Genomic DNA, 56748 nt, shown 5'->3' with positions numbered 1-56748 from the left:
CTGGCTCACTTCTGTCCTTTCTGAAAATGCGTTTGCACATTGAACATGCGAACCTGAGTTTTGACAAGTCCAAGCAGAGTAGAGTATACTGATTCTGTTCGGACTTTTCTTTTTGTTTTTCTGTTCAAGGAGGTGAATGTATGCTAGATCGTGTCTTGCGTTTCTTTATCACACTGTTCTTAGCGATTGCCGGAGGCGCACTGCTGGACCTTGCGAGCCCTGTGTTGACGATGTACGTCGGCACGGAGATCCTCAAGATGGAGATGGGCGTTGTGCGCATCACCATGGGAAGTCTGCTCTGCATCCTCTTCGGCGCAATTCTCGGCGGCATCATTGGTTTTTTGGCTTCCCCGTACTTCATCCGCTGCCTCAAGCGGTTTTCTGCATGGGTGGAGCTGCAGCTCGGCAAAATGCCGATCCACGACGTCATCGCAGGCGCCGTCGGCCTTGCTATCGGACTCATACTCGCCAATCTTCTCGGCTATTCATTTGCGAAGATCCCTGTTGTCGGAGATTACATCCCGGTCATCTTCAGCATTGTCTTCGGGTATCTCGGCATCACGATCACGATCAAGAAGCGCCGGGAACTCACGGGGCTCTTTGACTTCGTGCCGCGCTTCATGAAGGACCTCGCGAAGATGAGGGAGATGCGCGCGGCTCCTGGCGCAGCGCCAGAGGAGTCGGCAAAGGCCGCTCCTACAGCCGATGCGCACGCCTACAAGCTGCTCGATACGAGTGTCATTATCGATGGCCGCATCGCCGATATCTGCGACACGGGCTTCATCGAGGGCACGCTGCTCATCCCGGTCTTTGTCCTCGAAGAGCTCCAGCACATCGCCGACTCGGCCGATGCGCTCAAGCGCACGCGCGGCCGCCGCGGGCTCGACATTCTGCAGCGCATCCGCCAGAGCACGAAGGTCAAGGTCGAGATCACGAATGTTGACTTCGACGATATCTCGGAGGTCGACTCGAAGCTCGTGCGCCTCGGCCAGCAGGTCGGCGGCAAGATCATCACGAACGACTACAACCTCAACAAGGTCGCGCAGCTGCGCGGTGTGGAGGTGCTCAACATCAATGAGCTCTCGAATGCCGTCAAGCCAGTCGTCATCCCTGGTGAGACGATGCGCGTGACGATTGTCAAGTCGGGCAAGGAGCCCGGCCAGGGCGTCGCCTATCTCGATGACGGCACGATGATCGTCGTCGAGAACGGCAACCGTCACATGAATGAATCCATCACGGTGGAAGTCACGTCTGCTCTGCAGACGGCGGCTGGCCGCATGATCTTCGCGAAACCAGCGCATTGATGCTGGTCGCTGCGAGAGGAGAGGTAGAGCATGGTCAGTGTCATCCTGCCCGCAGCAGGGCGCGGCAAGCGCATGCAGGCGGGCGTCAACAAGGTATTCCTGCGCCTCATGGGAAAGCCCATCCTGTTCCACACGCTGCGGGTCTTTGCCGCAGTGCCGGAGGTGCAGGAGATCATCGTCGTGACGGGCGCGGAGGAAGTCGAGCCGCTGCGCCGCGCCCTGCAGGGCCTCGGGCTCTTTCGTGAGGCTGCCAAGTCGGTCAAGGTCGTCGCGGGCGGCAGCGAGCGCCAGTATTCTGTCTGGAACGGACTGAAGGCATCCTCGGAAGCGAGTGATGTCATCCTCGTCCACGATGCAGCGCGCCCGCTCGTCTCGCACGCGACGATCGAGGCTGTCATCGAGGCGGCTCGCGAGCACGGCGCGGCCGTCGCAGCTGTGCCGGAGAAGAACACGGTCAAGGTCGTCGAGGACGGTGTCGTCACGGCGACCCCCGACCGCTCGACGCTCTGGGCCGTGCAGACGCCGCAGGGCTTCTCCAGGAGCCTGCTCATGGCCGCTAACGAGAAAGCAGAGTCCGATGGCTTCCTCGGCACGGACGATGCGAGCCTCGTGGAACGCTATGGCGCCAGGGTCCATGTCGTCATGGATTCCTACCAGAACATCAAAGTCACGACACCTGAAGACCTCGTCGTGGCGGAGGCATTCCTGCGCCAGTCGGGCAGCTTCACGGGGACCGTGCGGCGGGCCGCTTCGGAAGTCTGCGACTTCATCAAGAGTGCGAAGAGCGAGAAGAGAAAGGATTGATTGTATGACGCGTTTTGGCATGGGTTACGATGTGCACCGCCTCGTCGAAGGGCGCAAGCTCATCATCGGCGGGGTGGAAATCCCGCATGCGCTCGGGCTGCTCGGCCATTCGGATGCCGATGTACTGCTGCACGCCATCTCTGACGCCCTGCTCGGCGCGGCGGCGCTCGGCGACATCGGCCGCCATTTCCCGGATACCGACCCGCGCTATGAGGGCGCCGACAGCATGAAGCTCCTCGCGGAAGTCCGCCACCTGCTGGAGGCGAAGGGCTACCGCATCGGCAATGTCGATGCGACGATCGTCGCCCAGAAGCCGAAGATGAAGGACTTCATCCCCAAGATGAACGAGAACATCGCGCAGGTGCTCGGCGTCTCGCTTGACGATGTCAATGTCAAGGCGACGACAGAGGAGAAGCTCGGCTTCACAGGAGCAGAGCAGGGAATCTCCGCCTATGCGGTTGCAGGAATCGAGAAGCTGTGATAGAATGAATCCCGTATATGAAAAGGCGTGGAACGGGAGAAGTACGGTTGGACCAGCCATCAAGAGAGGCTCCGGGTGGTGTGAAGGGGCTATGGATATCCGCCAGAAATGCACCCGGGAGCTGCAGGGCAGAATGGAGTAGGCCCTGACGCAGGAAGGCGTTATCTTCATGAGTGAAGGGCATGGCCCTTAACCAGAGTGGAACCACGGCCCCGCGTCTCTGAGGAGATGCGGGGCCTTTTGTATAGGACAGGGAGGATGGACTATGAGTTTTTTTTCGCGGCTTCGCAAGGATATCCGCGTCGTCTTTGAGCGCGACCCCGCTGCGCGCAGCGTGATTGAAGTGCTCTTCTGTTATTCCGGCCTTCATGCAATCTGGTTCCATCGCATCTCGCATGCGCTCTACAAGCGCGGCTGGGTGCTCATCCCGCGCATGATCTCGAATTTTGCCCGCTTCCTGACGGGCATCGAGATCCATCCGGGTGCGACGATTGGTGAGGGCCTGTTCATCGACCACGGCACGGGCATCGTCATCGGCGAGACGGCGGAGATCGGCAACAACGTCACGCTCTACCAGGGCGTGACGCTCGGCGGCACGGGCAAGGAGAAGGGCAAGCGCCATCCGACCATCGGCAACAACGTCGTCGTGGCGTCGGGCGCGAAGGTGCTCGGTTCCTTCACGGTCGGCGACCACGCGAAGATCGGTGCGGGCTCCGTCGTCTTGAAGCCGGTCCCGCCGTATGCGACGGTCGTCGGCATCCCAGGGCGCATCGTCGTCATGGGCGGCAAGCGCGTCCATACGGCGGAAGAGCTCCGTCAAGCCCTGCGCGCGACGCGGCTCGTCGAGTCGGACGATAGCCTCACGGATATCGAGGACGAGCTCGACGTCGACCTCGACCACGACATGCTGCCGGACCCGGACGAGGAGATGCGCGAGTGCATGATGCGCCAGATCCAGGCATTGGAAAAGAAAGTCAATGAACTCGAGAAGAGATTGGAGGATAAAGAACATGCTTAAAGTCTACAATACGATGACCCGCCGCAAGGAGGAGTTCAAGCCGCTCAAGAAGGGCGAGGTCAGCATCTACTGCTGCGGCGTCACGCCGTACAACCACCCGCACATCGGCAATGCACGCCCCTTCGTGACCTGGGACGTCATCCGCCGCTACTTTGCCAAGAAGGGCTACAAGGTCCACTACATCCAGAACTTCACGGATGTCGACGACAAGATCATCAATGCGGCCAACAAGGAAGGCGTGACGTGGAAGGACATCTCCGACCGCTACATCAAGGCCTATTTCGAGGCGATGGATGCGCTGAACGTCCGCCATGCCGATGTCTACCCGCGCGTCAGTGAGACGATGCCGGAGATCATCGCGATGGTCGAGAAGCTCATCGCGAAGGGCTACGCCTATGTGGTCGACAACGGCGATGTCTACTACAGCGTCGAGAAGTTCTCGCATTACGGCAAGCTCAGCGGCCGCAGTCTCGACGACATGCAGGCCGGCGCGCGCATCGAGGTCAACACGGCCAAGCACCATCCGATGGACTTCGCGCTCTGGAAGGCCGCGAAGCCGGGCGAGCCGTCCTGGGACAGCCCGTGGGGCAAGGGACGCCCGGGCTGGCATATCGAGTGCTCGACGATGTCTTTGAAGTATCTCGGCGAGAAGTTCGATTTCCACGGCGGCGGCAGCGACCTGATCTTCCCGCATCACGAGAATGAGATCGCGCAGTCGCAGGCCTGCATCGGCGATGACCACAGCTTCGCGCAGTACTGGCTGCACAACGGCTTCATCACGATCCACAACGAGAAGATGTCGAAGTCGAAGAACAACTTCTTCACGGTCAAGGACATCCTCAAGGAATACCCGGGCGAAGTCATCCGCTTCTTCATCCTGCAGACGCATTACCGCAGCCCGCTCGACTTCTCGGACGAGCGCCTCAAGGAAGCGCAGACGAGCCTTGCACGCCTGCAGAATACGAAGGCTTACGTCGACGAGCTTTGCGCGAAGCAGGGCACGGCTGATACAGCAGCAGAGCTTGCATCTAAGGCCGAAGCGCTGCGCAAGGAATTCTACGAGGCGATGGACGATGACTTTAACACGGCCCTTGCCATCAGCCAGATGTTTGCGCTCTCGAAGGAAATCAACATCTACTATCAGGAAGTCACGAACGGCACGAAGGCCTTCGACGCGGCGGGCTTCAAGACGGTCGCGGCTATCTACGCCGAGATGGCGGAAATCATCGGCATCTTCGAGCAGCAGGAAAAGGCTGAGGATGACGGCCTGACGGACAAGCTCATGGAGATCATCATCACGCTGCGCCAGGATGCACGCAAGGAGAAGAACTGGGCTGTCGCCGACAAGATCCGCGATGCGCTCAAGGATGCCGACGTCGTGCTCGAGGACACGCCGAACGGCGTACGGTGGAAGAAAGCATGAAATTCTCGCAGTTCAAGCTGCTCGTCGACATGATGTTCACGCCGGATGAGCAGGGCGGCATCAAGACGCGCTATGACGGTACGGATGTCCGTCAGATGAACCCGCTCGTGCTCGCCTACGTCGGCGATGCCTTTTTCCACCTCTTCGTGCGCACGCGCCTGCTCTCGTACGAGCAGGCCAGGGTGCACGCGCTGCACGCCTTCAGCGCCCAGATCGTCTCGGCGGTCTGGCAGCACAAGGCGTACCTCGGCATCGAGTCCATGCTGACCGACGAGGAGAAGGCCATCTATCGCCGTGGCCGCAACGCCAAGAGCCATGCGCCGCGCAGCTCGAGCGTGGCCGAGTACCACTCGAGCACCGGCTTTGAGGCGCTCCTCGGGACGCTCTATCTGTCTGAGAAGTTCGAGCGCCTGCAGGAGCTCTGCGAGGCGGCCTTCGCTGTCATCAGCAAGGCTATGATGGAGGAGATCCACGGGAAAACGACGGAGGGAACGGAGAAACAATGATCAAAGTCAAATTACTCGACTACACGCCGGAGCCGGAGCGCGTCGTGGCCATGGCCGCACGCCTCTGCTACTCGGCATCCGGTGCGGAGGAGCTAGCAGAGCGCCTGAGCGAGGAGAAGGTACGCGAGATGGTCCGCAAGATGGTCAAGATCGGTCATGGCTCGACGCTTGAGCACGCTTCCTTCACTTTCGGCATCGAGGGTGTCTCGCGCGTCCTGACGCATCAGCTCGTGCGCCACCGCATCGCCTCGTATGACCAGCAGTCGCAGCGCTACGTCGCCGCGCACGGCTTCCAGTACATCACGCCGCCGACCATTGCCGAGAAGCCAGAGGCCAAGGCAAAGTACGAGGCACTGATGGAAGAGATCCGCAGTGTTTACGACGAGCTCACGGAGATGGGCGTGCCGAAGGAAGACGCGCGCTACGTCCTCGCCAATGCGACGGAGACGAAGATCCTCGTGACGATGAACGCGCGCTCCCTGATGCATTTTTTCAACCTGCGCTGCTGCAATCGCGCGCAGTGGGAGATCCGCGAGATGGCCTACAAGATGCTCGCCGAAGTCAAGAAGGTCGCTCCGACGCTCTTCTTCAATGCTGGCGCGAGCTGCGTCAACACGGGCCGCTGCCCGGAGGGAGAGATGACCTGCGGCAAGTTTGCTGAGATGATCAAGCTCAGAGAAAAGGATTGAGATGGAACAGAAGAAAAAGGCGCGCCCGCAGGAGCGGCGCAGCAGGAAATTCGAGAGGGAGACCCCGCGCCGCAAGAGGCCGCAGATGGAGGCTGAACCGAAGCGCCGCGAAGAGCCGCGTGAGCTGCCGGACGATGTGCTCGTCGGCCGCAACGCCGTGACCGAGGCGCTGAAGTCGGGGCGCGGCATCAACAAACTCTGGATTGCGAGCGGCGACCGCGAGGGCTCTGTCGCGGAGATCGCAGCGCTTGCCAAGGAGCGCGGCATCGTCGTGCAGTACGTGGAGCGCGCGAAGATCGAATCGCTCGCGGGCGGTCACCGCCATCAGGGCGTGCTCGCCTACGTCGCGCCCGTACCCTATGCCGAGCTCGACGACATCCTGAAGGCGGCCGAGGAGAAGGGCGAGGCCCCGTTCCTCGTCCTTCTCGATGAGCTCGAGGACCCGCACAACCTCGGCGCGCTCTTGCGCACGGCGGATGCGACTGGCGTGCACGGCATCCTGATCCCGAAGCGCCGCAGCGTCTCCCTCAATGCGACCGTCGCCAAGACGTCGGCCGGCGCCGTCGAGTACGTGCCGGTCGCGCGCATCGGCAACATCGCACAGACGCTCAAGAAGCTCAAGGAGAAAGGCTTCTGGGTAGCCGGTGCCGACATGGACGGTGAGAAGGCGTACTATGAGGCGGACCTCACGGGCCCGCTCGTGCTCGTCGTCGGCAGCGAGGGCCGTGGTATGAGCCGGTTGACCAAGGAAGCGTGCGACTTCATCGTCAGCATGCCGATGGTCGGCCGCATCAATTCGCTCAATGCGTCGGTGGCTGGCTCCATCCTCATGTACGAATCCATGCGCCAGCGCCTCCAGAAGAAGGGCTGACGCCTTGAGCTTTTGGGCGAAAGGGCGTATAATCTCATCTATAAGGGCTATATAAGGGCTACGTGTTTGTCACAGTAAAAGGAGAAAAGTGCGATGGAAGAAGCAGCAGACACGGATATCATGGAGGACATGTACCGCAGATACGAGAATCTGACGGACGAAGAGATCCTCCTGGATATCAAGGAACACAACAATAAGGTCGCACTGGATTATCTGATCAACAAGTACCGGAATTTCGTTCGGGCAAAGGCGCGTTCGTACTTCCTCATCGGTGCCGACCGCGAGGACATCGTCCAGGAGGGCATGATCGGCTTCTACAAGGCCATCCGCGACTTCCGCGACGACAAGCTCTCGTCGTTCCGCGCTTTTGCGGAGCTCTGCGTGACGCGTCAGATCATCACAGCAATCAAGACGGCGACCCGTCAGAAACACATCCCGCTCAATTCGTATGTCTCGCTCAACAAGCCAATCTACGACGAGGATTCGGATCGGACGCTCCTCGACATCATCTCAGGGGCCAAGGTATCCGACCCAGAAGAGCTTGTCATCAGCCAGGAGGAATTCGTCGACATCGAGAAGAAGATGGAGGAGATCCTCTCCGACCTGGAGTGGAAGGTGCTCATGAGCTATCTCGACGGCAAGTCCTACCAGGAGATTGCCGAAGATCTCGGCCGCCACGTCAAGTCCATTGACAATGCGCTGCAGCGCGTCAAGCGCAAGCTTGAGAAGTACATGGAGACGCGCAGCGATGAGATTGACATCAACACGATCTACAAGGGACTCTCGTCCATCAACCGCCGCCTGCGCTCTGCTGACGGCGGCAAGGACGTCGCGCCCTGACTTCGCCATCATGACAATTCCATAAAGAGGGAACAGGTGACGCCACAAGGCGCTGAAAAGAGAAGCCGGTCAAAGCCGGCGCGGTCCCGCCGCTGTAAGGGGAGCGAATCTGCATAGATATGTCACTGGATGAACATCTGGGAAGGCGCAGAGGAGCGATGAACCGAGCCAGAAGAACTGCCTGTCCGAAAATCACCGTTACGACCTGCGAGCGATGGGAAGGCGATTGCTATCAGCAAAGCTGTGTCTTTGTGGCACGGTTTTTTACGATAGGAAGGCTTTTTTCGCGTGCGTGCGAGGAGAGCCTTTTTTGTTTGAGTAGACTTAGTCAAAGGAGGAAACACAATGAAACATTGGCAGAAGATGCTGGCAGCCGGCCTGGTGTGCACGGCTGCTCTCGGCTGGAACCAGACTGCGACAGAGGCGGCGTACCAGCTCAATCCGGAGGTGAAGCATGCGACGATGGCCCTGAAACAGGCATCGGAGATCGGCGTGCTCAAGTATGAGAATCCGGCACTCAAGGATATGGCCGATAAAGATGCCATTGTCGTCATGACATTTGGCACGACGTATAAGGATACGCGCGCCAAGACGATTGATGCGACGGTCAAGGCCATCGAGGCGGCGCATCCGGGTGTCAAGGTCGTGACGGCCTACACCTCGCACATCATCATCGACCGCGTGGCGAAGAACGAGGGTATCAAGTTCCCGACGCCGGAGGAGGCACTTGATGCCCTCAAGGCAGAGGGATACAGCCGCGTGGCACTCGTCTCACTCGACGTCATCCCGGGCATGGAGTACAACTACGACCTCGGCGTCTACCACAACTACAAGGACCAGTTCAAGAAGATGACGCTCGGCACGTCGCTGATGTACTGGCAGGGCCAGGAGGGCCAGGCCGATGATGTGACGCAGACCATCAAGGCGCTCGCGACGCAGTTTCCGAAGCAGGGCAAGCACGATGCCATCCTGATCATGGCGCACGGCACGCCGCAAGTCTCGAATGCCTATTACTCCGTCATCCAGGCCAAGATTGACGAGCTCGGCTACAAGAATGTCTTCGTCTACACGGTCGAGGGCTGGCCTTCGCTCGAGACGGTCATGCCGAAGCTCAAGCAGAACGGCATCAAGCACGTCACACTGATGCCGATGATGATGGTCGCCGGCGATCACGCCAACAACGACATGGCAGGCGCTGAGCCCGACTCGCACAAGTCGATCCTCGAAGCCGCCGGCTACAAGGTCGACGCCTACATCCACGGCATCGGCGAGAATGCGGCCATCCAGTCCCTCTACCTCGAGCGCGCCAACGATGCCTGGAATGCGCTCGAAGCGAAGTGAGAGGCGTGATATTTCTCATGGCAGAGAGCTTCATTTTCCGCTATAATGGATAAGTCGAAACTCCGAGCGAAAGCACTCTAAGGATGATGTCTTTCATCTATGAGGCTGAGCCTGGGTCAAACCCACAGGGCAGTGCTGGAAATGGCACTGCCTTCCGTTTTTGAAAAGGAGCTATGCACCATGAAAAAACTACTCACACTGATGGCAGTCTGCCTGCTCGCACTCGCGAGCGGCTGCGGAGGCCAAAGCCAATCGACCACATCTGCCAAGGAACCCGTGGAACTCCACGTCTCTGCAGCGGCAAGCCTGACCGATGTCATGAATGAGATCGGCAAGGCGTACGAGGAAGAGCACCCAGATGTCAAGGTCGTGTTCAACTACGGCAGTTCAGGGGCGCTGCAGCAGGCCATCGAGAATGGCGGCACGGCGGACCTGTTCTTCTCTGCGGCGCAGAAGCAGATGGACGCCCTCGACAAGAAGGGCCTGCTGAAGGAAGGCACGCGCAAAGATCTCCTTCAGAATGAAGTCGTGCTGATCGTCCCGAAGGACAGCGATAAGGACATCACCTCGTTTGACCAGCTGACGAGCGACAAGCTCCAGCACATCGCCCTCGGCGAGCCGAAAGGCGTGCCGGTCGGCCAGTATTCAGAGGAAATCCTCACAAAGCTCGGCATCCTCGATGCGGTCAAGGCCAAGGCTGTCTATGGCTCAGATGTCCGCCAGGTCCTCGCCTGGGTCGCTTCGGGCGAAGCCGATGCGGGGCTCGTCTACGCGACGGATGCAGCCATCTCGCAGGATGTCCGCGTCGTAGCCAAGGCCCCGGCAGGCACGCATAAAGACATCGTCTATCCTGCCGCCATCCTGAATGACACAAAACATCTCGATACGGCAAAGGATTTCCTGGCCTTCGTCTCGAATGATAAGAACAAGGAACGCTTTGCGAAGTATGGCTTTGAGGTGAAATAATGGAATACGCACCGCTCTTCCTCACAATAAAGACAGCTGTGGTGGCGACGGTGGTCACGTTCTTTCTCGGCATTGGCCTGGCTCTGGCCGTCGCGCGCATGCGGCGTTTCCAAGGGCTGGCCGATGCCGTTATTACGTTGCCGCTCGTCCTGCCGCCGACGGTCGTCGGCTTTTTCCTGCTGCTCGCCTTTGGGCGCCGCAGCGCTATCGGCAGGTTCCTCTTGCAGTTCGATATCACGATTGTCTTTACGTGGAAGGCCGCGGTCATGGCAGCCATCGTTGTCTCACTGCCGCTCATGTACCGCACGGCCCGTGGCGCGTTTGAACAGCTTGATCCCAATATCATCGGCGCCGCGCGCACGCTCGGCGTCTCGGAATGGCGCATTTTCTGGTACGTCCTTGTGCCGAATGCGCGCTCGGGTATCCTCGCGGGTCTCGTGCTCTCTTTTACGCGTGCGCTCGGCGAGTTCGGCGCGACCATCATGTTTGCCGGCAACATCCCCGGGATCACGCAGACGATGAGCACCGCTGTTTACGCCGCGGTGCAGGCCAACGACTACGATTTGGCCTTCGAGTGGGCGGTGGTCATCATCATCTTCTCGCTCGTCTTTGTCAGTCTGATGAATATCCTGATTTCACGTACTGGTGCGCCGCAGCGGCGGGAGGTTTGAGATGGAGTTAGATGTCAAGATTGAGAAGAAACTGCGCAATTTCACGCTCCGGGCCGATTTTACGCTGCGCGATGAGGTCTTTGCCCTGCTCGGCGCTTCAGGCTGCGGCAAGAGCATGACCCTCAAGTGCATCGCTGGGCTCGAGCGCCCCGACCGCGGGCGCATCGTGCTCGACGGCCGGGTGCTCTTTGACAGCGAGCAGGGCATCGACCTGTCCCCGCAAGAGCGGCGCGTCGGCTATCTCTTTCAGAACTTTGCCCTTTTTCCCAATATGACGATTGCCGAGAATATCCGCTTTGTCGCGCGGGGCACGCGGCAGCAGCGCGAGGCACGCGTGCGCGAGAATCTCGCGCGCTTCGACCTCACGGAGCTCGGCAACGCGTACCCGATGGAACTCTCGGGCGGCCAGCAGCAGCGCGCGGCGTTCGCGCGCATCCTCGCGTCCGATGCGAAGATCCTGCTGCTCGACGAGCCGTTCTCGGCGCTCGACCATTACCTGAAGTGGAAATTGGAGCTGGAACTCCGCGAGGTGCTGAAGTCGTATGGCGGCGCAGCCGTGCTCGTCTCGCACGACCGCGGTGAGGTCTATCGTCTGGCAAGCCGTGCCGCTGTCATCGAGCGCGGCCAGATGCAGCCGCCGCATACGCGCGATGCGCTCTTCGAGAATCCGCAGACGCTCGCGGCGACGCTCTTGACGGGCTGCAAGAATGTCTCGAAGGCGGAGCGTCTCGATGCGCATCGTGTGCGGGCAGCAGACTGGCAGCTCGACCTGACGGTCGCGGCGAGAGAGCCGCAGTCCGTCGCGTATGCGGGACTGCGGGCGCACTTCCTCGAATACCGCGAAGGGGCAGAAGACCCTGCGCGCAACATCTTCTCGATGGAAGTCGCGGATGTCATCGAGGATACCTTTTCGTATCTCGTCATGATCCGGAGCGCCGGGCATCAGGCCAGCTGCATCCGCTGGGAACTGCCGAAGGCAGAGTGGAGGGCTATCAAGGCACCTGTGCTTTCGGTATACTTCCCGCCGGAGAAGATCATGCTGATGGAGTCCTGATGCCATGCCCGTGGCGGCGGGGAAAGTCTGCATGCAGATTGTTCGGCAAGGATAGGAGGGATTATCATGAAACGGAGACAGAAGGGAATTCTGGCAGTCATCCTCGTGCTGCTCGTCGGCGCGGGAATCTTTGCCTATCATCACCATGAGGAAGCGGCAAAGCAGGCGGCTGCGCGGGAGCTCACGCTCTCAGGCAATGTCGACGTGCGCGAGGTGACGCTCTCCTTCCGCGGGAGTGACCGCGTCAAGGACATCCTGGTCGAGGAGGGCGATACGGTCGAAGAGGGGCAGGTCCTCGCGCGCCTCGACACGGATGAGCTCAACATCAACTTGCGCAAGACGAAGGCTCAGATCGCGGCGCAGCAGAGTACGGTCGCGAAGCTCCACAACGGCACGCGTGCCGAAGAGATTGCGCAGGCACAGCAGCGCTACAAGGCAGCTGAGGCAGCTGCCTCGAACGCACAGGGCATCTACGAGCGCCGCCAGGCCGTCTACGACAGCGTGGAAGGCGTGAGCGAGCAGGATCTTGACAACGCCCGCTCACAGGCTGAAGCCAAGCAGGCGGAGCTTGAGGCGGCCAAGGAGGCCCTGCGCGAGGCGCGCAACGGCCCGCGCTCAGAGGATATCGAGGCGGCTGAGGCCAATCTGCAGGCATTGGAAGAAGAGCAGTCGCGCGAAGAGTATCTGCTCTCGCAGTACGAGCTGCGCGCCCCGATGAAGGGCGTCATCCGCTCGCGGCTGCTAGAAGTGGGCGACATGGCCTCGCCCTCGACGCCTGTCTTCAAGCTATCCTTGCTCGACAAGAAGTGGGTCCGTGCCTACGTAAAGGAGAGTGACCTCGGCCACATCTACGAGGGGCAAAGCGCCAGGGTCTTCATCGACAGCCAGAGGGACAAGCCAATCGCTGGGCAGGTCGGCTACATCTCGGATACGGCGGAGTTCACGCCGAAGACGGTGCAGACAGACGAGCTGCGCACAGCGCTCGTCTACGAAGTGCGCATCTACGTCGATGACGCGGAGAACGTCCTGCGCCTCGGCATGCCGGCGACAGTCAAGATCGAACTTTGAGCAGGGGGTGATCGCATGGAGATCATCGAAGCGAAGGGGCTCAGCAAGGTCTTTGTCCTGAAGGACGGCAAGCAGGTGACCGCTCTGGGCGGCATTGACCTATCTGTGCCGGAAGGACAGCTCACCGCTCTCGTGGGCCCGGACGGTGCGGGCAAGACGACGCTGATGCGGCTCGTCTGCGGGCTCATGACCAAGACGGACGGCAGCCTGCAGGTGGCGGGCCTTGATGTCACGCAACGACCGCAGGCGGTGCAGGATCTGCTCAGCTATATGCCGCAGAAATTCGGCCTCTACGAGGACCTGACCGTACAGGAGAATCTTGACCTCTACGCAGACCTGCACGGTGTGACGCAGGATACAAGGCAGCAGCGCTTCCGCCATCTTCTCGAGATGACGGAGCTGGCGCCCTTTACGGAGCGCCTCGCCGGCAAGCTGTCGGGCGGCATGAAGCAGAAGCTCGGCCTCGCCTGCACGCTCGTGCGTTCGCCGAGACTCCTGCTGCTCGATGAACCGACGGTCGGCGTCGACCCGCTGTCGCGTCGCGAGCTTTGGCAGATCCTGCAGCAGCTCGTGCGCGAGGAGCGCCTTTCCGTGCTCGTCAGCACGGCGTACATGGAAGAGGCGGCACGCTGTGAAAAAGTCTATGTGCTCAATCACGGCCATTTCTTGAAAGGCGGTACGCCGGCAAAGCTGCGTGAGGTCGCAGCGGGCATGTGCTACAAGGTGACGCCGCCGGAGGGGATGCCCCTGCGCTCGCTGCAGAGCCGCCTGCTCGCGGAAAAGAGTGTTATCGATGCCGTGCCGTCTGGCGGCGTCGTCCGCTTCATCACGCGCGGTAATCCTGTGGAACTCAAGCCTCTCGCGCGCTTGTCGTTAACGGCTGAAGCCATCGAGCCGCGCCTTGAGGACGGCTTCATGACGCTCCTCAAGGAGGATGTACAGGAGCAGGGCGGGCCTGCTGTGCAGACTGCCGCGGCTTCGTCCGGGCAGATGGGAACTTTTTCGGAACGCTCGAGGGTGGCTGCGCCTGTGGAGATCGAGGTGCACGACCTCGTGCGCAGGTTCGGCGACTTCACCGCCGTCTCGCACACCTCATTCTCGGTGCACCGAGGAGAGGTCTTCGGTCTGCTCGGGCCAAACGGCGCGGGCAAGACGACGACGTTCCGCATGCTCTGCGGCCTTTTGCCGGCGACGAGCGGCAAGATCTCCGTAGCCGGCGTCAATCTGCGCACGGCCCGCATCGAGGCACGTGCGAAGGTCGGCTATGTTGCGCAGAAATTCTCGCTTTACAGCAGCCTTTCCGTTTATGAGAACCTGCGGTTTTTCGGCGGTGCCTACGGCCTCTATGGCGCACATCTCTACGCGCGCATCCAGGCCGTCCTGCGGGAATTTCACCTGCAGGACGTGGCGGACCATGCGGCCGGCAGCCTGCCGGGCGGCTACAAGCAGCGCCTTTCGATGGCCGCTGCGCTCATCCACAAGCCGGAGATCCTGTTCCTCGATGAACCGACGAGCGGCATTGACCCGCTGGCCCGCCGCACATTCTGGCAGAAAATCACGGCGCTTTCGGAGCGCGGCACGACGATCATCATCACGACGCATTTCATGGAAGAGGCGGAGTACTGCGATCGCTTCATGATACAGGATCACGGCAGGATGCTCGTGCTCGGCAGTCCCGAAGAGATCCGCCAGCGCATGCGCCTGCCGGATGCGACCATGGATGACATCTTTGTCGCGATTGTCGAGCAGGCGCGCAGTGAGGCGGAGAAGGATAGCAAGGCAAAGGGGGCGGTATCATGACAAGTGGATTCTGGCGGCGCCTTCTTGCACTGATGCGCAAGGAGACGCGCGAACTCCTGCGCGACAACAGCAGCCTGGCGCTCGGCGTCGTGCTGCCGCTCGTGCTGATTCTGATCATCGGGTACGGCATGAGCCTCGATGTCAAGAACGTGCCGACGGCCGTGGTCATCGAAGACAGTTCGCCCCTGGCCCGCCAGGCCGTGAGCTTCACGCAGGGATCGGAGTATTTTCAGCCGGTCTTTGTCACATCCCTGCAGGAGGGGGAGCAGATGATCCGCAGGCACGAGGTCGATGCCATGCTCGTCGTGCCGCCGGATTTCTCGGCGCGCTTTGCCGAGGGCAGGGGCAAGCTCCAAGTGATCCTCAACGGCACGGAAGCGACAACGGCCATGAGCGCACAGGGCTATTTCGAAGCGGGCATCCTGACGTGGGCGGCAGAGGAAGGTGCCAGGCACGGCCTGTCTGCCGGCGGCATCGAAATCGTCCCGCGCATCTGGTTTAATGATGCGAATACGAGCACGTGGTTCTATGTGCCGGGCATCCTCATGCTCGTCCTGACCATCAGCGGCGTCTTCCTGACTTCCGTCGTCATGGCGCGGGAATGGGAGCGGGGCACATTCGAGTCGCTGTTCGTCACGCCGATGAAGATCCTGGAGCTGATCCTTGCCAAGACCATCCCGTACTTTGTGATTGCCATGATCGGCATGTTGCTCTGCCTGGTGGTCGGCCGCGAGCTCTACGACCTGCCGATGCGCGGTTCGCTCGTGCTGATCATCGGGGAGTCGATGCTCTACCTCGTCGTATCGCTCGGCATCGGCCTCGTCATCTCGGCGCTGACCAAGAACCAGTTCCTCGCCTGCCATGTCTCGCTGATGATCAGCTTCCTGCCATCGGTCGTGCTGTCGGGCTTCCTGTTTGACCTGCATGCGGAGCCTGCGGCCATCCGCGTGGTCAGCAGCCTCATCCCGACGACCTACTATCTGGAACTCATGAAATCGCTCTTCCTTTCGGGCAATTACTGGCCGCTAATCGCGCGCGATACGGCCATCCTCCTGGGCTTCGCCCTCTTCTTCCTCGGCTGGGCCTTTCATATGACGCGAAAGAAGGTGGAGCCATGAACATTTCCCTGCAGCGTTTTCTGCGCCACCTTTATTTCCTCTGCCAGAAGGAGTTGCTCTCTCTCTTCAAGGACCCGCGCATGCGGATCCAGCTCGTCATGCCCGTCATCATCGAGGGCTTTTTGTTCGGCTATGCGGCCAACTACAACATCGAGGAAGTGCCGTATGCTGTCGTCGATCGTTCGGAGACCTCTTCGGCGCGCGATTTCCTCGCGCATGTCGCCGGTGCCCCGACGTTCTCGTGCTATGCAGTCTGTGGCAATGTACAGGAAGTCAGCACACTCATCGATGCCGGCGAAGTCCTCGGCGGCATCATCGTGCCCGAAGACTTCGAGAAAAAACTGGAACATGGCGAACCGGCGCCTGTACAAGTCATCACGGACGGCCGCAATCCGATGATCGCCTCGATGGTCAAGAGCTACGTCACAGAGATCGCCGCTTCTTGGAGTGAGGCGAAGGGCTTTTCCAGACTGCCGGTCTCCATTGAGACGCGCACGTGGTTCAATCCGAATCAGCTTTCGCGCTGGACCTTCCTGCCTTCATTCCTCGCGATGATTGCCTTTGTGCAGGTCATGTTCCTCGCGGGCCTCTCGATTGCGGAAGAGCGCGAGCAGGGTACATTTGATCAGCTGCTCGTCACGCCGTTCTCGCCGACGGAGATCCTGATCGGCAAGGCGACACCGCCGGTGATCGTCGGCCTGTTTCAGGCCGCGATGGTCTTCCTCATTGCGCGGTTCTGGTTTGAGGTGCCGTTTGCCGGCAACTTGTTCACGCTGCTCTTGACCCTCTTCATCTTCATGGTCAGTACGACAGGCCTGGGCCTTTCCATTTCGTCCGTCGCGAAGAATATGCAGCAGGTTCTCGTTTACCTGCTCGTGCTCATGATCCCGATGGTCCTGCTGTCCGGCCTCGTGACGCCAATCCACAATATGCCGGAGTTCCTGCAGATCATCACGTACGCCGACCCCATGCGCTTCGTCATCGATGCCGTGCGCCGCATCTACCTCGAGGGCGCGGGCCTTTGCGACATCGCCTGGGACTTTGTGCCGATGCTCGCCGTGGCGGCTGTGACCATGCCGCTGGCCGGCTGGCTCTTCCGCCATAAAACGACATGACGACAAAAAGGGGCTGTGGACAAAATGGTTTTACATTTTGTCACAGCCCCTTTTCCTGGTTCGATCCCTGCTTTGCAGGTCAGCGTATCTTGGCGTGCTCGCGGACGAATGTTTCGATGTTGGCGAGATGCGGGTTCTTGCGGAGCTCGTCTGGTTCATAGGTGATGAGCAGGCTGCCGGTGTTCAGGGCGACTTTGGCATCCGTGACGCCGCTGAATGAACGGACGAACGAGGAGACCTGATCGGCGAGCTTGTCATTGCCGGCGAGCGCGAGGTTGTAGACGCGGATGCGGCCGGGCGCGTAGCTGGCGATATCCGTGCCGGCGAGAAAGGCGTGCAGGGAGATGGACTCTGCCTTGTCGACGGCTTTGCGCGCGGTCTTTCCCGCAAACGCCTTGACATCATGCTCGAGTTTCCCGGCGTGCTGCAGGCCGTGGAGAATGGAGAGCAGGCCCCAGACTGCGCCGAAGGCGACATGGAGTTTCTTCCCCGTGAAGATCGTGGCGATGGTTGCGATGCCGCTGACCGTCAGGGGCAGGCCGAGGGGCAGTCGCTTGAATGATTTGTTCATGCATATTCCTCCTTTGTATTGCATATGAGAATGATTCGCCGTAAAACAGAGAAATCCTCTCAAAACCCCTTTTCATCTGCAAAAAAGTGTGAGAGAATAGGGAAGTATCATCGAATTTTTGTTTATTAGAGGAAGGATTTCAGGAATATGATAGAAGTGCAGCATCTCGTGAAGAGATTCCCGCACAAGGACAAGGCGGGGCGGGCGGCCTTCAAGACGGCCGTCGATGACTTGACGCTCTGCGTCGGGAACGGCGAGATCTTCGGGCTGCTTGGCCCGAACGGCGCGGGCAAGACGACGACGATCCGCATGATGACCATGCAGGCGCGGCCGACGAGCGGCATCATCCTCTACGATGGGCTCGATACGCGCCGGGATGCGCGGCGCATCAAATCGCTTATCGGCGTCGTGCCGCAGCACGTCAACTTCGACCAGGACCTCACGGTCGGCGAGAATCTGGAGCTGCACGCACGGCTGCATCACATGGGAAAAGAAGAGCGCCGCGCGCGCATCGAGGAGCTCCTGCGCTACGTCGAGCTTGCCGATGTCATAAACGACGGCGTCAGGCGTCTCTCGGGCGGGATGAAGCGGCGGCTGCTCATCGTGCGGGCGCTCCTGCACCGGCCGCGCATCCTGTTCCTCGACGAGCCGACGGTGGCGCTCGATCCGCAGGTCCGCCGGCGCATCTGGGCGCTCGTCAAGGATATGGCCAAGGGCGGTGTGACGGTCTTTTTGACGACGCACTACATCGAGGAGGCAGAAGCGCTCTGCGACCGTGTTGCCATCCTCTCGAAGGGCCATCTCATCGACCTCGACACGCCGGCGAATCTGCGCCAGAAGATGGATCTGCCGAATCTCGAGGAAGTCTTCCTCGCGCTGACGGCGGAGGACGGTGCCGCTGGGAAGGGAGGGCGCGTATGAACATCAAGGAGAATCTCTTTGACATTGCGACGGTGTTCTGGCGCGACTGGGTCGTGCTCAAGCGGCGCATGGCGAAGTTCATCCTCTCGCGCATGGTCGCGCCGATGCTCTACCTCGTCGCGTTCGGCTGGGGCCTCGGGCGCAGCATCGAGGTCAGCTCTGGCACCTACCTCGATTTCCTCGTGCCGGGCATCCTCGCGCTCAATTCCATGAACATCAGCTTCAACAGCATCACACCGGTGCACGCGGAGCGCATCTACCACAAGAGCCTCGAGGAGTACATGATCGCGCCAATCTGGCCCGACGCCTTCCTGATCGGTAAGGTGGCGGCCGCTGTCGTGCGCGCACTCATATCGTCGGCCATCATCGTCATCCTCGCGCTGCTCTTCGGTGCGCATTTCCAGATGACACCGCTCTTCCTGCTCGTACTCGTGCTCAACTGCATCGTCTTTGCGGAGATCGGCTTCCTCGCGGCGATGAAGATCCGCACGTATGAGGAGATGGCGCAGGTCAATACCTACATCCTGCTGCCGATGTCCTTCCTCTGCGGCACGTTCTTCACGACGCAGTCGCTGCCGACGGTCGTGCGCTATTTCATCGAGCTGCTGCCGCTCACGCATACGAGCTACCTCCTGCGCGGCATCGGCAGCGGCGCGGAGGTATCGTATCTCTCCATTCTCGTACTGATCGCCTATGCGGCGGGCGGCTGGCTCTGGGGCAGCCGTGCCTTCCGCAGGCTGACCGAATAGATAAAAAGAAAGGAACTGCATCTTGTTCAAGACCATACTCCATCATCACGCCTCGTCGTGCAGCGATTGTACGAAGCTCTGCTGCACGAAGATCGAGGATTTCTCGGTCAAGATCGGCCGCCTGACCATCTTCGACCATGTCAACATCCACATCCATTGCGGCCAGCTCACGGCGCTCATCGGGCCGAATGGCGCGGGCAAGAGCACGCTTTTAAAAGCCATCCTCGGCGAGGTGCCGCATGGAGGGAGTCTCCATTACGTCGACGCGAAGGGCAAGCATACGGGCCATCCCGTCATCGGCTATGTGCCGCAGTACCTGCGCTTCGATGTGAGCTCGCCGACGAGCGTCATGGACATCTTCATGGCCTGCCTGACGCGGCGGCCCGTCTGGCTCTGCTCGGCCAAATCCCTGCGCCCGCGCGTCCTGAGGAGCCTCGAGCGCGTGCGCGCCGCGCACCTCATCGACCGCCGCCTCGGCGCGCTGTCGGGCGGCGAGCTGCAGCGCGTGCTCCTGGCGCTCGCGCTCGACCCGATGCCTGACCTCCTGCTTCTCGACGAGCCTGTCTCAGGCGTCGACCAGAACGGCCTCGAACTCTTCTATGAGATTGTTGCAGATTTGCGCGAGAAGGAGGACATGGCCATCATCTTGATCTCGCACGACCTCAACATGGTGGCCAAGCACGCCGACCAGGTCGTCCTGATGAATAAGGGCGTCGTCATGAGCGGCACGCCGGAAGAGGTCTTTGCCGACCAGCGCACCAAGAAGATCTTTGGCATGCTGGCTGGTGAATCCGCACAGGAAGCGGCGGCGGATATCCCTGCGGGCACGCAGGACACGGCTGGGGATACAGCAGATGAAGCGAGGGGGGCGGATGCATGATGGATACGATTTACAGCTTGATGGATGCGGTCCTGCCGTTTGCATGGCTCGGCAGCAACTTCATGAAGAATGCCTTCCTGGCCGTGCTGCTCGTCACGCCGCTCTTCGGCCTGATCAGCACGATGGTCGTCTCGAACCGCATGGCGTTCTTCTCGGATTCACTCGGCCACGGCGCGTTTACCGGCATCGCCATCGGCGTGCTCCTGGGCTCCGTTTCGCCGCTCTTGTCGCTCGTCGTCTTCTCGGTCGTCTTCGCGCTCTTCATCACCTACATCAAGAACAAGAGCACGGCTTCGACGGATACGATCATCGGCGTGTTCTCAGCAACGGCCATCGCGCTCGGCCTCATGATCATGAGCCACGGCGGCGGCTTCAACAAGTTCTCCTCGTTCCTCATTGGCGACATCCTGTCGATCACGCCGGACGATCTCTCGGCGCTGGCCGTCGTCTTCGTGCTCGGCCTCATCGCCTGGGGGCTGCTCTTCAACCAGCTGCTCGTGCTCTCCATCAATTCGTCATTCGCGCGCAGCCGCGGCATTCCCGCCTTCTGGATCGAGAGCGCCTTTGCCTCGCTGCTCGCCGTCGTCGTCTCCATCAGCATCCAGTGGGTCGGCATCCTGATCATCAACGCGATGCTCGTTCTGCCGGCGGCCGGCGCGCGCAATATCGCCAACAACGTCAAGCAGTACCACCTCTTCTCGGTGCTCATCGCGATGTTCTCGGGCTTTCTCGGCCTGATGCTCGCCTACTACTTCGACATGGCCGCCGGTGCGACGATCGTCGTGATCTCCTCGGTGCTGTTCTTCCTGACGCTCCTGTTGAAGCCGTACTTCAGCTGCTGAAGGTGGATATTATCGGTCCGCTGGGGGCAGACAGGGAGCGGAATCTGTGATAGGATAATAGGTAATGTTCATACGATACAGGAAGGGGCTTTCAGAATTGAAGACGACGATTATCGGCATTGCGGGCGGCACGGGCTCGGGCAAGTCCACATTCACGAACCGGCTCAAGGCGCATTTCGGGGACCGCGTCACGGTCATCTATCACGATGATTACTACAGGGCACATGACGAGATTCCGTTTGAGCAGCGCCAGTACATCAACTACGACCATCCGGACTCTTTGGAGACGGACCTGCTCGTCGCGCATCTCAAGGCGCTGCGTGAGGGAAAGAGCATCGAGTGTCCCGTCTACGACTTTACGCGCCACACGCGCTCTAAGGAGACGAAGGTCATCGAGCCGAGCCAGGTCATCATCGTCGAGGGCATCCTGATCTTCCAGGATGAGCGCCTGCGCAATCTCTTCGACATCAAGATCTTCGTCGAGGCCGATGCCGATGAGCGCATCCTGCGCCGCGTGCTGCGCGATATGAACGAGCGCGGCCGTGACCTCGAGAACATCATCAGCCAGTACTTGACGACGGTCAAGCCGATGCACTATCTCTACGTCGAGCCGACGAAGAATCTCGCCGACATCGTCATCAACAGCGGCCTCAACGATGTGGCCTTCGACATCATGAAGACGAAGATACAGGACATCCTCGAGAACGGGGAGTCCTAATACAAGAAAAGCAGCCTGCCCGCGAGGGAGGCTGCTTTTTGCATCAAAAAACCCGCTCGAAAGAGCGGGCATGATTTCAAGTGGTGCGCTCGGGCAGAGTCGAACTGCCGCTTTCGGCTCCGGAGGCCAACGTCCTATCCACTGGACTACGAGCGCATGTTGTTCACTGGGAACAAAAGATAGTATAGCATGAAACGCACGGGCTTGTCAATTTTGTCTGCTGTGCGTCAGGGATCGGTGCGCATGCCGTGGTTCTTGGCGCGGCTCACTTCGATGAGGTCACAGACGCGGTCTGTCAGCACAGAGAGCACGAGGTAGAGGAGCACGCAGACGGCGAAGATGGCGAACGGTATGGCAGCCACCATGATGACGACCTCCAGGATGTGATAATCCACGCGCAGGCGGATGTACTCGCAAAGGAATGCGACGAGAGTGATGAGCATGTAGCCTTTTGCCCAGTCCATAAGATCTCCTTTCTGCCGGCTCCATAGACGCCGACCCAAATGAAATGGCGAATTGATGTTCAATTTGAGAATGGTTCCATTATAGCACGGAGCAGGCCAATATCAAGGAGGATTTGGTGCATCTTACAGCAATGCGATGAAGAAAATTCAAGCAAGAAAAAACGCCCCGTCAGTACGAGAAATACGGACGGAGCGCGGTGCAGCGGATTACCGCTTGTGGTTCTTGAGGAAGTTCTCGATGCGCGCGAGCGCCTCGGAGATCTTGTCGATGGATGTCGCGTACGAGCAGCGTACATGGCCCTCGCCGCAGGCACCGAAGGCGGAGCCCGGGATTAGGGCGACGTGCTCGGCCTTGAGGAGTTCTTCGGCGAACTCGTCGGAGGTGTAGCCCGTGCTCGTGATGTCCGGGAAAATGTAGAAGGCGCCCTTCGGCTCGAAGCACGGCAGGCCCATCTTCGTGAAGCCGTCGTAGATCAGGTGGCGGCGGCGGTCGTACTCAGCGACCATCTTCTTCATGTACTTCTCGCCGTGGCGCAGCGCCTCGATGGCCGCAATCTGGGCTGTGATCGGCGCGCAGAGCATCGTGTACTGGTGAATCTTCGTCATGGCGCTGATGAAGGCCTTGTTGCCGAGCGCATAGCCGATGCGCCAGCCCGTCATCGCGTAGGCCTTCGAGAAGCCGTTGAGGAGGATCGTGCGCTCCTGCATGCCGGGCAGGGAGGAGAAGCAGACGTGCTTCTCGCCGCCGTACGTCAGGTCGCCGTAAATCTCGTCGGAGATGACGATGAGGTCGTGCTTCTCGGCAAAGGCCGCGATGGCCAGGAGATCCTTGCGCGTCATGATGGCGCCCGTCGGGTTGTTCGGATAGCCGATGAGCAGCGCCTTCGTCCTGGGGGTCACGTGCTCTTCGAGCTCGTCCGGCGTGATGCGGAACTCGTTCTCGATCTTGGCCGGCACGGCGACGGGCTTGCCGCCCGCGAGGATCGTGCAGGCCTGGTAGGAGACGTAGCACGGCTCAGGGATCAGGACCTCGTCGCCTGGCGCGAGGATGGCGCGCATGACGAGGTCGAGCGCTTCGCTGACACCGACCGTCACGAGGATGTCGGTGTCGGCATCGTATGAGCAGCCGTACTCGTCGGCGTAGTGGCGGGCAATCTCCTCGCGCAGCTCGGGCAGGCCGCGGTTTGCCGTATACGAGGTGTATCCCTGCTCGAGGCCGTAGACGCAGCTCTCGCGGATGGACCAGGGCGTGACGAAGTCTGGCTCGCCGACGCCGAGTGAGATGACGTCTTCCATCTGCGCGGCGATGTCGAAGAACTTGCGGATGCCCGACGGGGCGATGGCATTGACGCGCGGCGAGAGGCGCTCCTGCCAGTCGTTTCTCTTCTCGATCATGGTGTCACCACCAGTCTGCGGTCGCGCTCTTCGTCGTTGATGATGACGCCGTCCTTCTTGTAGGGCTTGAGCATGAAGTGGCTGCGCGTCTGCGTGACGCCCTCAATGGTGGCGAGGCGCGTCGCGACGAAGTTGGCGACATCCTTGAGGGATTTGCCCTCGATGATGACGAGCAGGTCGAAGCTGCCGCTCATGAGGTAGACGGTGCGGACCTCATCGAAGCGGTAGATGCGTTCTGCAATGGCGTCGAAGCCGACCTCGCGCTGCGGCGTCAGGTTGATCTCGATGACGGCCGTCACAGTGTCCGTGCCGAACTTCTCCCAGTTGATCAGCGTGTTGTAGGACAGGATGATCTTGTCCTTCTCCAGCTTCTTGATATCCTGCTCGACTTCGTACTCGCTGCGGTGCAGCATCGAGGCCAGCTCGTTGACAGGACGGCGCGCGTCGTGCTCGAGGAGCTCCAGCAATTCTTTCATGTAAAATCCCCCTTGCTATCTGGAACCTGAGTGAAACATCGTGTGAAATCAATTCGTAGAAATCAGAATAATTATATCATATCTGTACCATGAGGGAAAGCAAGAATGAATCATGAGACAATCCCTTCCACTCGATGGAGACAAATGGAGAATGGCATGCGGTCAAGCGTCTCTTTGCGAAAAGATTAGGAAGCCTTCTTGCAATGGCCGTTCACTTTCGGTACAATAAACCGTAGAAGGGGTCCCATCCGCGAGGTGGCGATCCTTGGACGAAGTGTTCCCGATCTGTTTTGCGTTTGGAGGAAAAAGCACTCATGACGGTAAGAAGAATTTTCGTAGAAAAAAGACAGGGATTCGACATCCCGGCTCAGCAGCTCTGCGACGATCTGAAGGAGACGTTCCATCTCGATGGCCTCGAGGCGGTCCGCATCATCAACCGCTACGACATCGAGGGCCTCAGCGATGAGGAGTACGAGAAGGTCAAGTTTGTCGTCTTTGCGGAAGCACCTGTTGACAAAGTCTATGAAGAGACGCTGCCAGCATTCAAGGATTCCCGCATGTTTGCCGTCGAGTACCTGCCGGGCCAGTACGACCAGACGGCGGATTCTGCAGCGCAGTGCGTTCAGCTCGTCACGCAGAAGGAGCGTCCGCAGATCGCTACGGCACGCGTCATCGTGCTGACGGGAACAGTCGATGACAAGGCGCTGCAGGAGATCAAGGATTACTGCATTAATGCCGTCGAGAGCCGCGAGGCGTCGCTCGAAAAGCCGGAGTCGCTCGACATGGTCACGGAAGAGCCGGCCGATGTCGAGGTGCTGACTTCGTTCAACGCGATGAGCGAAGACGAGCTCCATGCGTTCATGGATGCGCGCGGCTTTGCCATGAGCTTTGAGGACCTCAAGTTCTGCCAGGAGTACTTCCGCGACACGGAACACCGCGCGCCGACGATCACGGAGCTGCGCGTCATCGACACCTACTGGTCGGATCACTGCCGCCACACGACGTTCACGACGGCCATCGACGATATCACGATCGAGGACGGCTACTTCTCTCCGGCACTGACGGCAGCTTACCGCAAGTACAAGGAAGACAGAGACACGCTCTACGGCGAGGATACAGACCGCGCGGTCACGCTCATGGACATCGCCGTCATCGGCGCCAAGGCGCTGCGCAAGGAAGGCCTGCTCGATGACCTCGACAAGTCCGAGGAAATCAATGCCTGCAGCATCGTCGTCAAGGCCGACATCGGCGGCAAGCAGGAAGACTGGCTCGTCATGTTCAAGAACGAGACGCACAACCATCCGACGGAGATCGAGCCGTTCGGCGGCGCGGCGACGTGCCTCGGCGGCGCTATCCGCGATCCGCTCTCGGGCCGTTCGTACGTCTATCAGGCCATGCGCGTGACGGGTGCTGCCGACCCGCGCCGCCCGTTCAGCGAGACGCTGCCGGGCAAGCTGCCGCAGAAGAAGATCACGCTCGGCGCTGCTGCCGGCTACAGCTCCTACGGCAACCAGATCGGCCTCGCCACGGGCCAGGTCCGCGAGGTCTACCATGAGGGCTACATGGCGAAGCGCATGGAGATCGGTGCGGTCATCGCAGCGGCGCCGAAGGAGAATGTCGTGCGCGAGCGCCCGGCAGCCGGCGATATCATCGTGCTCGTCGGCGGCCGCACGGGCCGTGACGGCTGCGGCGGTGCAACGGGTTCGTCGAAGGAGCACACGGAAGAATCGCTGACGACGTGCGGCGCAGAGGTCCAGAAGGGCAATCCGCCGACGGAGCGCAAGATCCAGCGCCTGTTCCGCAACCCGAAGGTCTCCCGCATGATCAAGCGCTGCAATGACTTCGGTGCGGGCGGCGTCGCTGTCGCCATCGGCGAGCTCGCCGACGGCCTCGTCATCGACCTCGATGCCGTCAAGAAAAAGTACAAGGGCCTCGACGGCACGGAGCTTGCTATCTCTGAATCGCAGGAGCGCATGGCCGTCGTGCTCGACCCGAAGGATGTCGAGGCCTTCCAGAAGTTCTCGGATGATGAGAACCTCGAGGCAACGCCTGTTGCCGTCGTCACGGAGCAGCCTCGCCTCATCATGAAGTGGCGCGGCAACGAGATCGTCCAGATGAACCGCGCCTTCCTCGACACGAACGGCGTGCGCCAGCATGTCACGGCCGTCATCGCACAGCCGGACACGGCAAAGCGCTACCTCGCCGAAGTCCCGGCAGCCGTCAAGGCCTGCGGCTCTGACGCGAAGGCCGCGTGGCTTACAAACCTCCAGGACCTCAACGTCTGCAGCCAGAAGGGCCTCGCTGAGCGTTTCGACTCGACGATCGGCGGCAACACGGTCCTCATGCCGTTCGGCGGCAAGACACAGCTGACGCCGGCTGAGGGCATGGTCGCCAAATTGCCGGTGCTCGGCGCAGAGACGACGACGGCGACGGCCATGACGTTCGGCCTCAACCCGGCCTTCACGGAGTGGAGCCCGTTCCACGGCGCCCTCTACTCGGTTGTCGAAGCAGCGGCCAAGATGGTCGCGCTCGGCGGTGACGCCGCGAAGATCCGCCTGACGTTCCAGGAGTACTTCGAGAGTCTCGGCAAGGACCCGGCGAAGTGGGGCAATCCGTTCGCAGCCCTCATCGGCGCTCTCTGGGCACAGCATGAGCTCGGCATCGCGGCCATCGGCGGCAAGGACTCCATGTCCGGCACGTTCGAGCACATCCACGTGCCGCCGACGCTCGCAGCTTTCGCTGTCGACGTCATGAAGGCCGACCGTGCTGTCTCGCCGGAGTTCAAGCAGGCGGGCAGCCGCGTCTACGTCGTGCCGGCCGAGAAGGACGAGCAGGACCTGCCGGTCTTCCCGAAACTGCGCGCAAACTTCGAGAAGATCCGCCAGCTCACGGCAGCGGGCAAGGTGCGCGCTGCGCAGAGCATCGGCGTCGGTGGCATTGCCGCAGCCGTCACAAAGATGGCACTCGGCAACCGCATCGGCTTTGCGTTCGCGAAGGAGATGACGGAAGAGCAGCTCTACTGCGCCGACTATGGCACGATCGTCCTCGAGCTTGCGGACGATGTCGATGTCTCGGCAGCGCTTGCCGAGACGGGCGCCTATGAGCTCGGCCAGACGACGGCAGAGCAGGAAATCCGCGTGAACGGCATCGCCGTCAGCATCAAAGAGGCAGAGAAGGCCTACACGACGCCGCTCGAGAAGATCTTCCCGACGCAGACGAAGAAGGTCAAGGGCGAGGTATCGTATGCCCCGTACACGAAGGGCAACGGCATCACCGCTGCGACAAAGATCGCTCGCCCGCATGTCATCATCCCGGTATTCCCCGGCACGAACTGCGAGTACGATTCGGCCCGTGCCTGGGAGCGCGCCGGCGCTACGGCCGAGACGATCGTCGTGCGCAACCTGACGCCGACGGCTGTCGAGGAGACGGTCGAGGCGCTCGTCAATGGCATCAAGCGCTCGCAGATCATCATGCTGCCGGGCGGCTTCTCCGGCGGCGATGAGCCGGACGGCTCGGGCAAGTTCATCGCGGCGATGTTCCGCAACCCGCGCATCAAGGAAGAGGTCATGGCACTCCTTCAGAAGCGCGACGGCCTGATGCTCGGCATCTGCAACGGCTTCCAGGCGCTCATCAAGCTCGGCCTCGTGCCGTACGGCGAGATCCGCGATCTCTCCGAGAACTCCCCGACGCTGACGCACAACACGATCGGCCGCCATGCTTCCTGCATGGTCGACACGCGCGTCATCTCGAACCTCTCGCCGTGGTTCAACAACGTCAAGGTCGGCGACGTCCACACGATCGCCATCTCGCACGGCGAGGGCCGCTTCGTGGCTGACGCCGAGACGGTCAAGAGACTTCAGGAAAACGGCCAGATCGCGACGCAGTACGTCGATGCAGCCGGCAATCCGTCGCTCGACATCCCGTTCAACCCGAACGGTTCTGTCGATGCCATCGAAGGCATCACGAGCCCGGACGGCCGCGTGCTCGGCAAGATGGGCCATTCGGAGCGCATTGGCGAAGATGTCGCCAAGAACGTCCCGGGCAGCAAGGATCAGCAGCTCTTCGAGGCTGGTGTCCGCTACTACAAATGAGTAGACGCTGCGCCGTCGGCGTGATACAATAAAGAATAATTGACAAATGCGGTCAGTGCCTACTGGCCGCATTCTTACTATCAGGGGGGCATCACTTTGGTTGGTATCGTAATCGTTTCACACAGCCAGAAATTGGCGGAGGGCGTCAAGGAGCTGGCGGAGATGATGGCAAACAACGTGCACATCGAGGCGGCGGGCGGCCTCGATGAAGGACTGCTCGGCACGAGCTACGAGCGCGTCAAGGTCGCCATCGAGGATGTCTGCGGCACGGATGGTGCCGTCGTGCTCATGGACATGGGCTCGGCCGTCATGACGGCCGAGCTCGCGGTCGAGGAGTGCCGCGACGAGGCCGTGCGCCTCGTAGACTGCCCAATCGCCGAGGGCGCCGTGCTCGCGGCTCTCGCTGCGGCGAGCGGGGCAGGCCTTGACGAAGTTGTGCGCAGGGCGGAATCATCTCGCCATATGGAAAAGATCGTCAGGCCGTGAGTCAGTCACAAACTCGATTTGACAAAGTTGATATAATGTATAGCTGTAAGAGTATACGTAACAGATGCCGCGCGCGCTCGGCATCCGTTTCGTTTGGGACCCATCGGCGCGCATCGGGAGGATGAGAATCATCGATTTCCAGGATTTGACGAAAGAAGACAAGCCGGTGCTGGACCGTCATTTTTCCAGCGGCTATTACGAGAATTCCCACTTCAATTTCACGAACTTCTTCATGTGGCGCGAGCCGTACCATGTCAGATGGGCAGAGGATGGCGATGTGCTCTACATGACGTGCGAGTGGGAAGGCGAGCTCATGGCCATCCAGCCGTTCTGTGCAGAGGAGAAGTGGCCTGAGGCGACGGCGAAGATTCTCTCTTATTTTGAAGAACAGGGCCGCCCCGTGCTCTTCACGGGCATCGAGAAGGCCTACGCAGAGTTCCTCGAGCAGTACGACGGTGCCTCTTTTGAGATCGAGGATGACCGCGACAACTGGGATTACGTCTACGAGGCAGAGAAACTCATCAGTCTCTCGGGCCGCAAGCTCCACTCCAAGAAGAACCATCTCAACGCCTTCCGCAAGATGTACCCGCAGGCTGAGTACCTGCCCATCACGGAGGACATCATCACGGCCTGCAAGATCGAGCTCAACAACTGGTACAAGCTGCGCATCCAGGATGAGCCGGACGACCCCTTCATCGGCTGGGAGCGCAAGGCTATCCTCGAAATCTTCAACGACTTCGACTACTTCAAGCTCAAGGGCGGCGCCATCCGCCTCGATGACCGCATCATCGCCTTCACGTTCGGCGAGGCGCTCAATGCCGATACGGCCGTCATCCATGTCGAGAAGGCGGACCCGAATATCCGCGGCGCGTACCCGGCCATCAACCAGGGCTTCGTCGAGCACGCCTGGAGCGCGATGACCTACATCAACCGCGAGGAGGACATGGGCCATGAGGGACTGCGCAAGGCGAAGGAATCGTACAAGCCATTCAAGATGATCGAGAAATTCAACGCACGCCGCAAGTGATCCGCCTTGCAACATGCGTTTGGATTCGCTACAATAAAGGTGTAAGTCTGTAAAAGATCGATTCATCAGGGGAGGTATTTTTATGGCAAAGCGTTTTTTCGTATGTGAGAAATGTGGGAACATCGTCGGGCTCATCAAGGACGCTGGCGGCCCGCTGAGCTGCTGCGGCCAGCCGATGAAGGAACTCATCCCCAATACGGTCGATGCGGCTGCTGAGAAGCACGTGCCGGTCATCACGCTGGACCGCGAGGGCGGTGAGGTCACGGTACAGGTCGGCACGGTCGCACATCCGATGCTGCCGGAGCACTTCATCGAGTGGATCCACCTCGAGACGGAGAACGGCGCACAGATCAAGCACCTCAAACCGGGTGAGACGCCGGAGGCAGTATTCATGCTGGCCGGCGGCGAAAAGCCGGTCGCGGCGTTTGCTTACTGCAACCTCCACGGCCTCTGGAAGGCAGAGTTCCACGAGGACTGAGAACGGAGGTCTGAAGACGGAAGGCACGAAAAAAGAGGAAGGACGTGAGGGTCCTTCCTCTTTTCTATGTCCTGCGTTCCTGCGTCAGCGTGCGCCGCATGTTCCTGTGACAGCATGGCAGTCTTCCTCGCGGTTCGTCAGGCCGAGCTTCGCGATCATGGCCATGTCTTCCTTGATCGTCGTGCCGGAGGTCGTGAGCATGTTGCCCGTGATTGAAGCCGAGGCACCGGCGCAAAAGGCGGTGGCGCCGTTTTTCGGCAGCAGCTTGCGCCCGGCGGCCAGGCGGATGTTGGCTGCTGGATTGATGTAGCGGAAGAAGGCGATCGTGCGCAGGATGTCATCTGCCGGCAACTGCGCGCGGCCTTCCATGCCCGTGCCGGGAATCGGCATCAAGGCGTTGATGGGGATGGACTCGATGCCGAGCTCCGCCAGGGAGAGAGCCATGTCGAGGCGGTCCTCCCATGTCTCGCCCATGCCGATGATGCCGCCGGAGCAGACGCAGAAGCCCTCTTCCTGCGCCATCTTGATGGTCCGGATGCGGTCGTCGTACGTGTGCGTTGTGCAGATCTGTGGGAAGAAGCGGTGGCTCGTCTCGATGTTGTGGTGGTAGCTCGTGACGCCAGCCTCGCGCAGGCGTCTTAGCTGGGCGCGCGTCAGCAGGCCGTGCGATGCGCAGAGGTCGATGTGGAGTGTATCGCGCATGGCCTCATACGTCTCGATGGCCCGGTCGAAGTCGCGTCCTGAGAGCGCCCGGCCGGAGGTCACGATGGCAAAGCGGTTGGCGCCGGCTTCCTCGTTCGCACGCGCGTGGGCGATGATCGTCTCCTTGGGCAGGAAGGCGTATTCTTCGATGCCCGTGTGATGGCAGGCCGCCTGTGCACAGTACTTGCAGTTCTCTCCACAGCGGCCGCTGCGCCCGTTGATGATCGTGCAGAAGTCGATGTGATTGCCGCAGAAGTGATCCTGCAGCAGGCGGGCGCCTTCCTGCAGTTCCGGGAGCGGTGCGGTGAGGAAGATCGAGAGATCGTCTCCACGCTTGATGCGGCGGCCGGCGATAATGCTTTTGGCGAGTTTCAGGCAATTGGATTCGGACATGATAAGACCTCGATTCATATGTGCGTCGTGGTGTGGGATTATGGTCAACATTATAGGATAATATCGGTTAACCGTCAACCTTTAGGATAAGAGTGCTTGACAAAAAGCGGTATTTCATTGACAAATCGGGCAGGTGTTGTAAAATGAAGCTATATTGGAAGTTTTATCTCTATATAGTGGAAAGAAGCAGGTGAAGTATTTCTTTGCAGCAGGCATTGGAAAGACAGATTGTCTTTGAAGACCATAAAGAAGCATACGCACTTCTCGGGGACCGGGATGAGTTTTTGCAGGTGTTCCGCGAGAATTTTGACTGCCAGTTCATCAGCCGCGGCGAGCAGCTCGAGATCCTCGGCGAAGCCGCTGAGGTGAAGATGGCAGCAACGCTCGTCGAAGAGCTCCAGTATCTCTACCGTCAGGGCACGACGATCACGATGCATGAGGTCCGCTACGGCATCGGTCTCGTGCGCGGCGGCAAGGGCGAGGCACTGCACACGCTCTTCGGCGACACGATCCTCGTGACCGCGCGCGGCCGCCACGTACGCCCGAAGACGCTCGGCCAGCGCCTCTATCTCGACACGATCCGCCACAATTCCATCACGTTCGGCATCGGGCCGGCCGGCACGGGCAAGACATACTTGGCTGTCGTCATGGCTGTCGCGGCCCTGCGCAACAAGGAGGTGCGGCGCATCATCCTGACGCGCCCGGCTGTCGAGGCTGGTGAGCGTCTCGGCTTCCTGCCGGGCGACCTGCAGGACAAGGTCGACCCGTACCTGCGCCCGCTCTACGATGCGCTGCAGGACATCCTCGGCCAGGACAGCTACCAGAAGCTCATGGCCAAGGGCATCATCGAAATTGCGCCGCTCGCCTACATGCGCGGCCGCACGCTCGAAGACGCCTTCGTCATTCTCGACGAGGCACAGAACACGACGGACAAGCAGATGAAGATGTTCCTGACGCGCCTCGGCTTCGGCTCGCGCATGGTCGTCACGGGCGACCTCGGCCAGGTCGACCTGCCGCGCGGCGTCGCGTCGGGCCTGCGCGAGGCGAGCCAGGTCTTGAAGGACGTCAAGGGCATCGGCATCGTGCGCATGGCGCCTGTCGATGTCATCCGCCACGATGTCGTCACGCGCATCGTCGAGGCGTACGGTGCCTGGGAAGAGAAAAAGAAGAAAGAGAAGGAGCAGCGAGATAAGCAGCGGGAGGTGCGCGCGAAGTGAATGTCATCATCAGCAATTATCCAGAGGATCTCGAAGTGCCGCAGGAATACGTCGAGAATGTGACGGCGGCGGCCCAGAAGGTCGGCGAGCTCTACGGCGTCGAGAACGGCGAGGTCAGCATCACGCTGACGAACAACGATTACATCCACGAGCTCAACCGTCAGTACCGCGGCATCGACCGTCCGACGGATGTCCTCTCGTTTGCGCTCAATGAGAGCGAGGAGCCGGAAGTCACGGGCGGCGCCGACCTCAATGTGCTCGGCGACCTCGTCATCTCGGTGGAGCGCGCCGAGGAGCAGGCCAAGGACTTCGGTCACAGCGTCAAGCGCGAGATGGCCTTCCTGACGGTGCACGGCATGCTGCATCTCCTGGGCTACGACCACATGGAAGAGGAGGAGCGCCTCGAGATGGAGCGGGAGCAGCGCTTCGTCATGGAGAAGCTCGGCATCCCGCGCGAATGACGCGGTAAGCATTGCATAAAGACCAATCGAATAGAAAGAAGTGAAGGTATGGAACAGAACGCAAAACATAGATCGGGCTTCATCGCCGTCATCGGCCGCCCGAACGTCGGCAAGTCGACGCTCATCAACACGCTGATCGGCCAGAAGATCGCCATCATGAGCGACAAGCCGCAGACGACGCAGAACCGCATCCTCTGCATTCTGACGGAACCCGATGCCCAGATTGTCTTCCTCGACACGCCGGGCATCCACAAGCCGAAGCACAAGCTCGGCGAGTACATGGTCAAGGCAGCCGAGGGCACACTCAAGGAAGTCGACGCCATTCTCTTCGTCGTCGATGCGACGGAGAAGATGGGCCCGGGCGAGTACTACATCCTCGAGCGCCTGCAGGCGACGCGCAAGCCCGTCATCCTCGTCGTCAACAAGCTCGACCTCATCGAGAAGGAGCAGGTCCTGCCGATCATCTCGCGCTATGCCGACAAGTACCCGTTCGTCGGTGTCGTGCCGATCTCGGCCAAGGCGGAGACGAATCTCGACTCCCTGCTGACGGAGGTCAAGAAGTACCTGCCGGAGGGCCCGCAGTACTATCCGGAGGACATGGTCACGGACCAGCCGGAGCGCCTCATCGTCGCCGAGCTCATCCGCGAGAAGGTCCTGCAGCTCACGCGTGACGAGGTGCCGCATGCGGTGGCCGTCGAGACGGATGAGATGACGACGCGGCCGAATGGCGATGTCTACATCCGCGCGACGATCTACGTCGAGCGCGATTCGCAGAAGGGCATCATCATCGGTGCCAAGGGCGCAATGCTCAAGGAGATCGGCGCTCTGGCGCGCAAGGACATCGAGGCGCTGCTCGGCTCGCGCGTCTTCCTCGACCTCTGGGTCAAGGTCAAGAAGGACTGGCGCAACCGCGAAGGCGTGCTCCACAACTTCGGCTTCGGGGTGGAATCGTAATGGCAAAAGAGCGCAAGAGCTGTCTGTCGAAGCGCGTCTCGCGCCGCTTCGTCAACGGCCTTATACTGCTCGTGCCGGTCGTCATCACGCTGCTCGTCGTCAGCGAGGTCCTGCACTTCACGGAGGGCGTGCTCGGCAAGCACCTGCCGTTCTACTTCCCGGGGCTCGGCATCATCACAGTGGTGCTCGTCATCTACTTCGTCGGCTGGATCTCGTCGTACTGGATCATGCGCCGCCTGATCCACTACGGCGAAGCGCTGCTCGGCAAGATCCCTGTCGTCAAGTTCATCTACAACAGTGTCAAGCACCTCTCGACGGCCGTCTTTGAGTCGAACAACATGTTCGACCACGTCGTGCTCGTGCCGTTCCACCAGTCGAAGGCGCTCGGCTTCATCATGGCCGATGTGCCGCAGATGCTCAAGGAGAAGCTCGGCGATGATTACGTCTGCGTCTTCGTGCCCTGGAGCCTCAACATGACGTCGGGTACAAACCTCTTCGTGCGCAAGCAAGATGTCATCTACCTCGACATCAGCAGCGAGTCGGCCCTGCAGTACATGCTGACAGCCGGCGCTGTCATGCCGCGGCGCTTGGAAAGCGACGCAGAGATGCAGCCGGATGTGTCGGCAGAGGCGGCAGCCGAGCTCGCCAAAAAGAAGAAGGGCTGACATGGCAATCTATCAGACAGAAGCCGTCGTGCTCGGCTCGAAGAACTGGGGCGATGCCGACAAGATGATGACCTTCTTCACGAAGGAGCGCGGCCTCGTGCGCGCGGCTGCCTTTGGCTGCCGCAGGCCGAGGAGCCCCTTGGCGGGCGGCATGCAGATGTTCTCGCACCTCGATTTGCAGCTCTCGGAGGGCAGGCGCGTCGACACGGTGCGCCAGTGCCTGCTGCGCCGCCATTACAGGAAGCTCAGCGAAGACCTCATGGTGATGGCCTACGGCAGCTTCGTCGCGGAGTTCCTGCGCGAGTTCCTGCCGGAGGGTCAGCCGGAGCCGCAGATGTTCTCGGCACTGCTCGACATCCTCGCGGCCTTTGAGCAGCGCAACCCGCGCATAACGGCCGTAGCGGCTGTCTACCAGCTCATGGAGTTCACGGGCCTCCAGCTGCGCTATGGGAACTGCGTCCACTGCGGCAGGAAGATCGAGGGAGATGCTGCCTTCTCCATGCGCGAGGGCGGCGTGCTCTGCCAGGACTGTGCGACGCCTGACGCGAAGCCCTTTCCCGATGAACTGCGCCGCTTCATCATCGGACTGCGCGACTTCGACTGGCAGGGCGGGGAGTTGCGCCTCTCATCGTCCCTGCTCGTTGCAGCGGAAGAGGTCCTGCTCACTTACCTGCAGGACCTCTTAGGCCGGCCACTGAAGTCGCTGGCCTTCATCCAGCAGCTCAGCATGACAGGATGAGACAACAAAAAAACGCTCACATCTCTTGGATGTGAGCGTTTTTTTATGCCGTATGATGGCCGCTCAGCCGAGCGTCTTGCCGGAAAGCGCTGTCTCCATGAAGGTCTGCTGGGCGCCGATCGGCGTCATGCCCTGGCGGCACGAGGCGCGGACGTACGAGCCGTCGGAGCGCATGAGGTAAGCCTTCGTGTTGTCCTTAAGGTATGTCTGCAGGATGGCGTGCAGGCGGTTCTTGTGGTCCTGCTCGCGGATCGGGATCATGAGCTCGACGCGGTTGTTGAGGTTGCGCGGCATCCAGTCGGCTGACGAGATGAAGACATCTTCGCGTCCGCCGTTGTAGCAGTAGAGGATGCGGCTGTGCTCGAGGAAGCGGCCGACGATGCTGCGCACGTGGATGTTCTCGCTGACCTCCGGCAGGCCCGGGCGCAGGACACAGATGCCGCGGACGATGAGGTCGATCTTGACGCCGGCGGCCGATGCCTCGTAGAGCTTGGCGATGATCAGGCGGTCTAGGAGAGAGTTCATCTTGGCGGCGATGTAGGCGCGCTCGCCGCGCTTGGCGTGCTCGATCTCCTGGTCGATCTCTGCCATGATCGTCTCGCGCAGGTTGAGCGGTGCGACGATGAGCTTGTTCCAGGCCGGCGGGTCAGAGAAGCCGGAGAGGAAGTTGAAGAAGCGGGAACCGTCGGCACCGATCTCGTTGTCGGCCGTCATCAGGCCGATATCCGTGTAGATCTTGGCTGTCGAACCGTTGTAGTTGCCCGTCGCGAGATGGCAGTAGCGGCGGATGCCGTCTTCCTCGCGGCGCACGACCATCGTGATCTTGGAGTGCGTCTTGAGGCCGAGGATGCCGTAGATGACGTGGCAGCCGGCTTCCTCGAGGCGGCGCGCCATGATGATGTTGTTCTCCTCGTCGAAGCGCGCCTTGACCTCCATGAGCACCGTGACCTGCTTGCCGTTGCGGGCAGCGTCGGCGAGCGCCGAGATGATTGGCGACTTGCTCGAGACGCGGTAGAGCGTCTGCTTGATGGCGAGTACGGCATCGTCATCGGCGGCCGTGCGGATGAAGTTCTCGACCGTCGCGAACGTCTCGTACGGATGGTGGACGAGCACGTCCTTCTCGCGGATGGCCTTCCAGATGTCCTTCGTCTTGCGCGCGGCAAGCTCGACCGACGGCTGCGGCACGAAGGGCTCGTAGCGCAGCGCATCGTAGCCGCTGAGGTTGGCGAACGACGAGAAGAAGGCGCCGCCGAGCGGCCCGTCAATCGTGTAGATGTCGAGCTCGTCGAGCTCGAGCTCCTTCTGGAGCGTCTTGCGCGTCTCCTTCGAGCACGATTTGGCGATCTCGAGGCGCACGGCCGCGCCCTTGCGCCGCTTCTCGAGGGATTTCTCGACTTCGAGCAGCAGGTCGTCGACGTCCTCGCGGATGTCGAGGTCGGCGTCGCGCGTGATGCGGAACGGCGTCGTCTCGAGGATCTCGTAGCCGGTGAAGAAGCGCTCGGCGAAGTAGCTCAGGATGTCCTCAAGGTAGAGGTAGTGCTGGAGCTCCGGTACCTTGATGAGGCGGCCGAGGACGGATACCGGCACGGGCAGGATGGCGAGGCGGATTTCCTTGTCCTCGGGGCGCTTGAGGTGGACGGCGAGGTTGAGGCTCTTGCTCGTCAGGAAGGGGAAGGGGTGCGACGGGTCGATGCCCATCGGCGTGACGACCGGGAAGATCTCGCGCTCAAAGAATTCCGTCAGCCAGCGGTCCTGCTGTGCATCGAGATCTTCCGGGCGGACGAAGCGGATGCCGTGCTCTTTGAGCTCGGCGAGCGTCGCCTTGAGGCAGCGGTCGATGTCGTGCATCTGCTCGTGGGCGATGCGGCTGACGGCGTCCATCTGGCCCTGCGGCGTCAGGCCGCTGATGTCGTGGTGCTTGACGCCGCTCTCGATGAGGTGCTTGAGTCCGGCGACGCGGATCATGAAGAACTCATCGAGGTTGGAGCAGCTGATGGCGATGAAGCGTAGGCGCTCGAGCAGGGGGTTGTCCTTGCTCGTCGATTCGCGCAGCACGCGCTGGTTGAAGCTCAGCCAGGTGCACTCGCGGTTCAGGTAGTATTGACGGTCATTGAAGTCCATATCATTTCCTCCTTAAGACAGGCTCGATGCCGAAGATTTCGCGGAAGAGCGTCGAGGCCTGTGCGAAGCTCCAGCGAATCAGAGAGATGTCGTACTCTGAGGTGTAATTGACGTATAATTTTTCCTTGACGAGGCGCACGGCGAGGCTCTGGATGCGCCCACTATGGCCCTGGTCGAGGGCATCGGCGAGGCGCAGGATCGCGCAGCACTTGTCGGCGACAATCTTCTGCTCCTGCGTCAGGCGCTGATAGTGCATGTCCTTCTTGCCGGGATTGTCGCGGTGGTAGTAATAGCTGATGCAGGCGATGACTTCCTTCTCGGCATCGGTGATGCCGAAGATGTCGGTGCCCATGATGATCTGCCACGAGTGCAGTGGATAATTGCGCAGGTTGACGAACTTGCCCGTCTCGTGCAGGAGCGCGCTCATGCGCAGCAGCAGGCGATGGCGCGTCGAGAGTCCGTGCACGCGGCGCAGGCCGTCGAAGAGCTTCGTCGCGTACTCGTCGATGCGGCTGATGTGCGGCAGGTTGCAGTTGTAGCGCATGGCCGTGCTGCGCGCGAGGTCCAGGAGCAGGTCGGCCTGCTCTGAGATCGCCTTCGGGCTGATGCGTTGCGCGCCGCACCAGGCTGCATAGCCGTAGAGGAAGGTCGTGTTCATGACGAGGATCGTGTCGATGTGGAGCGTGCGCACGACTTCCTCGTAGAGCAGCAGCGTAGGCAGCAACAGCTGGGCGCGCCGCTCGCTGATCTCGAAGGCCTGCATGAGCTTGTGGGTCGTCAGCGGCATCAGCGACTCCGTGATCTCCAGGAATTTCTCGGGATCGATGACGGCGGGATACTGCGTCGTGCCCGGTGCACCTCCGGAGAGCTGCGAGACGAGGATGCGCGCCTCGAAGCCCGTGAGCACGAGTGTGTGGATGTCCGCGTGCTCGATGCGGGGCCAGAGCGAGGACAGCGAGGCGTGCAGATAGTCGCGCACGGCCGCGGGGAACATGACGCTGACGCGCTCTTCCTCGGTAAAGTGCTCGAGGACGCTGAGGCGCCCGCCCGTGACATTTGTCTGGAAGAGCAGCGTGCTGTCCTGCCAGCCCGTGAAGCCGAGGCCGCCCGAGGTGACGTCGAGCAGCAGCGTCGGCTTCGTGCCGACATGCTCGTCCTCTTTCAGGAAGTGGTGCAGCGCGAAGAACTTGTAGTAGACTTCCTCCGTCATGTCGGCGACGTGGAAGCGGAAGCCCGTGCGCATGTATAAGAGGTCGAGGATGCCCAGGCGGTTCTCGGCCTCGCGGATGACTGTCGTGGCGATCGGGTAGACCTCATCGACGCGGTAGTCGAGCAGGAGTTGACGGAATCCCTGCAGGATGTGGCAGAGTTCATGGATGGAGGCAAAGGAGAGGTGGTGCGTGCGGAAGACTTCCTCACCGAGAGGGATCTCTTTGTTTGCCGATTCGATGATCTCGATGTTGGTCGGAGAGTGATAATTCACGATGGCCATACTCGTGTGGATGGAGCCGATGTGAATGATGCCGAATGTGGCTGTTTTCTTCATAGATAACATCCTTTCTGGAAGGGCGGCTCTGGAGAGGGGCCTGGATTCATTATAGGAAACAGGAGAGGGCTCTGCGTTACTTTTTCGTGAAATTCTTGTTAATTCCTTTTTTTATGTGGCGCAATGCGAAGGGAAATTTCGAATCGTCTTGAAGCATCGCGCGCGAATTGCTATACTGGAAGAAACTGTAAGAATCTGTGGAATTGCGCGCAAATGCGGACGGCAATCAAAAAGGGGAGTTCTTCTATGGAGAGAGTGGCAATCATCGATATGGGCTCGAATTCGATCCGCTTCATCGTCATGCAGGTGGCGGACAACAAGTCGTATCACCTCGAATATCAGCAGAAAGAGGCTATCCGTCTCGGCCGCGGCATGTCGGAGACGGGCAAGCTCAATCCGGAGGGCGTGGAGCGCGCCCTTGCATGCCTGCACGTCTACAAGCACATGATGGAAGTCATGCAGGTCACGAAGTGCATCGCCGTCGCGACGGCGGCCGCGCGCAATGCCTCAGATGGCGAGGCGTTCATCGAGCGCATCAAGCAGGAAACGGGCATCGAGATCGAGGTCATCTCGGGTGAGCGCGAGGCGTACCTCGGCTACCTCGGCGTCGTCAACACAATCGACGAGCGCAACTACGTGCAGTTCGACCTCGGCGGCGCTTCCATCGAAGTCTCGCTCGTGCGCGACCGCAAGATCGTCGAGTCCGTCTCCGTGCCAATCGGCGCCGTGACGGTCACGGATGCCTTCAACCTCGGTGACAAGGTGACGCCTGCGGCCATCGAGCGCTGCTGCGCATTCGTGCGGAGAAAATACGAGGAGATGATCCCGTGGGCCGAGGGACTCAACCTGCCCGTCATCGGCGTCGGCGGCACCGTCCGAAACCTCGCGAAGATGGACCAGGCGCAGACGAACTACCAGCTCTCGCGCATCCACAACTACATCATCCCGCGCCGCCGCTTCGAGGAGACGTACACGAGTATCATCAAGTCGAACCTCTCGAGCCGCAAGCGCATGAAGGGACTCTCGTCAGAGCGTGCCGACCTCATTGTCGCCGGTGCCATCATCATCAACACGCTCATGGAGTTCACGGGCGGTCAGAACATCATCGTCTCGGGCTGCGGCCTGCGCGACGGCGTCTTTTTCGAGTACTACGGCGAGACGTATGGCTACGGCGATGGCTATAAGGGCCCGATCATCCCGGATGTGCTGCAGGAGAGTGTGCACAATTACCTCTTGAGCGCCGACCGCCGCATGGAGCACCTCGAGCGCGTGCGCACGCTTGCGCTGAGCCTCTTTGACCAGCTCAAGCGCTCGCACGGCGGGACGCGGCGCGACCGCAGCCTGCTGGAGGTCGCAGCCTGGCTGCATGACTCGGGCAAGGTCGTCAACTACTACGACCACGCGCGCCACTCGGCCTTCATCATCGCACATGCGCCACTCTACGGCATGCGCCAGCTCGAGCAGCTCCGGGCTGCATTCATCGCGGGCTTCCACCACGGCATCAGCAACAAGATCATGCGGGCTTACCGATACGGCATGATGCTGACGCCGGAGGATTGGAAGAAGGTGCGCCGGCTCTCGCTTCTCCTGGCACTCGCCGAAGCGTCCGATGTGACGTACGAGGGCGTCGTGCGCAGGATCGACGTCGCCGACGACGAAGAGGCCGTCGTGCTCTCGCTGCGCGGCAAGAAGGGCGAAGATCACAGCGCGGCAGAGTTCGAGATGAAGTCGTACTGCAAGCAGTTCAAGAAGGAGTACGGCAAGCCGCTGATCATCATGTGGCAGAAGGGCTGATCAGTGACCAGTTGACAAGTCACGTGACTTTTGCTAGACTCGTAGATAGCAATGAGGAAGAAGAGTAATCTCAGCAGTCAGCGAGACGGCGATGGTGTGAGGCAGTCAATGAGATGAACGGCACTTCGGAGCGCAATCCCATAATTTGAGCGGGCTTTCCTTCTGGAAGCCAATCAGGGTGGAACCGCGGTACTTGAAAGACAAGTCTCGTCCCTGTAACGTTACGTTGCAGGAACGAGATTTTTATTTGTTTCTGTGACATTCGAAATGGTGAAAAGGAGTTGTTCCCATGAAATTTCAGGAAATCATCCTGGCCCTGCAGAAATTCTGGTCGGAGCAGGGCTGCATCCTGGCAGAACCGTATGATGTCGAGAAGGGCGCCGGCACGATGAACCCGTCGACGTTCCTGCGCGTGCTCGGCCCCGAGCCGTGGCACGTCGCCTACGTCGAGCCGTCGCGCCGCCCGGCCGATGGCCGCTACGGCGATAACCCGAACCGCCTCTATCAGCACCACCAGTTCCAGGTCATCATGAAGCCGTCGCCGGACAACATCCAGGAGCTCTACCTCGAGAGCCTCGAGCGCCTCGGCATCGACCCGAAGCAGCACGACATCCGCTTCGTCGAGGACAACTGGGAGTCGCCGACGCTCGGCGCCTGGGGCCTCGGCTGGGAAGTCTGGCTCGACGGCATGGAGATCACGCAGTTCACGTACTTCCAGCAGGTCGGCAGTCAGGACATCAAGCCGGTCGCCTCGGAGATCACGTACGGCCTCGAGCGCCTCGCGATGTACATCCAGGGTGTCGAGAACGTCTACGACATCCAGTGGACGGATGACTACACGTACGGCGATGTCTTCCACCAGAACGAGTACGAGCAGTCGGTCTACGCCTTCGACCTCTCGGATGAGGCGCTGCTCTTCGACCTGTTCGACAAGTACGAGAAAGAGGCTGTGCGCGTCATCGACAAGGGCTATGTCCATCCGGCCTACGACTACGTGCTCAAGTGCTCGCATACGTTCAACCTGCTCGATGCGCGCGGTGCCATCTCCGTCTCGCAGCGTGCCGCTTTCATCGGCCGCGTGAGAAAGCTCGCGCGTCTCTGCGCAGAGTGCTATCTGAAACAGCGTGAGGAGCTCGGCTATCCGATGCTCCACAGAGGGGAGAAGTGAGCATGGCTAAAGATCTGTTATTTGAAATCGGCACGGAAGAAGTTCCGGCCCACGTAATGCCGGGCACACTCGCCCAGCTCAAGGAGAACGCCGAGAAGGCACTGAACGAGAACCGCATCGCCTTCACGGCCATCCGCACGCTCGGCACGCCGCGCCGCACGGCACTCATTGTCGAGGGAGTCGCGGAGAAGCAGGAAGATGTCGCGAGCGAGAATCGCGGCCCGTCCGTCAAGATCGCCTTCGATGCGGACGGCAATCCGACGAAGGCTGCGCAGGGCTTTGCGCGTGGCCAGCACGTTGACCCGAAAGACCTCGTCGTCAAGGACGGCTATGTCTACGCGGAAGTCCACGAGGAGGGCCAGCCGACGGCAAAGATCCTCGAAACGCTGCTGCCAGAGCTCGTCTGCGGCCTCTCGTTCCCCAACAACATGCGCTGGGGCGACCTCGACTTCAAGTTCATCCGCCCGATCCGCTGGTTCGTCGCGCTCTACGGCTCCGATGTCATCCCGTTCGAGCTCGCAAACGTCAAGTCGGGCCGCACGTCGCGCGGCCACCGTTTCCTCTCGCAGGGCGACTTCGAGATTGCCGATGCGAAGAGCTACGAGAAGGCCTGCGAGGAGAACTTCATCATCGTCGACCAGGACAAGCGCAAGCAGATGATCCGCGAGCAGATCGAGGCCGTCGCCAAGGCGAATGGCGGCCAGGCCGAGATCACGGAAGACCTCTTAGAAGAGGTCCTCTACCTCGTCGAGTATCCGACGGCGCTTTGCGGCAACTTCGAGGAGAAGTACCTGCAGCTGCCGCCGGAGGCCGTCATCACGCCGATGCGCGACCATCAGCGCTACTTCCCGGTAAAGACGGCTGACGGCAAGCTGCTGCCGCTCTTCATCACGGTCCGCAACGGTGGCAAGGAATACCTCGAGACGGTCCAGCACGGCAATGAGCGCGTCCTGCGCGCCCGCCTCGCCGATGCGCAGTTCTTCTTCGACGAAGACCGCAAGAAGAGCCTTGAAGAGCATCGCGAGAAGCTCAAGACGGTCGTCTTCCAGCAGGGCCTCGGCACGATGTACGAGAAGACGGAGCGCCTCGAGAAGCTCGCTTCTTTCATCGCTGATGCCATCGGCGCCGACGAGAAGGACCACAAGCACGCCAAGCGCGCCGCCATCCTCTCGAAGGCCGACCTCGTCACGGGCATGGTCACGGAGTTCACGGAACTGCAGGGGATCATGGGCCGCGAGTACGCGAAGCTCGACGGCGAGTGCGAGAAGGTCGCCATTGCCATCGACGAGCACTACAAGCCGCGCTTTGCCGGTGACAGCCAGCCGCAGACGACGGCCGGCCGCATCGTGAGCCTGGCCGACAAGATCGACACGATCGTCGGCACGTTCAGCCTCGGCAAGATCCCGACGGGCTCGCAGGATCCTTTTGCACTGCGCCGCCAGGCACTCGGCCTCGTCAACATGATCATCGAGGCCAAGTATCACCTGAGCCTCGCATCCATCGTCGCGAAGGCCATGGACCTCTACGCCATCGAGGATGAGAAGGCACGCGCGAAGATGCAGCAGGATGTGGCAGACTTCATCCGCCTGCGCCTCAAGAATGTCCTCGAGTCCATCCGCTACGACGTCGTCGACGCCGTGCTCGCAGATGTCGACGACATCTACGCCGTCTCGCTGCGCGCAAAGGCCGTGGCAGACTATGTGGCATCTGCCGATGCTGCAGCAGGCATCCAGGCATTTGTCCGCGTGGCCAACCTCGCCAAGAAGGCGGAGTCCGCCGAAGTCTCGGCAGAGCTCTTCCAGACGGATGCAGAGCGCACGCTCTTCGCCGCCTACGAGAAGGCAGCTGCAGCTGTCGAGGCAGATATCGCTTCTGAGGCATATGCGGAGGCTATCCGTGCCCTCGCGGCACTCGCCGCTCCGATCGACGCGTTCTTTGCAGACGTCATGGTCATGGACAAGGACGAGGCCATCAAGAACAACCGCCTCGGCCTGCTCAAGAGCATCGATGCAATCGTAGGCCGCGTCGCCGATTTCACGAAGATCGTCCTCGCGTAACGAGCAGAACGGGACACTGGTAAAAAAATGAAGAAGGACCTGACAGCCAGTCGGTGCTGGCTGCCAGGCCCTTCTTTTTGTTCTCTGGATAGCATTTTCTGCGGTGCTCAGGCGATCTTGTTCTTGTTGAAGTCGTACTCGAGGTGGACGAAGGCCTTCTCGCCGTCGCTGTCGATGTAGAGCACGTGGCCGTCGAAGACGCCAATCTTGTCCTGCCAGCGGTACTCGATTGAGTCGCTGTCGATGGCGAGACCGGGGCGCTTGAGCTTGCAGCGCGTGCCGAAGAAGTAGGCCTGCCCCTCGAAGGGGCGCGCGTAGATCGCCTCGCTGCAGAAGATGTTCTCGCCGTCGATGAGGCGCGCTGTGCCCTGCGTCCAGATGGCGCTGAGGTCGCTGGTGATCTGCGCCTCGTCCGCTGTGATCAGGCGGTCGCCGAGATGGATCTGCACACTGCCGTGGCAGATGTAGCGGCCCGTCTTCTCGTCGTACTGCACGGAGCGGGCGGAGATGGCGGGCTGCTCGCCCTGCATGAAGGAACTGACGGGATGGACTTCTGTGACATCAGCAACTTCCATATCTTTCGTGACAGGCTGTGTGCCCTCGGCGGCAGCGGGCGCGGTCAGGCCGATGAGCAGGCCGAGTGCTGTGGCGAGTATATCGCATGATTTGAGCAAGAGGATCACCTCGTAGAAGATTTCGATGATTCTATTCTACTCCTGCCATTCACATTTTGCAAAATCACAAGAAAAGCGAGGCAGGAAGCAGGAAATTCCGCGCTGTGCGCGTAATGTATAATTATATGACAAAAGCGTGGATTTGTCACCACTTGTCAATCGATTCTCTTCATGGAAGGGGAAGGAGAGGGGAATGGCCTTGAATATCCGGGAACGGACAGAAGAACTTGAGTACGCGTACCTGGCGCCGCAGGCGGCCAAGAGCCGCGCTGCCAGGCGCAAGGAGAAAGGCGAGGAGTGCGCGCTGCGCACGAGCTTCCAGCGCGACCGCGACCGCATCCTGCACTCCAAATCCTTCCGGCGGCTCAAGCACAAGACACAGGTCTACATCGTGGCGGGCGACCACTACCGCACGCGCATGACGCACAGCCTGGAAGTCGCGCAGATCTCGCGGACTATTGCGCGCGGACTGCGCCTCAACGAGGACCTCGTCGAGGCCATCGCCATCGGCCACGATGTCGGCCACACGCCTTTTGGACATGCGGGCGAGTCGGTGATGGCGGAGCTCGCGGGCCACTTCGCCCACAACGAGCAGAGCCTGCGCGTCGTCGAGTTCCTCGAGAAGGGCGGCAAGGGGCTGAACCTGACCTACGAGGTCAAGGATGGCATCGTCAATCACACGGGGCCTCACCTGCCGAAGACCTTGGAGGGGCGCATCGTGCGCACGGCCGACCGCATCGCCTACCTGACGCACGACTACGATGACAGCCTGCGCGCGGGCCTGCTGAGGGAAGGAGACCTGCCCGCAGCCGTCTACGAGCGCTTTGGCCGGGACACCTCTTCGATGATCACGAGCATGGTTTCAGACATGATCGAGAGCTCGGCAGACCTCACGGACATCCGCCAGTCGGATGAGGTGCGCGAGACGATGGACCTCTTCAGGAGTTTCATGTTCGAGCACATCTATCTGTCCGACGCGCTCGCGCATGAGCGCCGCCAGGCGGGCTTCATGCTGCGCCAGCTCTACGCGCACTTCCTCGCGCATCCAGAGGAGCTCCCGCAGGAGTTCTGCGAGCGCGAGGCGCGCTGGGGCCGCCAGCAGATCGTGACGGATTACGTCGCGGGGCTCACGGACAGCTACGCCGTGCAGCTCTTCTCGGAGATCTTCATCCCGCCCGTCGGGCGCGTCATCCGCTACAGCCGATGACAGCTGTGTGCCAGGAAATTTTCGGGATGAAAAAGGATATTGGGAGTTTTTGCGGAATATATATCTGAAAAACCTGCGTGGAGTGCATGCCCGTCACTTTGTCAAGGGGCTGGACGAGTTTTTTATCCGCGCGAAGAAGGTTTTTTCCAGATGACAGCGAATATACTAGAGTGTCACTCCGGTGTGTGCCGTCAGGCTCCAGCGGAGGACGGGAGGATGGAATCAATTGGAACGAATGCGGAATGAGGCGATGGACGCCTTCGTCGAGCGCGTGAGCGAGAACACAGACATCGTGCGCATCGTGCAGAGCTACGTCCCGCTTAAGCGCCGGGGCAATCGCTACTGGGGGTGCTGCCCGTTCCATCACGAGAAGACGGCATCCTTCTCTGTCGTACCCGATAAGGGCTTCTTCTACTGCTTCGGCTGCCATGCCGGCGGCAATGCGTTCAAGTTCATTTCGCTTATCGAAAACATCTCGTATTTTGACGCGATCAAGCTGCAGGCAGAGAAGCTGGGCATCCCCTTGCCGGAGCGGAAGAGGAGTCCGCAGGAGATCGCGCGAGAACGCGAGATACAGGACTTGCGCAAGGTCAATGAGCTCGCGCGCGACTTCTTCCACAACTGCCTGACGATGACGCGCATGGGGGAGCGGGGCAAGGCCTACTTCGCCGGGCGCGGCATCCGTCAGGAGACGATCGAAGAGTTCCAGCTCGGCTATGCACCGCCTGCCTGGGATAAGTTGTCCACGGCTTTTCTCAAACGTGGAATCAAGCAGGAGTTTTTGCTGGCAAGCGGCCTGTCTGCCGAGCGCAAGCAGGGCAGCGGCCTCTACGACCGCTTCCGCGGGCGCGTGATCATCCCCATAGCGGATGAGCGCGGCCGTGTCGTCGGCTTCGGCGGCCGCGTCCTCGACGATTCGACGCCGAAGTACCTCAACACGCCGGAGACGGTCCTCTTCAACAAGAGGAAATTGCTCTTCGGCCTCGACCGCTCGCACCGCGCCATCCAGCAGGAGGGCCGTGCCATCGTCGTTGAGGGCTACATGGATGCGATATCCGTGTTCGATGCCGGTGTGCACAATGTCGTCGCATCACTCGGCACATCGTTCACACCGGAGCACGCGAAGAAGCTCCTGCACTATGCGCCGGAAATCTGCTTCTGTTACGACAGTGACGAGGCGGGCCAAAAGGCAACGATACGCGCGCTCACCATCGTGCGCGACACAGGGGCCCGCGTCCGCGTCATCGTCGTGCCGGACGGCAAGGACCCGGATGAATTCATCCGCAAGCACGGAGCCGATGCATTCCGGGAGCTCGTGCGGCAGGCGCTGCCGCTTGTGGAGTACCGGCTGCGCTACGTTCTCTCGCACACGAACTACGACACGCTCGACGGCAAGGTCAAGGCACTCCATGAGATGATGCCCGTGCTCGCGGGCATCCACGAGTCGGCCGTGCGCAGCGAGTACGAGCGGAAGCTCGCGCAGGCGCTCATGCTCGATGAGGGCATCGTGCGCGAGGAGCTCCGGCACTACCGCCCCGAGGCGGAGGAGGCGCCTGCGCGCCAGCCCATCCGTCAGGCCATCGCGAAGCCCGACACGGCACTCAGGAAAGCGGGGCGCCTCGTCATCCGCATGGCCTGGCAGGATGCCGCCATCATCGCGCATCTCGAGACGATCGTGCCGCTTGCGGGCATACGCGACCCGGTCCAGCGCGAGATCCTGACCTTTCTCAAGGAGTCTGCCGAGGAGGGACGTCCGGTGGATGATATGAGTGCCGCGTCGCTGAGCGACGAGGCGGCGGCTGAGCTCTCGCGCTCGCTCGTCGAAGACCTCGGCGGGCGCGATGAGACAGGAGCTTACGATGATTCTCTGCGGGTGCTCCGCAAGGCATATCTCAATGCCCTCTACACGGAGCACAGCCGCAAGGCGAATGAATATGCGCAGAACGGCCAGCATGAGGCCTGCCTGCAGGAATTGAATGAGGTTAATAAGATCAAACATGAAATGGATGAATGGTGAATCACTTGGTAAAAGATGGATGGAACGTGTGGAAAGGAGGCAGTCGAATGGCTGAATCAAAGACAGCAAGTGCTGCCGGCAAGAGCCGCAGTTCTGAGATAGTGGAGAATCTCCTGGCCAAGGGCAAGAAGAACGGAGGTACTCTGACATACGGGGAGCTCATCGATGCGCTGCAGAAGCAGGACCTCACTCCCGATGAAATCGACACCATGTATGATACCTTCAGCAAGCGTGGCATCGAGATCGTCGATGACTCGCAGGACAATTCGAATGACGATGATGTGGACCTCGACAAGTCCGACGAGGACGTCGAGATCGACCTCTCTGTGCCAGAGGGTGTCAGCATCGATGATCCGGTGCGCATGTACCTCAAGGAGATCGGCCGCGTGCCCCTGCTGACGGCAGAAGAAGAGGTCGCGCTAGCCAAGCGCATGGAGGCCGGCGATGAAGAGGCACAGAAGCGCCTGGCTGAGGCAAACCTGCGCCTCGTCGTCAGCATCGCGAAGCGCTATGTCGGCCGCGGCATGCTCTTCCTCGACCTCATCCAGGAGGGCAATCTCGGCCTCATCAAGGCGGTCGAGAAGTTTGACTACAACAAGGGGTACAAGTTCAGTACGTACGCGACCTGGTGGATCCGCCAGGCCATCACGCGCGCGATCGCTGACCAGGCCCGCACCATCCGCATCCCGGTGCACATGGTAGAGACGATCAACAAGCTCATCCGCGTCTCGCGCCAGCTGCTGCAGCAGCTCGGCCGCGAACCGACCCCGGAGGAGATCGCGAAGGAGATGGAGATCGGCGTCGACCGCGTGCGCGAGATCATGAAGATCGCGCAGGAGCCAGTCTCCCTCGAAACGCCTATCGGCGAAGAGGAAGACTCGCATCTCGGCGACTTTATCGAGGACCAGGATGCGCCCGCTCCTGCCGATGCTGCCTCGTTCATGCTGCTCAAGGAACAGCTCGAGGATGTCCTCGACACATTGACGCCGCGTGAGGAGAAAGTCCTGCGCCTGCGCTTTGGCCTCGATGACGGCCGTGCGCGCACGCTCGAGGAAGTCGGCCAGAACTTCGGCGTCACGCGCGAGCGCATCCGCCAGATCGAAGCCAAGGCCCTGCGCAAGCTGCGTCACCCGAGCCGCAGCCGCAAGCTCAAGGATTTCTTAGACTGATTGCTGAAGACCAGAGTGATGATGCTCTGGTCTTTCTTTTGCGGAAAAAGATTTGTGCTCGCAGGGGAAAAATGAAAAAAGGTGTTGACAAAGGCGCCGGGACCCTCTATAATAATACCTGTTGTTGATATTCCTCGATAGCTCAGCCGGTAGAGCACCTGACTGTTAATCAGGCTGTCGCAGGTTCGAATCCTGCTCGAGGAGCCAATTGAACATCCAGGGTGTAACGCTTGTTACACCCTTTTTCTTGTGCTAAGCTTGTGCTAAGATAGAGGAAAACTGGAAGTATAGACGTCTATGAGGAGGGATTTTCATGAATCTGGGAGATCGCTTGCAGGCCGTGGCCGACTTCGTGCCGCAGGGCAGCCGCGTGGCTGACATCGGCACGGACCATGGCTACCTTGCGGTAGAGCTCGTGAAGTCGGGCAAGGCGAAGTTCGTCGTGGCGAGCGACAAGAACACAGGTCCCTACGAGGCTGCCGTGCGTACCGTCCGCGAGAATGGACTGGCGGACAACGTCATCTCGGTGCGCCTCGGGGACGGCCTCAAGAGACTCAAGCCCGGCGAGGTTGACACAGTCTGCATCGCCGGCATGGGCGGTGCGCTGATGGTCGAGATCCTCGAAGGCTCGCCTGATGTCGTCGAGACGCTTGACACACTCATCCTGCAGCCGCAGAGCGCGGCGCCGGAGTTGCGCCGCTGGATCTACCGCAAGCACTGGCACATCGAGGATGAATCGCTCGCGCTCGACGATGGGCGCATCTACGAGATCATCATGGCCAAGCGCGGCCGCCGCAAGATGCCGGAGCAGCTGATGCTCGAGATCGGTCCCGTCCTCTGGCAGAAGAAGCCGCCTCTCTTGCGCCATCACATCGAGGCCCTGCTCTTCCAGGAGCGCCGCGTCGCAGCGGGCATGGAGAAGAGCGATGCCGCGAAGAAGTCGAAGAAGTATCAGGCCGTCATCCGTCACATCAAGGAACTGGGGGAGCATCTGTCATGGTAAAATGTCAAGTTGTCATGGATGCGCTGGAGCGCATCGCGCCGCATCATCTCGCAGAGGATTGGGATAACCCGGGCCTGCTTGTCGGCAGCCCGGAGCGGCAGGTCAGCCGCATCCTCGTCGCGCTCGACGTCAGCGACATTGTCGTGCGCCAGGCCGTGCACGAAGGGGCAGAGATGATCGTCGCACACCATCCGCTGCTCTTCAAGCCAATCAAGAAGATCCGCACGGACGAGCCGCTCGGCCACCGCCTGCAGGTCCTCCTGCAGCACGACATCGCCGTGGCCGCCGCGCACACGAATCTCGACATCGCCCGCGGCGGCGTCAACGATGTGCTCGCGGAGGCCATCGGCCTCTCGAAGCTCTCGAGCTTCGTCATCACGCAGCAGGGCGAGGGCGGAGAGACCGAGAGTCTTGGCCGCATCGGCTCGCTGCCGCAGCCGATGGCGATCCGCGACTTCGCCAAGCAGGTCCGCGAGGCCCTGCCGACGGAGCATGTGCGCTTCGTCGACGCCGGCGACCGCCCGGTGCGCAAGGTCGCGCTCTGCAGCGGTGCCGGTGCGGAATTCGTGGATAGGGCCGCGATGATGGGGGCGGATGCCTACGTCACGGGCGATGTGCGCTACCACGATGCGCAGCGCGCCGCCGAGCTCGGCATGCACGTCATCGACGCTGGCCACTTCGGCACGGAGTTCCCCGTCGTCGCCACGCTCGTGAGCCGGTTGCGCGAAGAGCTGCGCGGCGAAGGCGAGGTCGAAGTCATCGCCGACCGCGAGTCGAAGGACTTCTTCTCGCTGGCCTGATATACGTTTCTCACATCTGCGCTTTTGCGCGAAAGGCTGCACTATGAATCAGAATCTCTGGCGCAAGCACGCCATGCGCTACTTCCAGATCACGCTCGGCTGCCTGCTCGTCTGCCTGGGCTTCAACCTCTTCCTGATCCCCGCACATCTCTTGACGGGCGGCATCAGCGGCGTGGCCCTGATCATCTACTACCTGATTGGCTTGCCCGTCGGCATGCAGAACCTCGTCTACAACCTGCCGATCCTCTACCTCGCCTACCGTGTCTTCGGCCGCCTCTACGCCGCGGACACGATCTTCGGCACGGTGGCGCTGTCGGTCTTCCTCGATGCGACGCACTTCCTCGTCGACTGGAGCATCTGCAGCGACCCGATGCTCAACTCCATCTTCGGCGGCGTGCTCGCTGGCGTCGGCTTCGGCATGGTCTTCCGCGCCAACGCGAACACGGGCGGCCTCGACGTCATCGCGGCCGTGGCCAAGAAGTACTACTCCCTCGATGTCGGCACGGTCGTCTTTATGCTGAACTTCCTGATCATCATGGGTTCGGTTGCGCTCTTCGGCGTCGAGGTCGCGCTGTTCAGTATCGTCTCCATTTACGTGACGGCGGAGCTGACGAACCGCGTGGCCGCCGGCCTCAACCGCGAGAAGTCCATCCTCATCGTCTCGCCGCAGGCCAAGGCCATCTGCAACGACATCATGGAGAACGTGCACCGCGGTGCGACGTTCCTCGACGGCCGCGGCGGCCTTGCGGAGGAACCGAAGAACATCCTGTTCGTCGTCGTGAGCCTCACGCAGGTCAGCCGCGTCAAGACCATCGTCAGCCATCACGACCCGCAGGCATTCATGATCGTCTCCGATACGTCGGAGGTCTCTGGCAAGGGCTTCACGCTCGCCTGCGAGAGCTACGAGGACGCGCGGCGCAAGTGGCAGCAGACGCACGAGAAGCAGCTCGAGTTCGAGCAGCTGCACGGCAGGCGCGAGAAGTAGTTGACGATACACGCAATCCCCGCTATAATAGGAGCATATGTAAACACGTAAATCCGAGGATGCAGAGCAGTAGGTGCAGGACGTCTCAAGAGAGCCGGCGGCAGGTGGGAGCCGGTGACGGGAAGCGCTGAACTCACTGCGGAGGAGCGGCCGGGGAGCCTTCGAGCGAAACGGCCGACGCCTGCCACGTTACGGCACCGAGAGGATGCTTTGGCATCAAGCAGGGTGGTACCGCGAATCATCGTCCCTGATCGTCACATGACGGTCAGGGATTTTTTAGTTTTAGGAGGCAATTGAGATGGAAAGATATTCGCCGCAGGACATCGAGTCGAAATGGCAGAAGAAGTGGGAAGAGGGCAAGGTCTACAAGACGGAGGCCGACGCTAGTCGCCCGAAGTACTACGCACTCGAGATGTTCCCGTATCCGTCGGGCAACCTGCACATGGGCCACGTGCGCAACTACGCCATCGGCGACGTCATGGCGCGCTACAAGACGATGGAAGGCTTCAACGTCCTGCACCCGATGGGCTTCGACTCCTTTGGCATGCCGGCCGAGAATGCGGCCATCAAGCACGGTGTCAAGCCGGCCGACTGGACGTACAGCAATATCGAGAACATGGAGAAGCAGCAGAAGAAGCTCGGCCTCTCCTACGACTGGGACCGCGAGGTCAAGACGTGCGATCCTTCGTACTACAAGTGGACGCAGTGGCTCTTCGAGCTCTTCTACAAGCGCGGTCTCGCCTACAAGAAGAAGGCATCGGTCAACTGGTGCGATACCTGCGGCACGGTCCTCGCGAACGAGCAGGTCATCGACGGCAAGTGCTGGCGCTGCGACCACGAGGTCCACAAGAAGGACCTCTCGCAGTGGTTCCTCAAGATCACGGATTACGCCGATGTCCTGCTGAAGGACCTCGACAAGCTCAAGGGCTGGCCGGAGCGCGTCAAGACGATGCAGGACAACTGGATCGGCCGCAGCGAGGGCTTGGAGTTCAATCTCGAGGCGCCGGAGCTCGGCACGTCGATCGCCGCCTACACGACGCGCCCCGACACGGTCTATGGCATCACCTTCCTCGCGCTCGCAGCTGAGCATCCGCTCGTCGACAAGATCTGCGAGAACAATCCGAAGGCCGAGGAGATCCAGGCCTTCGTCAAGCGCACGCGCAACCAGAGCGAGATCGAGCGCACGTCGAGCGAGTCCGAGAAGGAAGGTATCTTCACGGGCGCTTACTGCATCAACCCGTTCAACGGCAACAAGGTACAGATCTGGGTCACGAACTACGTCCTGGCTGACTACGGCACGGGCGCCGTCATCGGCGTTCCGTCGGAGGATTCGCGTGACTGGATGTTCGCGACGAAGTACGACATCCCGAAGATCATCACGCTGCAGCCGCGCGACCACGAGCTCAAGCTCGAGGAGATGACAGAGGCCTACACGGACAAGGACGGTGTGCTCGTCAACTCGGCTGAATTCACGGGCCTCGATATCAAAGAGGCCATGAAGGGCATCATGGACAAGGCCGAGAAGGAAGGCTTCGGCAAGCGCCGCGTCAACTTCCGCCTGCGCGACTGGCTCATCTCGCGCCAGCGCTACTGGGGTGCGCCGATCCCGGTCATCAACTGCCCGCACTGCGGCGAAGTCCTCGTGCCGGAAAAAGACCTGCCGGTCATGCTGCCAGAGGATGTCTCGTTTGACCAGGGCTCGCTGTCGCCACTGGCGTCGAGCGAGAGCTTCGTCCACTGCAAGTGCCCGAAGTGCGGCGCCGATGCGACGCGCGAGACGGACACGATGGACACCTTCATCTGCTCTTCGTGGTACTACCTGCGCTACACGGACCCGCACAACGACAAGGAGCCGTTCGCCAAGGACAAGGTCAATTATTGGGCGCCTGTCGACCAGTACATCGGCGGCATCGAGCACGCCATCCTGCACCTCCTGTACTCGCGCTTCTTCACGAAGGTCCTGCACGACGTCGGCCTCGTCGACTTCGATGAGCCGTTCACGAACCTCCTGACGCAGGGCATGGTCCTCAAGGACGGTTCGAAGATGTCGAAGTCGAAGGGCAACGTCGTCTCGCCGGAGGAGATCATCGCGAAGTACGGCGCCGACACGGCCCGCCTCTTCATCCTGTTCGCCGCACCGGTCGACCGCGACCTCGAGTGGAGCGACAAGGGCGTCGAGGGCTCGTACCGCTTCCTCAACCGCGTCTGGCGCATCCTCGGCCACTTCGAGGATGCCATCAAGGCGGGCAAGCCGGACTACGATGTCACGAAGCTCACGAAGGACGAGAAGGAACTGCGCCGCATCCTGCACGTGACGATCCGCAAGGTCACGGAAGATGTGCGCGACCGCTTCATGTTCAACACGGCCGTCTCTTCCATCATGGAGCTCGTCAATGCCTTTTACGCCTTCCAGGACAAGGAGATGAACGCCGGCCTCGCGCGCGAAGTCGCCGAGAATCTCATCAAGCTCCTGGCACCGTTTGCCCCGCACATCACGGAAGAGCTCTGGAGCCGCCTGTTTGAGGGCCAGGGCAGCGTCCATCAGCAGAAGTGGCCGGCATTTGACGAAGAGGCCACGAAGCTCGCGGAGGTCGAGATCGTCCTGCAGATCAATGGCAAGGTACGCGACAAGCTCATGATCCCTGCCGATACGGATCGCGAGGGCATGAAGAAGATCGCCATGGAACTGCCGCGCACGCAGGAACTCACGGACGGCAAGACGATCGTCAAGGTCATCTGTGTGCCGAAGAAACTCGTCAACATCGTCGTCAAGGGCTGACATTCAGGAGGGGTTCGCATGGCAAGGATTGTATTCTCGGACATCGACGGCACGCTGCTGACGGATGACAAGCGCGTCACCGAAAAGACGGAGCAGGCCGTCAAGGGCCTCGTGCAGCAGGGGATTCCCTTTGTACTCGTCTCGGCGCGCATGCCAGAGGCCATCTACCCGATCACTGAGGCGATGGGCGTCAAGATCCCGCTGATCTCTTACAGCGGTGCGCTCGTGCTGACGGAAGAGGGAGAGACGCTTTACAGCCTGACGATGAAGGCGGAGCACGCGGCAGCCTTCCTCGAGGCAGTCGAGGCGCACTTCCCCCAGGCGACCGTCAACTACTACGCCGGCCATCACTGGTACGTCAAGGACACGAGCAATCCGCGCGTCGCCTTGGAGATGAAGATTACGGGAGCCGTGGCCGAGAGGCGCTCCTTCGCGGACTGCCTGACTGAGGGCACCCTGCCGCACAAGATCCTGCTCATGATGGAGCCTGCGGACTGCGAGCGGGCTGAGCGGGAACTCCAGGCGCTGTTCCCGGCGCTCAATATCGTGCGCTCTGCGCCGCACCTGCTCGAGATCATGGATGCTTCCGTCAACAAGGCGAGCGGCATCGAGGTCATGCTGAAGCACTTCGGCCTCGAGGCGAGCGATGCGCTCTCGTTCGGCGACAACTACAACGACCTCGAGATGCTCCGCTATACAGGCGCGAGCGTCGCCATGGGCAACGCGCCGCAGCCGGTGAAGGAGGCCGCTGGCATTGTCACGACCTCCAACGAAGAGGACGGCATCTACGCGTACCTCAGCGAGCACCATCTGATTGGCTGAGCGCCGAAAACAAACATGCAAAAAAAATCGACTGACAGGAATCTGTCGGTCGATTTTTTTGTGCGTTCACTTGAGAAGGAGGTCGTTGATTTCCTTCTGGATGCGGTTCATGGAGTTGACCTCGAGCGCGTCGCTGTCGATGAGCTTCTGGATCTCCTGGTCGGCCAGCCTCATGGCCGCTACGTAGCGCGGGAAGCGGTAGGGGACGGTGCCTTCCTCGATGACCTGGCTGACGGCCAGCGGGCTGCGGCCTGTCCGGCCGCTGGCCTCCGCGCCGAAGAGCTCCTGTGGGGCGGCCTCCTCGATGATGCCGCGCCGCGTCGGCAGGGCCGCTGAAAGCGAGAGCAGCAATGTCTGGTTCTCCCTGTCGTGGCAGTATGCCTTGAGGAATTCCCAGGCGAGCTGACGTTCTTTCGTCTTGGCGCTGATGCCCATGAGCAGCGTCTGCACGGGCGAGGTGTTGCGCCCCTCCGGCCCGCGGGGCAGGCGGATGCAGTCCCACTCGAAGTCCGTGGCCTTCTTGATACGCCAGGGATAGGGCTTGTACGTGCGGTAGGCGGCGAAGTTGAAGGGGCGGAAGGCGACGTGGCCGATGTCGAAGTCGCGCTCCTGCACGACTTGGTTGCGCTGGAGCTGGTGCAGCGCGTTGGCGAAGCGCACGGCGCTCTCGATGCGCTCGTCGGTGAAATACGACGCCTTGCCGTCCTCGCGGAACAGCTCGGCCCCGCTCGTGACGGCGGCATCCTGCCAGTTGTAGCCGTAGGCGCCGAACTGGTCGAGGCGGCCGTCGCCGTCCGTATCGCGCGTGACCTTCTGGCAGATGGCGAGGAAGTCGTCCCAGGTCCAGTCGTCCTGCGGCATGGGGATGCCCTCGCGGTCGAGCAGCGTGCGGTTGACGAACATCAGGCGCGGCACGCATTCGGCGGGCAGGGCGTAGAGCGCGGCGTCATCTGCGCTGCGGCCGAAGGCGAGCGGAGCGGGGTAGAAGTCGTCGAGCGCGAAGGCATCGTCCTTCTTGGCGAGCGCATCGAGCGGCAGCAGGGCGCCGAGCCCTGCGTAGAGGTTGAAATCGTCCTGCGGGATCAGGAAGACGTCGGGCATCTCGCCGGCGAGCTCACGCCCCGCTAGCCATTCCGTGTAGTCGGACTTGCGGATGCCGCTCTGGTAGGTGACTTTGACGCCGGGGTGCTCCGCTTCGAAGCGCGCGATGACATGGTCGAGATAGGCGTAGCTCTCGCCCTGCGGCACGTCCCAATTGCTGCCGGCAAACGTCCCGACGCGCAGCTCGATGGCGCACGGCTCCATGAG

52 protein-coding genes, 2 tRNA genes, 2 riboswitches and 2 other annotated features (2 of these 58 cut by a window edge) are annotated in these 56748 nt (G+C 60.8%); of the genes, 44 read left to right on the top strand and 10 right to left on the bottom strand.

The genetic code is table 11. The features are described 5' to 3' along the window. The 18 genes from QDI87_RS04895 to QDI87_RS04810 form a co-directional block, all read left to right on the top strand. Positions 1 to 43, top strand: the 3' portion of a protein-coding gene (locus QDI87_RS04895; protein WP_036373667.1) for a CarD family transcriptional regulator. 452 nt of this gene lie to the left of the window's left edge; 43 of the gene's 495 nt are visible here — the last part of the coding sequence; its start codon lies beyond the left edge, outside the window; it ends in the stop codon at positions 41 to 43. Between the two features lie 97 nt (positions 44 to 140). After that, positions 141 to 1304: a PIN/TRAM domain-containing protein gene (locus tag QDI87_RS04890; protein ID WP_036373664.1), complete on the top strand. Its 1164-nt coding sequence runs from the start codon at positions 141 to 143 to the stop codon at positions 1302 to 1304. Between the two features lie 30 nt (positions 1305 to 1334). Further along, positions 1335 to 2108: a 2-C-methyl-D-erythritol 4-phosphate cytidylyltransferase gene (gene ispD / locus QDI87_RS04885; RefSeq protein ID WP_036373661.1), complete on the top strand. Its 774-nt coding sequence runs from the start codon at positions 1335 to 1337 to the stop codon at positions 2106 to 2108. Positions 2109 to 2112: 4 nt separating this feature from the next. Further along, positions 2113 to 2589: a 2-C-methyl-D-erythritol 2,4-cyclodiphosphate synthase gene (gene ispF, locus QDI87_RS04880; RefSeq protein WP_036373657.1), complete on the top strand. Its 477-nt coding sequence runs from the start codon at positions 2113 to 2115 to the stop codon at positions 2587 to 2589. 19 nt (positions 2590 to 2608) lie between these two features. Beyond that, positions 2609 to 2814 (top strand) — a binding site (T-box leader). Between the two features lie 40 nt (positions 2815 to 2854). Continuing rightward, entirely contained in the window at positions 2855 to 3607 is a 753-nt protein-coding gene (cysE, locus tag QDI87_RS04875; RefSeq protein WP_036373654.1) for a serine O-acetyltransferase, read from the top strand. After that, a complete protein-coding gene (cysS, locus tag QDI87_RS04870) occupies positions 3600 to 5030 on the top strand; it encodes a cysteine--tRNA ligase (protein WP_036373651.1) in 1431 nt (476 codons plus the stop codon). Before cysE ends, cysS begins: the two co-directional genes overlap by 8 nt. Beyond that, a complete protein-coding gene (locus QDI87_RS04865) occupies positions 5027 to 5536 on the top strand; it encodes a Mini-ribonuclease 3 (RefSeq protein ID WP_036373649.1) in 510 nt (169 codons plus the stop codon). The genes cysS and QDI87_RS04865 overlap by 4 nt, the downstream gene beginning before the upstream one ends. Continuing rightward, positions 5533 to 6225, top strand: a complete 693-nt coding sequence (gene thyX / locus QDI87_RS04860) for an FAD-dependent thymidylate synthase (RefSeq protein ID WP_036373646.1) — start codon at positions 5533 to 5535, stop codon at positions 6223 to 6225. The genes QDI87_RS04865 and thyX overlap by 4 nt, the downstream gene beginning before the upstream one ends. Before the next feature lies 1 nt (position 6226). Continuing rightward, entirely contained in the window at positions 6227 to 7096 is an 870-nt protein-coding gene (gene rlmB, locus QDI87_RS04855) for a 23S rRNA (guanosine(2251)-2'-O)-methyltransferase RlmB (protein ID WP_415949644.1), read from the top strand. 93 nt (positions 7097 to 7189) lie between these two features. After that, complete coding sequence (sigH, locus tag QDI87_RS04850) at positions 7190 to 7936, top strand: RNA polymerase sporulation sigma factor SigH (protein WP_051652118.1); 747 nt, start codon at positions 7190 to 7192, stop codon at positions 7934 to 7936. 17 nt (positions 7937 to 7953) lie between these two features. Next, positions 7954 to 8135: riboswitch (cobalamin riboswitch) on the top strand. Between the two features lie 146 nt (positions 8136 to 8281). Beyond that, positions 8282 to 9277 carry a sirohydrochlorin cobaltochelatase gene (locus QDI87_RS04845; RefSeq protein ID WP_036373643.1) on the top strand — a complete coding sequence of 332 codons (996 nt, stop codon included), beginning with the start codon at positions 8282 to 8284 and terminating at the stop codon, positions 9275 to 9277. A gap of 48 nt (positions 9278 to 9325) precedes the next feature. Then, positions 9326 to 9464: riboswitch (molybdenum cofactor riboswitch) on the top strand. Further along, a complete protein-coding gene (gene modA, locus QDI87_RS04840; RefSeq protein ID WP_036373640.1) occupies positions 9458 to 10243 on the top strand; it encodes a molybdate ABC transporter substrate-binding protein in 786 nt (261 codons plus the stop codon). Its footprint overlaps the riboswitch before it by 7 nt. Then, positions 10243 to 10914, top strand: coding sequence for a molybdate ABC transporter permease subunit (modB, locus tag QDI87_RS04835; RefSeq protein WP_036373637.1), 672 nt, complete (start codon positions 10243 to 10245; stop codon positions 10912 to 10914). The genes modA and modB overlap by 1 nt, the downstream gene beginning before the upstream one ends. Before the next feature lies 1 nt (position 10915). Next, positions 10916 to 11968, top strand: a complete 1053-nt coding sequence (locus tag QDI87_RS04830) for a sulfate/molybdate ABC transporter ATP-binding protein (RefSeq protein ID WP_036373635.1) — start codon at positions 10916 to 10918, stop codon at positions 11966 to 11968. A 66-nt stretch (positions 11969 to 12034) separates the two neighbouring features. Further along, complete coding sequence (locus tag QDI87_RS04825; protein WP_036373632.1) at positions 12035 to 13036, top strand: efflux RND transporter periplasmic adaptor subunit; 1002 nt, start codon at positions 12035 to 12037, stop codon at positions 13034 to 13036. A gap of 15 nt (positions 13037 to 13051) precedes the next feature. Beyond that, positions 13052 to 14836, top strand: a complete 1785-nt coding sequence (locus tag QDI87_RS04820; protein ID WP_036373629.1) for an ATP-binding cassette domain-containing protein — start codon at positions 13052 to 13054, stop codon at positions 14834 to 14836. Beyond that, positions 14833 to 15954, top strand: coding sequence for an ABC transporter permease (locus QDI87_RS04815; protein ID WP_055160018.1), 1122 nt, complete (start codon positions 14833 to 14835; stop codon positions 15952 to 15954). Before QDI87_RS04820 ends, QDI87_RS04815 begins: the two co-directional genes overlap by 4 nt. Then, positions 15951 to 17069 (top strand): ABC transporter permease, encoded by a 1119-nt coding sequence (locus QDI87_RS04810; protein ID WP_036373623.1) that lies wholly within the window; start codon positions 15951 to 15953, stop codon positions 17067 to 17069. Before QDI87_RS04815 ends, QDI87_RS04810 begins: the two co-directional genes overlap by 4 nt. A gap of 79 nt (positions 17070 to 17148) precedes the next feature. Here the strand turns inward: QDI87_RS04810 and QDI87_RS04805 are convergent, their stop codons facing one another. Further along, the gene (locus QDI87_RS04805; protein ID WP_051652117.1) at positions 17149 to 17640 is read right to left on the bottom strand and encodes an HMA2 domain-containing protein; all 492 of its coding nucleotides are present in this window, start codon (positions 17638 to 17640) and stop codon (positions 17149 to 17151) included. A 147-nt stretch (positions 17641 to 17787) separates the two neighbouring features. On the opposite strand from QDI87_RS04805, the gene QDI87_RS04800 reads away from it, so the two are divergent. The 5 genes from QDI87_RS04800 (at position 17788) to udk (ending at position 21750) form a co-directional block, all read left to right on the top strand. Then, positions 17788 to 18561, top strand: a complete 774-nt coding sequence (locus tag QDI87_RS04800; RefSeq protein ID WP_036373622.1) for an ABC transporter ATP-binding protein — start codon at positions 17788 to 17790, stop codon at positions 18559 to 18561. Further along, on the top strand, positions 18558 to 19310 hold the full coding sequence (locus QDI87_RS04795; RefSeq protein ID WP_036373619.1) for an ABC transporter permease: 753 nt from the start codon (positions 18558 to 18560) through the stop codon (positions 19308 to 19310). Before QDI87_RS04800 ends, QDI87_RS04795 begins: the two co-directional genes overlap by 4 nt. A gap of 22 nt (positions 19311 to 19332) precedes the next feature. Further along, positions 19333 to 20190 (top strand): metal ABC transporter ATP-binding protein, encoded by an 858-nt coding sequence (locus tag QDI87_RS04790; RefSeq protein WP_036373617.1) that lies wholly within the window; start codon positions 19333 to 19335, stop codon positions 20188 to 20190. Next, positions 20190 to 21032, top strand: coding sequence for a metal ABC transporter permease (locus QDI87_RS04785; RefSeq protein ID WP_036374416.1), 843 nt, complete (start codon positions 20190 to 20192; stop codon positions 21030 to 21032). Before QDI87_RS04790 ends, QDI87_RS04785 begins: the two co-directional genes overlap by 1 nt. A gap of 97 nt (positions 21033 to 21129) precedes the next feature. Next, positions 21130 to 21750: a uridine kinase gene (gene udk, locus QDI87_RS04780; protein WP_036373614.1), complete on the top strand. Its 621-nt coding sequence runs from the start codon at positions 21130 to 21132 to the stop codon at positions 21748 to 21750. Positions 21751 to 21831: 81 nt separating this feature from the next. Here udk and QDI87_RS04775 read toward each other — a convergent pair. The 4 genes from QDI87_RS04775 to QDI87_RS04760 form a co-directional block, all read right to left on the bottom strand. After that, a tRNA-Arg gene (locus QDI87_RS04775) sits at positions 21832 to 21906 on the bottom strand. 71 nt (positions 21907 to 21977) lie between these two features. Then, complete coding sequence (locus tag QDI87_RS04770) at positions 21978 to 22214, bottom strand: hypothetical protein (RefSeq protein ID WP_036373611.1); 237 nt, start codon at positions 22212 to 22214, stop codon at positions 21978 to 21980. Positions 22215 to 22421: 207 nt separating this feature from the next. Next, positions 22422 to 23609: a pyridoxal phosphate-dependent aminotransferase gene (locus QDI87_RS04765; RefSeq protein ID WP_036373608.1), complete on the bottom strand. Its 1188-nt coding sequence runs from the start codon at positions 23607 to 23609 to the stop codon at positions 22422 to 22424. Further along, entirely contained in the window at positions 23606 to 24085 is a 480-nt protein-coding gene (locus tag QDI87_RS04760) for an Lrp/AsnC family transcriptional regulator (RefSeq protein WP_036373605.1), read from the bottom strand. Before QDI87_RS04760 ends, QDI87_RS04765 begins: the two co-directional genes overlap by 4 nt. Positions 24086 to 24399: 314 nt before the next feature. Between QDI87_RS04760 and QDI87_RS04755 the strand changes: the two genes are divergently transcribed. The 4 genes from QDI87_RS04755 (at position 24400) to QDI87_RS04740 (ending at position 30167) form a co-directional block, all read left to right on the top strand. Continuing rightward, on the top strand, positions 24400 to 28176 hold the full coding sequence (locus QDI87_RS04755; RefSeq protein WP_036373601.1) for a phosphoribosylformylglycinamidine synthase: 3777 nt from the start codon (positions 24400 to 24402) through the stop codon (positions 28174 to 28176). A 96-nt stretch (positions 28177 to 28272) separates the two neighbouring features. Then, the gene (gene dhaM, locus QDI87_RS04750) at positions 28273 to 28662 is read left to right on the top strand and encodes a dihydroxyacetone kinase phosphoryl donor subunit DhaM (protein ID WP_036373598.1); all 390 of its coding nucleotides are present in this window, start codon (positions 28273 to 28275) and stop codon (positions 28660 to 28662) included. A 121-nt stretch (positions 28663 to 28783) separates the two neighbouring features. After that, complete coding sequence (locus QDI87_RS04745; protein ID WP_036374413.1) at positions 28784 to 29689, top strand: DUF2156 domain-containing protein; 906 nt, start codon at positions 28784 to 28786, stop codon at positions 29687 to 29689. Between the two features lie 82 nt (positions 29690 to 29771). Continuing rightward, positions 29772 to 30167: a desulfoferrodoxin family protein gene (locus tag QDI87_RS04740; RefSeq protein ID WP_036373597.1), complete on the top strand. Its 396-nt coding sequence runs from the start codon at positions 29772 to 29774 to the stop codon at positions 30165 to 30167. 84 nt (positions 30168 to 30251) lie between these two features. Here the strand turns inward: QDI87_RS04740 and bioB are convergent, their stop codons facing one another. Then, positions 30252 to 31262 (bottom strand): biotin synthase BioB, encoded by a 1011-nt coding sequence (gene bioB / locus QDI87_RS04735; protein WP_055160024.1) that lies wholly within the window; start codon positions 31260 to 31262, stop codon positions 30252 to 30254. A gap of 203 nt (positions 31263 to 31465) precedes the next feature. Between bioB and QDI87_RS04730 the strand changes: the two genes are divergently transcribed. Genes QDI87_RS04730 through recO form a run of 5 tightly spaced genes read left to right on the top strand, consistent with a single transcriptional unit; the run spans position 31466 to position 35298 of the window. Further along, positions 31466 to 32479: a PhoH family protein gene (locus QDI87_RS04730; RefSeq protein ID WP_055160026.1), complete on the top strand. Its 1014-nt coding sequence runs from the start codon at positions 31466 to 31468 to the stop codon at positions 32477 to 32479. Next, on the top strand, positions 32476 to 32940 hold the full coding sequence (ybeY, locus tag QDI87_RS04725; RefSeq protein WP_226867685.1) for an rRNA maturation RNase YbeY: 465 nt from the start codon (positions 32476 to 32478) through the stop codon (positions 32938 to 32940). The genes QDI87_RS04730 and ybeY overlap by 4 nt, the downstream gene beginning before the upstream one ends. A 48-nt stretch (positions 32941 to 32988) precedes the next feature. Next, positions 32989 to 33894, top strand: a complete 906-nt coding sequence (gene era / locus QDI87_RS04720; protein WP_036373586.1) for a GTPase Era — start codon at positions 32989 to 32991, stop codon at positions 33892 to 33894. Continuing rightward, entirely contained in the window at positions 33894 to 34559 is a 666-nt protein-coding gene (locus tag QDI87_RS04715) for a DUF502 domain-containing protein (RefSeq protein ID WP_036373582.1), read from the top strand. The genes era and QDI87_RS04715 overlap by 1 nt, the downstream gene beginning before the upstream one ends. 1 nt (position 34560) lies before the next feature. After that, positions 34561 to 35298 (top strand): DNA repair protein RecO, encoded by a 738-nt coding sequence (gene recO, locus QDI87_RS04710; protein ID WP_278742370.1) that lies wholly within the window; start codon positions 34561 to 34563, stop codon positions 35296 to 35298. A 63-nt stretch (positions 35299 to 35361) separates the two neighbouring features. Here the strand turns inward: recO and ppk1 are convergent, their stop codons facing one another. Together ppk1 and QDI87_RS04700 are read right to left on the bottom strand one after the other, a co-directional pair. Continuing rightward, the gene (ppk1, locus tag QDI87_RS04705; protein ID WP_036373577.1) at positions 35362 to 37419 is read right to left on the bottom strand and encodes a polyphosphate kinase 1; all 2058 of its coding nucleotides are present in this window, start codon (positions 37417 to 37419) and stop codon (positions 35362 to 35364) included. 1 nt (position 37420) lies between these two features. Continuing rightward, a complete protein-coding gene (locus tag QDI87_RS04700; RefSeq protein WP_036373574.1) occupies positions 37421 to 38965 on the bottom strand; it encodes a phosphatase in 1545 nt (514 codons plus the stop codon). 246 nt (positions 38966 to 39211) lie between these two features. On the opposite strand from QDI87_RS04700, the gene ppx reads away from it, so the two are divergent. From ppx to glyS, 3 genes are all read left to right on the top strand, one after another. Then, entirely contained in the window at positions 39212 to 40759 is a 1548-nt protein-coding gene (gene ppx, locus QDI87_RS04695; protein WP_036373572.1) for an exopolyphosphatase, read from the top strand. A gap of 289 nt (positions 40760 to 41048) precedes the next feature. Continuing rightward, positions 41049 to 41927 carry a glycine--tRNA ligase subunit alpha gene (glyQ, locus tag QDI87_RS04690; protein WP_005841847.1) on the top strand — a complete coding sequence of 293 codons (879 nt, stop codon included), beginning with the start codon at positions 41049 to 41051 and terminating at the stop codon, positions 41925 to 41927. Positions 41928 to 41929: 2 nt separating this feature from the next. Continuing rightward, positions 41930 to 43984, top strand: a complete 2055-nt coding sequence (gene glyS, locus QDI87_RS04685) for a glycine--tRNA ligase subunit beta (RefSeq protein ID WP_055160030.1) — start codon at positions 41930 to 41932, stop codon at positions 43982 to 43984. Positions 43985 to 44091: 107 nt separating this feature from the next. Here the strand turns inward: glyS and QDI87_RS04680 are convergent, their stop codons facing one another. Next, positions 44092 to 44658 carry an LptA/OstA family protein gene (locus QDI87_RS04680; RefSeq protein ID WP_148485421.1) on the bottom strand — a complete coding sequence of 189 codons (567 nt, stop codon included), beginning with the start codon at positions 44656 to 44658 and terminating at the stop codon, positions 44092 to 44094. Positions 44659 to 44857: 199 nt separating this feature from the next. Here QDI87_RS04680 and QDI87_RS04675 point away from each other — a divergent pair, with 199 nt between their 5' ends. The 9 genes from QDI87_RS04675 to QDI87_RS04635 all read left to right on the top strand — a co-directional run bounded on the left by QDI87_RS04675 (position 44858) and on the right by QDI87_RS04635 (position 55440). After that, a complete protein-coding gene (locus QDI87_RS04675) occupies positions 44858 to 45865 on the top strand; it encodes a deoxyguanosinetriphosphate triphosphohydrolase (RefSeq protein WP_036374411.1) in 1008 nt (335 codons plus the stop codon). Positions 45866 to 46100: 235 nt separating this feature from the next. After that, positions 46101 to 47882: a DNA primase gene (gene dnaG / locus QDI87_RS04670; protein WP_036373558.1), complete on the top strand. Its 1782-nt coding sequence runs from the start codon at positions 46101 to 46103 to the stop codon at positions 47880 to 47882. Between the two features lie 47 nt (positions 47883 to 47929). Further along, the gene (rpoD, locus tag QDI87_RS04665; protein WP_036373556.1) at positions 47930 to 49051 is read left to right on the top strand and encodes an RNA polymerase sigma factor RpoD; all 1122 of its coding nucleotides are present in this window, start codon (positions 47930 to 47932) and stop codon (positions 49049 to 49051) included. A 131-nt stretch (positions 49052 to 49182) separates the two neighbouring features. Then, positions 49183 to 49258 (top strand) — tRNA-Asn (locus QDI87_RS04660). Positions 49259 to 49364: 106 nt separating this feature from the next. Then, on the top strand, positions 49365 to 50054 hold the full coding sequence (locus tag QDI87_RS04655; RefSeq protein ID WP_036373554.1) for a tRNA (adenine(22)-N(1))-methyltransferase: 690 nt from the start codon (positions 49365 to 49367) through the stop codon (positions 50052 to 50054). Next, positions 50048 to 50854 (top strand): Nif3-like dinuclear metal center hexameric protein, encoded by an 807-nt coding sequence (locus QDI87_RS04650; RefSeq protein WP_036373551.1) that lies wholly within the window; start codon positions 50048 to 50050, stop codon positions 50852 to 50854. The genes QDI87_RS04655 and QDI87_RS04650 overlap by 7 nt, the downstream gene beginning before the upstream one ends. A 43-nt stretch (positions 50855 to 50897) precedes the next feature. Next, positions 50898 to 51839, top strand: coding sequence for a YitT family protein (locus QDI87_RS04645; protein WP_036373548.1), 942 nt, complete (start codon positions 50898 to 50900; stop codon positions 51837 to 51839). A gap of 47 nt (positions 51840 to 51886) precedes the next feature. Then, positions 51887 to 52091 (top strand) — a binding site (T-box leader). A 46-nt stretch (positions 52092 to 52137) separates the two neighbouring features. Beyond that, entirely contained in the window at positions 52138 to 54618 is a 2481-nt protein-coding gene (leuS, locus tag QDI87_RS04640) for a leucine--tRNA ligase (protein ID WP_255240498.1), read from the top strand. A gap of 18 nt (positions 54619 to 54636) precedes the next feature. Next, positions 54637 to 55440 (top strand): Cof-type HAD-IIB family hydrolase, encoded by an 804-nt coding sequence (locus QDI87_RS04635; RefSeq protein WP_036373543.1) that lies wholly within the window; start codon positions 54637 to 54639, stop codon positions 55438 to 55440. 66 nt (positions 55441 to 55506) lie between these two features. Here the strand turns inward: QDI87_RS04635 and QDI87_RS04630 are convergent, their stop codons facing one another. Further along, a protein-coding gene (locus tag QDI87_RS04630; RefSeq protein WP_036373539.1) for an ABC transporter substrate-binding protein crosses the window boundary here: on the bottom strand, positions 55507 to 56748 show its 3' portion. The gene runs 81 nt beyond the window's last position; 1242 of the gene's 1323 nt are visible here — the last part of the coding sequence; the start codon falls outside the window, past its right edge; the stop codon is at positions 55507 to 55509.

Origin of the sequence: Mitsuokella jalaludinii, assembly GCF_928722185.1 — a bacterium.
Lineage (GTDB): Bacteria > Bacillota > Negativicutes > Selenomonadales > Selenomonadaceae > Mitsuokella > Mitsuokella jalaludinii.
The sequence above is the reverse complement of the archived record's forward strand: the minus strand, read 5'-3'. Positions and strand labels throughout refer to the sequence as shown.

Excerpts from the sequence above, each read along its gene's own strand:
- QDI87_RS04760 (WP_036373605.1), bottom strand. The coding sequence starts at position 24,085 with ATGAAAGAATTGCTGGAGCTCCTCGAGCACGACGCGCGCCGTCCTGTC.
- QDI87_RS04890 (WP_036373664.1), top strand. The coding sequence starts at position 141 with ATGCTAGATCGTGTCTTGCGTTTCTTTATCACACTGTTCTTAGCGATT.
- QDI87_RS04800 (WP_036373622.1), top strand. The coding sequence starts at position 17,788 with ATGATAGAAGTGCAGCATCTCGTGAAGAGATTCCCGCACAAGGACAAG.
- QDI87_RS04650 (WP_036373551.1), top strand. The coding sequence starts at position 50,048 with ATGGTAAAATGTCAAGTTGTCATGGATGCGCTGGAGCGCATCGCGCCG.
- QDI87_RS04795 (WP_036373619.1), top strand. The coding sequence starts at position 18,558 with ATGAACATCAAGGAGAATCTCTTTGACATTGCGACGGTGTTCTGGCGC.
- QDI87_RS04810 (WP_036373623.1), top strand. The coding sequence starts at position 15,951 with ATGAACATTTCCCTGCAGCGTTTTCTGCGCCACCTTTATTTCCTCTGC.
- era (WP_036373586.1), top strand. The coding sequence starts at position 32,989 with ATGGAACAGAACGCAAAACATAGATCGGGCTTCATCGCCGTCATCGGC.
- QDI87_RS04770 (WP_036373611.1), bottom strand. The coding sequence starts at position 22,214 with ATGGACTGGGCAAAAGGCTACATGCTCATCACTCTCGTCGCATTCCTT.
- QDI87_RS04745 (WP_036374413.1), top strand. The coding sequence starts at position 28,784 with ATGAGAATCATCGATTTCCAGGATTTGACGAAAGAAGACAAGCCGGTG.
- bioB (WP_055160024.1), bottom strand. The coding sequence starts at position 31,262 with ATGTCCGAATCCAATTGCCTGAAACTCGCCAAAAGCATTATCGCCGGC.
- QDI87_RS04645 (WP_036373548.1), top strand. The coding sequence starts at position 50,898 with ATGAATCAGAATCTCTGGCGCAAGCACGCCATGCGCTACTTCCAGATC.
- QDI87_RS04830 (WP_036373635.1), top strand. The coding sequence starts at position 10,916 with ATGGAGTTAGATGTCAAGATTGAGAAGAAACTGCGCAATTTCACGCTC.
- modB (WP_036373637.1), top strand. The coding sequence starts at position 10,243 with ATGGAATACGCACCGCTCTTCCTCACAATAAAGACAGCTGTGGTGGCG.
- QDI87_RS04740 (WP_036373597.1), top strand. The coding sequence starts at position 29,772 with ATGGCAAAGCGTTTTTTCGTATGTGAGAAATGTGGGAACATCGTCGGG.
- glyQ (WP_005841847.1), top strand. The coding sequence starts at position 41,049 with ATGAAATTTCAGGAAATCATCCTGGCCCTGCAGAAATTCTGGTCGGAG.
- QDI87_RS04815 (WP_055160018.1), top strand. The coding sequence starts at position 14,833 with ATGACAAGTGGATTCTGGCGGCGCCTTCTTGCACTGATGCGCAAGGAG.
- QDI87_RS04805 (WP_051652117.1), bottom strand. The coding sequence starts at position 17,640 with ATGAACAAATCATTCAAGCGACTGCCCCTCGGCCTGCCCCTGACGGTC.
- QDI87_RS04700 (WP_036373574.1), bottom strand. The coding sequence starts at position 38,965 with ATGAAGAAAACAGCCACATTCGGCATCATTCACATCGGCTCCATCCAC.
- rlmB (WP_415949644.1), top strand. The coding sequence starts at position 6,227 with ATGGAACAGAAGAAAAAGGCGCGCCCGCAGGAGCGGCGCAGCAGGAAA.
- ppx (WP_036373572.1), top strand. The coding sequence starts at position 39,212 with ATGGAGAGAGTGGCAATCATCGATATGGGCTCGAATTCGATCCGCTTC.
- ispF (WP_036373657.1), top strand. The coding sequence starts at position 2,113 with ATGACGCGTTTTGGCATGGGTTACGATGTGCACCGCCTCGTCGAAGGG.
- QDI87_RS04785 (WP_036374416.1), top strand. The coding sequence starts at position 20,190 with ATGGATACGATTTACAGCTTGATGGATGCGGTCCTGCCGTTTGCATGG.
- QDI87_RS04715 (WP_036373582.1), top strand. The coding sequence starts at position 33,894 with ATGGCAAAAGAGCGCAAGAGCTGTCTGTCGAAGCGCGTCTCGCGCCGC.
- QDI87_RS04825 (WP_036373632.1), top strand. The coding sequence starts at position 12,035 with ATGAAACGGAGACAGAAGGGAATTCTGGCAGTCATCCTCGTGCTGCTC.
- QDI87_RS04765 (WP_036373608.1), bottom strand. The coding sequence starts at position 23,609 with ATGATCGAGAAGAGAAACGACTGGCAGGAGCGCCTCTCGCCGCGCGTC.
- QDI87_RS04635 (WP_036373543.1), top strand. The coding sequence starts at position 54,637 with ATGGCAAGGATTGTATTCTCGGACATCGACGGCACGCTGCTGACGGAT.
- cysE (WP_036373654.1), top strand. The coding sequence starts at position 2,855 with ATGAGTTTTTTTTCGCGGCTTCGCAAGGATATCCGCGTCGTCTTTGAG.
- QDI87_RS04820 (WP_036373629.1), top strand. The coding sequence starts at position 13,052 with ATGGAGATCATCGAAGCGAAGGGGCTCAGCAAGGTCTTTGTCCTGAAG.
- rpoD (WP_036373556.1), top strand. The coding sequence starts at position 47,930 with ATGGCTGAATCAAAGACAGCAAGTGCTGCCGGCAAGAGCCGCAGTTCT.
- QDI87_RS04655 (WP_036373554.1), top strand. The coding sequence starts at position 49,365 with ATGAATCTGGGAGATCGCTTGCAGGCCGTGGCCGACTTCGTGCCGCAG.
- ppk1 (WP_036373577.1), bottom strand. The coding sequence starts at position 37,419 with ATGGACTTCAATGACCGTCAATACTACCTGAACCGCGAGTGCACCTGG.
- glyS (WP_055160030.1), top strand. The coding sequence starts at position 41,930 with ATGGCTAAAGATCTGTTATTTGAAATCGGCACGGAAGAAGTTCCGGCC.
- recO (WP_278742370.1), top strand. The coding sequence starts at position 34,561 with ATGGCAATCTATCAGACAGAAGCCGTCGTGCTCGGCTCGAAGAACTGG.
- leuS (WP_255240498.1), top strand. The coding sequence starts at position 52,138 with ATGGAAAGATATTCGCCGCAGGACATCGAGTCGAAATGGCAGAAGAAG.
- dnaG (WP_036373558.1), top strand. The coding sequence starts at position 46,101 with ATGCGGAATGAGGCGATGGACGCCTTCGTCGAGCGCGTGAGCGAGAAC.
- modA (WP_036373640.1), top strand. The coding sequence starts at position 9,458 with ATGAAAAAACTACTCACACTGATGGCAGTCTGCCTGCTCGCACTCGCG.
- cysS (WP_036373651.1), top strand. The coding sequence starts at position 3,600 with ATGCTTAAAGTCTACAATACGATGACCCGCCGCAAGGAGGAGTTCAAG.
- QDI87_RS04845 (WP_036373643.1), top strand. The coding sequence starts at position 8,282 with ATGAAACATTGGCAGAAGATGCTGGCAGCCGGCCTGGTGTGCACGGCT.
- ispD (WP_036373661.1), top strand. The coding sequence starts at position 1,335 with ATGGTCAGTGTCATCCTGCCCGCAGCAGGGCGCGGCAAGCGCATGCAG.
- QDI87_RS04865 (WP_036373649.1), top strand. The coding sequence starts at position 5,027 with ATGAAATTCTCGCAGTTCAAGCTGCTCGTCGACATGATGTTCACGCCG.
- QDI87_RS04755 (WP_036373601.1), top strand. The coding sequence starts at position 24,400 with ATGACGGTAAGAAGAATTTTCGTAGAAAAAAGACAGGGATTCGACATC.
- sigH (WP_051652118.1), top strand. The coding sequence starts at position 7,190 with ATGGAAGAAGCAGCAGACACGGATATCATGGAGGACATGTACCGCAGA.
- thyX (WP_036373646.1), top strand. The coding sequence starts at position 5,533 with ATGATCAAAGTCAAATTACTCGACTACACGCCGGAGCCGGAGCGCGTC.